General features: G+C 41.1%; 44 protein-coding genes and 2 pseudogenes. 22 read left to right on the forward strand and 24 right to left on the reverse strand.

Annotated elements, in window-relative coordinates:
- Positions 1 to 133: 133 nt before the first annotated feature.
- Together H6G86_RS29345 and H6G86_RS29350 are read right to left on the reverse strand one after the other, a co-directional pair.
- Positions 134 to 289 carry a hypothetical protein gene (locus H6G86_RS29345; protein WP_190937258.1) on the reverse strand — a complete coding sequence of 52 codons (156 nt, stop codon included), beginning with the start codon at positions 287 to 289 and terminating at the stop codon, positions 134 to 136.
- A gap of 31 nt (positions 290 to 320) precedes the next feature.
- Positions 321 to 731, reverse strand: a complete 411-nt coding sequence (locus tag H6G86_RS29350) for a plasmid recombination protein (protein ID WP_277883684.1) — start codon at positions 729 to 731, stop codon at positions 321 to 323.
- A gap of 516 nt (positions 732 to 1,247) precedes the next feature.
- On the opposite strand from H6G86_RS29350, the gene H6G86_RS29355 reads away from it, so the two are divergent.
- From H6G86_RS29355 to H6G86_RS29370, 4 genes are all read left to right on the forward strand, one after another.
- Positions 1,248 to 1,694 (forward strand): hypothetical protein, encoded by a 447-nt coding sequence (locus H6G86_RS29355; protein ID WP_190937259.1) that lies wholly within the window; start codon positions 1,248 to 1,250, stop codon positions 1,692 to 1,694.
- 16 nt (positions 1,695 to 1,710) lie between these two features.
- Positions 1,711 to 2,931, forward strand: a complete 1,221-nt coding sequence (locus tag H6G86_RS29360; protein WP_190901228.1) for a ParM/StbA family protein — start codon at positions 1,711 to 1,713, stop codon at positions 2,929 to 2,931.
- 537 nt (positions 2,932 to 3,468) lie between these two features.
- Positions 3,469 to 5,643 (forward strand): ATP-binding cassette domain-containing protein, encoded by a 2,175-nt coding sequence (locus H6G86_RS29365; RefSeq protein ID WP_190937260.1) that lies wholly within the window; start codon positions 3,469 to 3,471, stop codon positions 5,641 to 5,643.
- Positions 5,644 to 5,965: 322 nt separating this feature from the next.
- Positions 5,966 to 6,331 carry a hypothetical protein gene (locus tag H6G86_RS29370; RefSeq protein WP_190937261.1) on the forward strand — a complete coding sequence of 122 codons (366 nt, stop codon included), beginning with the start codon at positions 5,966 to 5,968 and terminating at the stop codon, positions 6,329 to 6,331.
- A gap of 79 nt (positions 6,332 to 6,410) precedes the next feature.
- Here H6G86_RS29370 and H6G86_RS29375 read toward each other — a convergent pair whose 3' ends face one another.
- Positions 6,411 to 6,941 (reverse strand): hypothetical protein, encoded by a 531-nt coding sequence (locus H6G86_RS29375; protein WP_190937262.1) that lies wholly within the window; start codon positions 6,939 to 6,941, stop codon positions 6,411 to 6,413.
- Between the two features lie 37 nt (positions 6,942 to 6,978).
- On the opposite strand from H6G86_RS29375, the gene H6G86_RS29380 reads away from it, so the two are divergent.
- The 3 genes from H6G86_RS29380 (at position 6,979) to H6G86_RS29390 (ending at position 13,950) form a co-directional block, all read left to right on the forward strand.
- Positions 6,979 to 12,183 (forward strand): hypothetical protein, encoded by a 5,205-nt coding sequence (locus H6G86_RS29380; RefSeq protein WP_190937263.1) that lies wholly within the window; start codon positions 6,979 to 6,981, stop codon positions 12,181 to 12,183.
- 49 nt (positions 12,184 to 12,232) lie between these two features.
- On the forward strand, positions 12,233 to 12,997 hold the full coding sequence (locus H6G86_RS29385; RefSeq protein ID WP_190937264.1) for a tetratricopeptide repeat protein: 765 nt from the start codon (positions 12,233 to 12,235) through the stop codon (positions 12,995 to 12,997).
- 161 nt (positions 12,998 to 13,158) lie between these two features.
- Entirely contained in the window at positions 13,159 to 13,950 is a 792-nt protein-coding gene (locus H6G86_RS29390) for a DMT family transporter (protein WP_190937265.1), read from the forward strand.
- Positions 13,951 to 14,056: 106 nt separating this feature from the next.
- Here the strand turns inward: H6G86_RS29390 and H6G86_RS29395 are convergent, their stop codons facing one another.
- Both H6G86_RS29395 and H6G86_RS29400 read right to left on the reverse strand, forming a co-directional pair.
- Positions 14,057 to 14,347 carry a hypothetical protein gene (locus H6G86_RS29395; protein WP_190937266.1) on the reverse strand — a complete coding sequence of 97 codons (291 nt, stop codon included), beginning with the start codon at positions 14,345 to 14,347 and terminating at the stop codon, positions 14,057 to 14,059.
- A 5-nt stretch (positions 14,348 to 14,352) separates the two neighbouring features.
- Positions 14,353 to 15,312 (reverse strand): ParM/StbA family protein, encoded by a 960-nt coding sequence (locus tag H6G86_RS29400; RefSeq protein ID WP_190937267.1) that lies wholly within the window; start codon positions 15,310 to 15,312, stop codon positions 14,353 to 14,355.
- Positions 15,313 to 15,706: 394 nt separating this feature from the next.
- Between H6G86_RS29400 and H6G86_RS38980 the strand changes: the two are divergent.
- The 3 genes and pseudogenes from H6G86_RS38980 to H6G86_RS29405 form a co-directional block, all read left to right on the forward strand.
- Positions 15,707 to 15,769, forward strand: a pseudogene (locus H6G86_RS38980) (sigma-70 factor domain-containing protein); the annotation flags it as partial.
- A 61-nt stretch (positions 15,770 to 15,830) separates the two neighbouring features.
- On the forward strand, positions 15,831 to 16,067 hold the full coding sequence (locus H6G86_RS38985; RefSeq protein ID WP_242065030.1) for a hypothetical protein: 237 nt from the start codon (positions 15,831 to 15,833) through the stop codon (positions 16,065 to 16,067).
- Positions 16,064 to 16,642 carry a sigma-70 domain-containing protein gene (locus H6G86_RS29405; protein WP_242065031.1) on the forward strand — a complete coding sequence of 193 codons (579 nt, stop codon included), beginning with the start codon at positions 16,064 to 16,066 and terminating at the stop codon, positions 16,640 to 16,642. The genes H6G86_RS38985 and H6G86_RS29405 overlap by 4 nt, the downstream gene beginning before the upstream one ends.
- A 189-nt stretch (positions 16,643 to 16,831) precedes the next feature.
- Here H6G86_RS29405 and H6G86_RS29410 read toward each other — a convergent pair whose 3' ends face one another.
- Positions 16,832 to 17,023: a hypothetical protein gene (locus H6G86_RS29410; RefSeq protein ID WP_190937268.1), complete on the reverse strand. Its 192-nt coding sequence runs from the start codon at positions 17,021 to 17,023 to the stop codon at positions 16,832 to 16,834.
- Between the two features lie 270 nt (positions 17,024 to 17,293).
- Between H6G86_RS29410 and H6G86_RS29415 the strand changes: the two genes are divergently transcribed.
- Together H6G86_RS29415 and H6G86_RS29420 are read left to right on the forward strand one after the other, a co-directional pair.
- Positions 17,294 to 18,106: a ParA family protein gene (locus H6G86_RS29415; RefSeq protein WP_190937269.1), complete on the forward strand. Its 813-nt coding sequence runs from the start codon at positions 17,294 to 17,296 to the stop codon at positions 18,104 to 18,106.
- A 2-nt stretch (positions 18,107 to 18,108) separates the two neighbouring features.
- The gene (locus H6G86_RS29420; RefSeq protein ID WP_190937270.1) at positions 18,109 to 19,245 is read left to right on the forward strand and encodes a ParB/RepB/Spo0J family partition protein; all 1,137 of its coding nucleotides are present in this window, start codon (positions 18,109 to 18,111) and stop codon (positions 19,243 to 19,245) included.
- A gap of 51 nt (positions 19,246 to 19,296) precedes the next feature.
- On the opposite strand, the gene H6G86_RS29425 is transcribed toward H6G86_RS29420, so the two are convergent.
- Both H6G86_RS29425 and H6G86_RS29430 read right to left on the reverse strand, forming a co-directional pair.
- Positions 19,297 to 20,346 carry a J domain-containing protein gene (locus H6G86_RS29425; protein WP_190937271.1) on the reverse strand — a complete coding sequence of 350 codons (1,050 nt, stop codon included), beginning with the start codon at positions 20,344 to 20,346 and terminating at the stop codon, positions 19,297 to 19,299.
- Positions 20,347 to 20,583: 237 nt separating this feature from the next.
- Positions 20,584 to 21,435, reverse strand: a complete 852-nt coding sequence (locus tag H6G86_RS29430) for an Rpn family recombination-promoting nuclease/putative transposase (RefSeq protein WP_190937272.1) — start codon at positions 21,433 to 21,435, stop codon at positions 20,584 to 20,586.
- Positions 21,436 to 21,704: 269 nt separating this feature from the next.
- Between H6G86_RS29430 and H6G86_RS29435 the strand changes: the two genes are divergently transcribed.
- A complete protein-coding gene (locus tag H6G86_RS29435) occupies positions 21,705 to 22,073 on the forward strand; it encodes a calcium-binding protein (protein WP_190937273.1) in 369 nt (122 codons plus the stop codon).
- A gap of 38 nt (positions 22,074 to 22,111) precedes the next feature.
- Here H6G86_RS29435 and H6G86_RS29440 read toward each other — a convergent pair whose 3' ends face one another.
- From H6G86_RS29440 to H6G86_RS29495, 12 genes are all read right to left on the reverse strand, one after another.
- The gene (locus H6G86_RS29440) at positions 22,112 to 25,393 is read right to left on the reverse strand and encodes a plasmid replication protein, CyRepA1 family (RefSeq protein ID WP_190937274.1); all 3,282 of its coding nucleotides are present in this window, start codon (positions 25,391 to 25,393) and stop codon (positions 22,112 to 22,114) included.
- A gap of 115 nt (positions 25,394 to 25,508) precedes the next feature.
- Complete coding sequence (locus H6G86_RS29445; protein ID WP_190937275.1) at positions 25,509 to 26,108, reverse strand: alpha-ketoglutarate-dependent dioxygenase AlkB family protein; 600 nt, start codon at positions 26,106 to 26,108, stop codon at positions 25,509 to 25,511.
- A 45-nt stretch (positions 26,109 to 26,153) separates the two neighbouring features.
- Positions 26,154 to 26,876: a KilA-N domain-containing protein gene (locus H6G86_RS29450; RefSeq protein WP_190937276.1), complete on the reverse strand. Its 723-nt coding sequence runs from the start codon at positions 26,874 to 26,876 to the stop codon at positions 26,154 to 26,156.
- A 59-nt stretch (positions 26,877 to 26,935) separates the two neighbouring features.
- The gene (locus H6G86_RS29455) at positions 26,936 to 27,394 is read right to left on the reverse strand and encodes a DUF1392 domain-containing protein (protein ID WP_190937277.1); all 459 of its coding nucleotides are present in this window, start codon (positions 27,392 to 27,394) and stop codon (positions 26,936 to 26,938) included.
- Positions 27,391 to 27,789, reverse strand: coding sequence for a helix-turn-helix domain-containing protein (locus tag H6G86_RS29460; protein ID WP_242065032.1), 399 nt, complete (start codon positions 27,787 to 27,789; stop codon positions 27,391 to 27,393). The genes H6G86_RS29455 and H6G86_RS29460 overlap by 4 nt, the downstream gene beginning before the upstream one ends.
- Positions 27,786 to 28,022 (reverse strand): hypothetical protein, encoded by a 237-nt coding sequence (locus tag H6G86_RS29465; RefSeq protein WP_190937278.1) that lies wholly within the window; start codon positions 28,020 to 28,022, stop codon positions 27,786 to 27,788. Before H6G86_RS29465 ends, H6G86_RS29460 begins: the two co-directional genes overlap by 4 nt.
- Before the next feature lie 75 nt (positions 28,023 to 28,097).
- On the reverse strand, positions 28,098 to 28,949 hold the full coding sequence (locus H6G86_RS29470) for a hypothetical protein (protein WP_190937279.1): 852 nt from the start codon (positions 28,947 to 28,949) through the stop codon (positions 28,098 to 28,100).
- Positions 28,950 to 29,077: 128 nt separating this feature from the next.
- On the reverse strand, positions 29,078 to 29,467 hold the full coding sequence (locus H6G86_RS38990; protein ID WP_242065033.1) for a hypothetical protein: 390 nt from the start codon (positions 29,465 to 29,467) through the stop codon (positions 29,078 to 29,080).
- Positions 29,468 to 29,491: 24 nt separating this feature from the next.
- Positions 29,492 to 29,695: a hypothetical protein gene (locus tag H6G86_RS29480; protein ID WP_190937280.1), complete on the reverse strand. Its 204-nt coding sequence runs from the start codon at positions 29,693 to 29,695 to the stop codon at positions 29,492 to 29,494.
- Positions 29,688 to 30,014 (reverse strand): hypothetical protein, encoded by a 327-nt coding sequence (locus H6G86_RS29485; RefSeq protein ID WP_190937281.1) that lies wholly within the window; start codon positions 30,012 to 30,014, stop codon positions 29,688 to 29,690. Before H6G86_RS29485 ends, H6G86_RS29480 begins: the two co-directional genes overlap by 8 nt.
- A 162-nt stretch (positions 30,015 to 30,176) precedes the next feature.
- Complete coding sequence (locus tag H6G86_RS29490) at positions 30,177 to 30,971, reverse strand: hypothetical protein (RefSeq protein ID WP_190937282.1); 795 nt, start codon at positions 30,969 to 30,971, stop codon at positions 30,177 to 30,179.
- A gap of 110 nt (positions 30,972 to 31,081) precedes the next feature.
- Positions 31,082 to 31,414, reverse strand: a complete 333-nt coding sequence (locus tag H6G86_RS29495; protein WP_190937283.1) for a hypothetical protein — start codon at positions 31,412 to 31,414, stop codon at positions 31,082 to 31,084.
- Between the two features lie 146 nt (positions 31,415 to 31,560).
- Between H6G86_RS29495 and H6G86_RS29500 the strand changes: the two genes are divergently transcribed.
- The 6 genes and pseudogenes from H6G86_RS29500 (at position 31,561) to H6G86_RS29525 (ending at position 37,221) form a co-directional block, all read left to right on the forward strand.
- Complete coding sequence (locus H6G86_RS29500) at positions 31,561 to 31,818, forward strand: hypothetical protein (RefSeq protein WP_190937284.1); 258 nt, start codon at positions 31,561 to 31,563, stop codon at positions 31,816 to 31,818.
- Positions 31,819 to 32,375: 557 nt separating this feature from the next.
- Positions 32,376 to 32,543 carry a plasmid partition protein ParG gene (locus H6G86_RS29505; protein WP_190937285.1) on the forward strand — a complete coding sequence of 56 codons (168 nt, stop codon included), beginning with the start codon at positions 32,376 to 32,378 and terminating at the stop codon, positions 32,541 to 32,543.
- A 56-nt stretch (positions 32,544 to 32,599) separates the two neighbouring features.
- Positions 32,600 to 32,967: pseudogene (locus tag H6G86_RS29510) on the forward strand (hypothetical protein); the annotation flags it as partial.
- Positions 32,968 to 33,014: 47 nt separating this feature from the next.
- A complete protein-coding gene (locus H6G86_RS29515; protein WP_199338469.1) occupies positions 33,015 to 34,124 on the forward strand; it encodes a TIR domain-containing protein in 1,110 nt (369 codons plus the stop codon).
- A 196-nt stretch (positions 34,125 to 34,320) separates the two neighbouring features.
- Positions 34,321 to 36,180, forward strand: coding sequence for a CHASE2 domain-containing protein (locus H6G86_RS29520; RefSeq protein ID WP_190937286.1), 1,860 nt, complete (start codon positions 34,321 to 34,323; stop codon positions 36,178 to 36,180).
- 75 nt (positions 36,181 to 36,255) lie between these two features.
- On the forward strand, positions 36,256 to 37,221 hold the full coding sequence (locus H6G86_RS29525; protein WP_190937287.1) for a DUF928 domain-containing protein: 966 nt from the start codon (positions 36,256 to 36,258) through the stop codon (positions 37,219 to 37,221).
- Between the two features lie 81 nt (positions 37,222 to 37,302).
- Here H6G86_RS29525 and H6G86_RS29530 read toward each other — a convergent pair whose 3' ends face one another.
- The 4 genes from H6G86_RS29530 to H6G86_RS29545 form a co-directional block, all read right to left on the reverse strand.
- Entirely contained in the window at positions 37,303 to 40,140 is a 2,838-nt protein-coding gene (locus tag H6G86_RS29530) for a CHAT domain-containing protein (protein WP_190937288.1), read from the reverse strand.
- Positions 40,125 to 42,161: a ShlB/FhaC/HecB family hemolysin secretion/activation protein gene (locus H6G86_RS29535; protein ID WP_190937289.1), complete on the reverse strand. Its 2,037-nt coding sequence runs from the start codon at positions 42,159 to 42,161 to the stop codon at positions 40,125 to 40,127. The genes H6G86_RS29530 and H6G86_RS29535 overlap by 16 nt, the downstream gene beginning before the upstream one ends.
- Positions 42,151 to 46,608 (reverse strand): two-partner secretion domain-containing protein, encoded by a 4,458-nt coding sequence (locus H6G86_RS29540; RefSeq protein ID WP_190937290.1) that lies wholly within the window; start codon positions 46,606 to 46,608, stop codon positions 42,151 to 42,153. Before H6G86_RS29540 ends, H6G86_RS29535 begins: the two co-directional genes overlap by 11 nt.
- A 654-nt stretch (positions 46,609 to 47,262) precedes the next feature.
- Entirely contained in the window at positions 47,263 to 48,096 is an 834-nt protein-coding gene (locus H6G86_RS29545; protein ID WP_190937291.1) for a hypothetical protein, read from the reverse strand.
- On the opposite strand from H6G86_RS29545, the gene H6G86_RS29550 reads away from it, so the two are divergent.
- The 3 genes from H6G86_RS29550 to H6G86_RS29560 are packed head-to-tail and all read left to right on the forward strand — an operon-like array spanning position 48,090 to position 49,670.
- Positions 48,090 to 48,395 carry a hypothetical protein gene (locus H6G86_RS29550; RefSeq protein ID WP_190937292.1) on the forward strand — a complete coding sequence of 102 codons (306 nt, stop codon included), beginning with the start codon at positions 48,090 to 48,092 and terminating at the stop codon, positions 48,393 to 48,395. The genes H6G86_RS29545 and H6G86_RS29550 overlap by 7 nt on opposite strands.
- Positions 48,370 to 48,720: a helix-turn-helix domain-containing protein gene (locus H6G86_RS29555; protein WP_199327223.1), complete on the forward strand. Its 351-nt coding sequence runs from the start codon at positions 48,370 to 48,372 to the stop codon at positions 48,718 to 48,720. The genes H6G86_RS29550 and H6G86_RS29555 overlap by 26 nt, the downstream gene beginning before the upstream one ends.
- Positions 48,721 to 48,764: 44 nt before the next feature.
- Positions 48,765 to 49,670 (forward strand): hypothetical protein, encoded by a 906-nt coding sequence (locus H6G86_RS29560; RefSeq protein ID WP_190937293.1) that lies wholly within the window; start codon positions 48,765 to 48,767, stop codon positions 49,668 to 49,670.
- Positions 49,671 to 49,744: the final 74 nt, after the last annotated feature.

Here is a 49,744-nt window from a genome sequence, read left to right on the forward strand (position 1 = left end):
GGCTACCAGCACATATTTAGTAAATAAAGTTACTTCTTACTTAGATTTTATTTTTGCGATCGCTTGTTTTTTACTGGATCTGACAAAACCGCATTGCTCCCACCCCAATATTAGTTAAACTGAAAGAGAGTTCCTAATTAGCTTTCTTCCACTCATCAAATGATTGACAAGCTTTCCCTGTAGGAATTAGCCCATTGGAGGATACACCAAAATTTGTAAGAGCTGCATTTTCTATTTGTGCATTTGCGACAGCATCTCCCAATATATTCTCTTTTTCCTGTTTTGGCACGATTTCTATTTTCGCATCTTTAGGTTGAGGATTACTGCATATGTGGGGTACTTTCATCCAGGTGCAGTTCAGCCCTCACACATTTTGACCCATAGTTTTCTGTTAGCCAATCACGAGATGCGATCGCCCATTGCTGCATCAGTGAATCAGACCACTGCCCAGAAAGAGATGGATCACCAGGGCGGAAATATTCAGGTGATGCCGAGAGAAACATCTCGGTGCATAACACCGCATCATGCCGAGGGCGATGCTTGAGCGTAGAGATTTTTTCTTTAACTATCTCTTCTAAAGAGCGATCGTCTTCTCCCCCAATCAACCGGACATTCTCTTTGGTTGGATCTGCGTTGGGTGTTTCTCTGTTTCTGGTAATATGGTCATCACTTCCCGCAACGTTGCCGAATGTTTTTAGTTTTTCAATTCTGAGAATTGTTAGTGGCGACATAAAAGATTTATGCTACTAATGTAGTGTGAGTGTAGTACTCAAAAACCTTCCAAGCGAACGACGGTTTCATGTCACGAGCGCAGCGAGAGATGGCGCAGCCACCCGCAGGGCATGAAACCATAGTGAGTATGGTTATGTTATTCTCTAAGCGAAGAATTGTTGAGGGCAAAAAATAGCAATTTCCTGCGCTAAGTTGTGGCATAGTCTAGGGATAGTCCAAGCATAGTCTAAAGAACTTACTTTCTTGAAAAAACTGATTAAGAGTGCTTAGTCTAGGCATAGTCTAGGGATAGTTCAAACTTAGTCTAGGCATAGTCTGGAAAAAATGTAGTTTGGTATACAATTTTGTCATTTAAAACCCACTAATTGCATAGATTTAGGGGAGATTGTAACTCAGTTTTTAAAACAGAAAAAATCGATTAGACTTTAATAAGTGATTCTGCATTTTGATTTTCTGCAAGTAAAAAACCGAAGCAACGCGGCTGTAAATGTACAGAAACTTTTGCATGAAAAAAAATGGAACAGAACCAACAAGTCTTTTTTTCAATTAGGCGAAGGTTAGGCACTATTGATGGACAGATAATTAATTATCTCCACTCTAGACCCTTCGATTTAGGGAACCTACCTGAAATAGTAATGTTGACCCTGCTTGAATATTGGTCGCCTTTTGCCATATCTGCTGATGGAGTGGATGGTGAAGAACTCAGGCAGAGGGCAATTTGGTCAATTAAAAAATTAGAAGCACAAGCGGCTTTGATTCGTGAAATTTTTCTGTCATCTCATGTCCAAACTGCTGTGACTGCGAACAACGCTGAAGTTGGCGACAGTGCCTCGGATCAAAGGCTGGTGTCCACCATTAATGATGAGGATGACCAAACCTTGGATGAGGACGCTGATGATTTGGCAGAACTAGTTCTACCAGAAGAAATAAAGCAGATTAACAGCTTGTTTAATGTCGAGTAATAGTTGAGAAAAATTCATGAATACGTCGAAAAGAGAGATTGCACCCGTTTACACAAGGGTAGCTGTGTCCATTGATTTAGGTGGGAGTCAGAGCAAGGTAATTGTTCAGATATATCCTTCGGGTGTGCCGATAGTAATAGCAATGGAGCCAGAAATTGCAGATGTGGGAAAAAACTCAATTACTCAGTTGTCAGGAGACTGTACTTGGGTAGGAATAGATGATGAGTATTATGTCTTGGGCGCTCTAGCTAAAAATACTTTTGCTGGCACACCAGCGCTCAGGGATCTGAAATATCACTATGCTTTACCAAAAATAGCGGGATTATTATGGAAAATTTGTCTTCAATTGGGCTTGAGTAATGGTGTTGATGCTTCCGTGCAATTATTGCTACCACCAGGAGAAATGTCGGACGGTAAAGATTTGGGTAAGAAGCTGTCGGCAGCGTTGAGAAAAGGAATTGCCACACCTACAGGCAAGTTAAAACTTAAGCTACATAATTTTTACGTGGCTCCAGAGGGGAGTGGGATTATGGCTTACCGTAGTCGGGCTTTGGGGGCATTATTTGGGCAAAAAAGTATTGGTTTGTTGATGTTGGGCTACCGGAATGCTAGTTTTTTTGTTTCGGCTAAAGGTAATCAAGCAAAAGCTGAATCTACAGAGTTGGGGATGAATTGGTTAGTGCAGCAATTTGTTGAGCGTACTGCTGTTGGGCTAGCAAAAGATGATTTACGTATACCAAAAGCTTTAGTGTCAGCAAGCTTGGGCAACCAGAATGCACTACAGTCGTTATCACGCAAAGCCACATCTGCTGGAGTTGAATCTGATTTAAAGTTGTTTAACTCAGTTTTACTAGATGTCCGTGGTGATTACTGTCGAGCTTTAATTCGCTGGATTAGAAATATTGCCGTATTGGATGAAGTTATCATTTGCGGCGGGACTGCTGAGTTTGTGCATAAGGAATTAACTCAACATTTTGAAAAAGAAGGCATACCTATTGTTTGGAATGGCAACGTCGAGATGCCTAAGTATCTCGATACCCTCTCTCTAGGTAGCCGAGTTACTGATGTCTGGACTGCACACATTACCTATATCAAGATGTTAGACTACAATTTTGGCTACCAACGTAAAACTGATTTGGTTCCAGACTATCATCAATCCCCACCTGTAAAAAATTCCACCCCACCTAAAGAAGTTTGGGAGAAAAACGGGTTTTTGACCATGCACCCTGGTGTTTAAAGCCCTAATTTGAAAGTGATTGCCTATAAGTAGATTCTCTGCGGCTTGCTCCCAGGCGATCGCTTTCAAATTTGCACACTATACAAATGCTGGTGCGCGGTTATTAGTTATATTGTTATACATTCTAGTAAGTTCCTATAGACGCTCAACTTGATATGATTCAAGTGAATAAAAAGAAGCTGATTTGATTATTTGTTTGAGTTCTTCTGCCCACTGACTATAAGTTGAAGTACCAATAGTCCCTTCAGACGACTGAATATAATTAACTAAAACTTGAGGATTGACTTTAAATGTACTAATTACATATTTTTTAGCACATTGGAGTAATAATTCATAGTCAGCAAATATTTGGTGGCAAGGATTCCATTTTAAAGCATGATTACGGTAATGAATGAATCCATTGCTATCAAAAATTTCTTGTTGACTTTAAAAAAAAACTTTTGTATTTTTAGCCAGTTACTTTTATCTTCTTGCTAACTGTTGTATTATCTGCTGGAGTGCGACAAAAATAGAAACTATTTTCTTGACAATGCACAAATGCAGACTCTACATCTGACTATTCACACGATTCCGATTCAGCAATGCACTGTTGAAAAAACTCCTTTCAGTATTGGTAGCGATAAATACAATGACTTGGTAATTCCTGATAACAGCGTAGATAAAGGACACGCTAAGATTGCGTTTAAAGAAGGTCAGTATTATTTGCTAGATGAAGGTAGTACCAATGGCACACGGGTGGCGGGGATTCGGCTAGAAGCATATCGATTCCGAGCTTTAACAGACGGGAATCTTATAGAGCTTGGTTCGGTGATCGTAGAAATAAAAATTAGCTCCCCTGCACCAGCCAAAATTCCAATATTTCAGGCAAGGCAACGTCAAACTCTCTCAATTGAACGCATGAGATTAGATGCAATCAATTTAAAAAAATCTAGCAGCCCAATATTAGGTACAACTCTGCTCAACGATATTTCTGTATCATTCTTTCCGCAAGAGTTTGTTGTTATTGCTGGGGTTAGTGGTGGCGGGAAGTCAACTCTCATGGACGCACTCAACGGACAACGCCGCGCTAGAGGTAAAGTACTTGTTAACGGCTGCGACCTCTACAAGAATTTCAACGCTTTCAAAAATAAAATTGGCTATGTGCCGCAGGACGATATCGTTCATTCAGAACTGACTGTGGGGGAAGCACTTAACTATGCTGCTCATCTCCGTCTGCCTTCAGCATCGCCATTTTACAGGCAGCAACGCATACAAGAAGTACTTGAACAACTGCAACTTACTGGGCGCAAGAATGTCTCTATTGGGCGACTTAGTGGTGGGCAGCGCAAACGTGTAAGTATTGGGGTAGAACTAATCAGCAATCCCAGCATATTTTTTCTGGATGAGGCAACTTCAGGACTTGACCCTGGCACAGAATTACAAATCATGCACCTGCTGCGGAATTTAGCAGATGCTGGAAGTCTAGTAATATTGATTACTCATGCTACCAAAAATGTGGCGATCGCTGACATGGTAGTTTTCCTGGCTAAGGGGGGCAGACTTGCTTATGTTGGCCCTCCGAAGTTAGCCTTTAGCTATTTCAAAGTCAAAGATTTTGATTCAATTTATGCCAGAGTTGAACACCAGTTGTCACCATCAGAATGGGAGCAGGGATTTAAGTCTTACGCTTTCTACAAAAAGTTTGTCAGTGAACGCCAAAAGACCATTCCCCAAAACTCAATTAAGCCCGTACTAGTTAAGCCGGATTTTCTCCAACAATGGGGGGTGCTATGCCGCCGTAACTTGGCTATTCTGCTCAAGAACAAAATCAGTTTAGCGTTAATGCTTCTAGGAGCGCCGATTTTAGGTTCATTGAATTTTGCACTGTGGAAGCCTGACTTATTTAACACTAAGATTGGCAATGCAGGACAGGCAATTACAATGCTGTTTGTCACAGTCATCATGGCTGTAATGTCTGGAGCGCTAGCTACGATGTCGGAGATTGCGAAGGAAACTGCCATTTATCGCCGTGAGCGCAGTGCCGGACTAGGGATAGTTCCTTATGTAGCATCCAAGTTTCAATTAGCATTCTTGCTAGCACTTTATCAATCAGCAATACTTTTAGTTTGCATGAACTCGGCGGTGAAATTAAATGTTGATAACAGTACTTTGACTCTCATGTACCTCAGCCTCTTCCTCGCTTCTTTTGGGAGTATGATTTTGGGACTGTTAGTTTCTGCGATTGCACCAAGTCAAAGTGTTGCACCTCTGCTAACAATTCTTGTGTTGGTTCCTCAAGTCGTGTTTGGAGGTGGCATTCTCCCAGCGAACGAATTCAACTCTGTGGGCAAAACATTTAACCAGATGATGTTGACTAAATATCCCTTTGAATCTCTAGTATCCCTGAGTGGACTTGGCGCAGATGTGGCCAAAGACTCGTGCTGGCAGAAAACTGAGCAGCAACGGAAAGTGTTATCAGAAAAACAATCCCTCGGCTGTAGATGTTATGGGGCAAGTGTGTTTAACAAGTGCAAATTTCCAGGGATTGGTAAAGTAAAAAAGTCATCGTTTTTAAATGCTGATTTATTAAAGGTACGTTTGCTGATTCAGGGGATTTTCGATAGCTATGGAAAAACTTTTAAAATTGATTTGACAGAAAATCTATTTTCTATGTCGAGATTAATTGTTTTATTAATGATGTTAATTCTACTAGCCCAATTTCTCAAAGGTTAGCAAGTAAAAATACTTATAGCTGAAAGTTCGCTGACTCCAAGTAGGTTGTGCGCCATCTCTAACACCCAAAAGAAAGTATTTGATTAATTCTCAAAGTAAAATACTGAATTAGAGCTTTAGCATAAATAGACTTATTTTTCTACAGACAAGAGTACGGTTTTTTTCCGTACTCTTGTCGATTGATTTTTTGAGAGCAGAAAATATAAACTCTGCGGTGGGAGTAATTATAATTTCCATTTTTACTTGCAGAATCTGGTGTGGAGGAATATTCTTCTGCACCTTTCCCTACTTACTTTCATCTCAAATATCTCTTAAAGAAATCATGCAACAACTAAAATTACCAAGCCACAACAACGGTACATACCCTCAAAAGTCAACAGACTCATTCACTATCCCTCAACAGAAAGAGCGACTAGAAAATCTGTTGTATCAGAAGGTTCAACAAGGGGAAGACATATCCCCTTGTATTGAAGCTCTCTATTATTTAGCTTCAAAGCAAACAACACAAGACCAACTGCAAGTGATGTGGGCTGAAGTAATCAAAGAACGCTCGGCATTCAATTCACTGCAAAGAGTAATCATTACAGCCTTTGCCATCTTAGGAATGATTGCCTTTCTCAATGGGGCATTTCGCTCTGTTAAACCATCTGCGGCTGTTGTCAACCCACCTGCTGTTCAACCTCATTAAAAGGATTTTACCAAAAAGCTGAGAGCTTTGTTTGATAATGCTTTCAGCTTATATTATCACTCACTCGGTTTCGGCTCACCTAATATGCTGTGTCCTTGTCGAAAGGCAAACTGTCTTCCGGCTCAAAGTTACGCAGGTCTTGTTCCATCTGCTGACGGCGTTGGACGTATGTTCTGCTGGCATACATTCTGCTATTCATTTCTTGTTGACCGAAGTTGATGCCTTGTTCTGCCTTTTTTGCAGAAACTTTGTTGTAATTATCAACTTCAATTTTCTTGCGTCGCTCCATCTCTTCAAGCCATCCCTCGCTGATGCCCTTGTCTAAAGCTTCTTGAACGTACTCAGGGTTAAGAGAACCGTCTGGGTTAAACTGCCGCTTTTCTTCTGCTGTAAAGAAATCGTAGGCAGTGTAAACAGTCCACGACTCTGGGTCGGTTTCATCTAAATGCTTCCACTCATCATATTTGATTTTTAACCTACGGGCATAGTCATCAATGGCTTCTGGAATCATTCCACTAGACAACATTTCAATTCTTGCTTCATTTTTTAAAGTCCCATCTGGGTTGAACTCCCTCTTATGCATATTTATCCAACGTTTAATTCTCGACATATAAAACCTCCTGAAAATTACGAATTATTAAAAATTTATGACACTAAAATTCAAACACTTCGATACTAGACTAAATCAGTGGATTTATCCAGATGCCAATAATAAAAATCCTGAATCAATTTTAGCTGAGGAGTTAGACAATACACTACTTGAATCTTACTTCCCTGAAAAAAAATTCTCATTTGGACATATTGATGAGTACAGTAAATCAGAGGACTTAAAAAATCATCCAGATGGTCATGTTCTTCTGTTATCTTCAAAGACACGTTTATTATATGGTCCACCAGAATGTTTAGAAGTAATTGAAAAACTTTGTCCAGACCGTAAAGACCGTGGTGCTTATGGCTCTATTTTTCTAGGTTCGTGTAGGGATGCTATTAGTGAGAAATTAAATATTCTAGTAGTAGATGATTCGAGCGATGTAAAGGGAAAAAATGGAGGAATCATTGAGAACGAGGTTGCTTGGAAACTAGTAGGAGATTGTTATGGGCAAATTTCAACTGAATTATATGATAAGTTAACCAAAAGAGAAGAACAATCAGACAAAAATTATCGCGTAATTCAGCATCGCTTCGGCTGGAAAGAAGGGGATGGAGAAGATACTGAATATCGTTTTGGCAAGGGAACATTAAGACCATACGACTTAAAAGAAATAAAGTATGCTAACGCCAATAACACGCCTAAAATAGACCTGATTATCCCCATTAGTAGCTTTAAGGGTACAGACAAGGATAAGCCCGGAGGCCCATCTAAACCTCAAATTGAGCCAGGCTTATATCAGCAAACTATTTGGTTGGGTGAAAAGGCACAATCTCAAAAAGGTAAAACTGCCATATCCCAATTGTTAGCATCATTCCCTCAAGGTATTAAGGATTTTGCTGAAGAACTAGAGGTACAAGCCCAAAAGCTAGCAGAAGCTCAAGATGACCCTAGAAATGTTTCACAACTGTACTGTGAAAACTACGAAAAGCGAAAAGAATTTTCAGAAGAGCAAAAAAAATCTTTAGAACAAGAAATTATTGAATCAGTTAAAGCTGATACTTTAGGTAAACAAGTAGAGAATAATTCCGATGAAGACTTAGAACTAAACGATGAATTAGATGAATCTCAGAAAGATGATATGTTCATGTACAAACTCATCAAAGCTGATTTACTTGGTCATCAACAACTACTAGAAACGGAAAAGGTAAAACAAGAGTTGAGTCGGTTTGTACAAAGTCAGTGGCGTGATATTGCGGTTGGCAAGACACTAACTTTTGACCGAGGAATGATTATCCCTTCCAAAGAACTCAAGAATGGTGAAATTTGCGTGACTTGGATAGATGAAAATGAAAAAGTATTAAATTTTCGTTCTCCCTTTCTTAATTCTAACGGTCTATGTGTTTCTAATAACAAATATGTTGAAGATCGCCTAGCTCCAGATGGTACAGACTTACAAGGAATTATTGTAGTCAATGATGAAGATCACAGACGCATACTTGCTCGAATTGAAGCGCTAGAAGCCCAAGGTATTCAACACAACGAAGTTAATCCCCTCGAAACCGAATCACAACGTCAAGCGCGCGATTTCGACGGTGACTGTATTGGCGTAGCACTTGCACCTCAATATCCAAACTTCACAGCCGAAGCCGAGTACAGAAACCAACCTGAAAATGCTTATCGTCCTACTGTTAAAGAAAAGAAACAATCATTTTATTCGGAAAATGGAAGCCAGCCTCCATTTGAAGAAATAGCTATCCACATGAGCGATAGCATCAGCGTGGGCATAATCAACAATCAAGTGACAGCACTGGAGGCATTAGAATCGGAAATTGAAGTACTTAAAACTTATGGGAATATCGAACAACAATCAACTTATTTAGACCAAGTTTCTAGTCATTATAAAGCCCTATTTGAGCAAGAACACCAGAAAGAGCCAAAGTTAATCCGAGAAGAATATAAATCTTATATGCAAGGGTTTGTTGAACTTGCTTTGGGTCAAAGAACTCCAGAGATTATTCAGCAGGCAATGGATGTTAACCGCCTGATGTACCGAGAAATGATTGGTGAGGGATGTTATCAAAACCAAATAGCGGTTGATTTATTCAAAAGTGCTAAAAAACCTGAGATGGATAAAATCCGGGAAAACAGCCGCTACTTATATCGTGATGTTAATTATATTAAAGATAAAAAATCTTCGTCAGCTTATTTAAGCACGGGGATAACACCAAAGGGCTACTCACCAGTAGAATTATTAATTAGCCAAACCAATAAATATTTCCAAGAATCACAGTTAGAATCGCGTCCCATAGTTCAGTTTAAAGACTTGTTCAAAGGGGTAGAATTTACACCACAGCAAAAATTTGCAGCGATCGCCGCCAAGTACGAGTTTGATCTGAAGTTCAACGCTGCGGTACGTATAGAGCGACGGCGGGAAACCGAGAAAGGGCCATCAGCAATCATCCAAACTCCACAGTCTTGCCAACTCGAAATTACCAATCTCACCCATTACGAACATCCTCTGATTTGGAAAGCCCAAACGTTGAACATTCGCCTAGACGAAATACCAGAGAAATGGCGAACTAAAGAACGCCCTCATAAATTATTAGCAGTTGCACAAATCAATGGTGAGATTGGGGAGGATAAGAAACCCGCTTACCGCAACCTGGGGACAGTTAGCCAACAATCTGTGACTGACCACAACCTCAAATCGGGGATGACCATGCAGGGAGCTAAACTCCTAGAACTAAAACCAGAACTTACTAGAAGCCAAACTAAATTACTTTTCGACAAGGCACAAGAGGCGGCTCTCGCATTTTACGCGAAAATCCCAGAGTCAGAAAAACTTGCATCCGCCGCCGCCGCTTGGAACATCTGTGCATCCCGTCAGGATGAACTTGAAGTTGCAAGAAAAGAAAACGCAAACCCGCAGGCGATCGCTAAAAAAGTTTCTAACTTCGCCTTTGCTGCTTTCCCCAATGAAATTATCTCCCGCCTGGAGCAATTGCAATTTACTGAACCGAAGTTAGTCACACTGAATAATGAAGCGAATCAATTTTTGGGTCGAGACTGGAATCCCACCGAAAAACACCCGATAGAAATCAGAGCTAGTCACCACCCACCGGGGCATGAACGGCACGTTTCCAGACTAATGTTTGTCCAGGATGCTGACGGCGAATATAAGGAATTCGCCATGCTCGAAACCAGAACCGCACAGCTTCCCATTGGTACGAAAGCGCTCTCTTGTATGGTTGGGGTAGAACCTGCTACTGCCAAAGCAACTATTGGACTGCCAGGAAACGAGCCGATTGAAATTACTATCCGCGAACTCAAGAACTTCTCTTATGCAGGACTTGTTTTTAATGCCGAATCGGTCAACTTAGAATTTGGCACTGTGCCGATTCCTGACAAAACAGTAAAAATCAAACTTGATGGTAAAACTTTGGGTGAGTTAGACAGTGATTCTGCCCAACAGTTAAAACAAATTGATTACCTGAAAAGTGGTAATCCTCTAAAATTAAAGCTCACGTCAATTTCTGAAACTGGAGATCAAGCTTTTGTCCTGGGTGAGTCTCCTAATGGTCATCTCCTCAAAATTAATAAAATTAACTTCTATGATTTTTCTGGTCAGACATTCAATGATCAAGATTACCGAAAACTGACTATCGAAACCTCAGCTTCTAAAACTAGAGATGCTGTGTTTTTGAATGGTGAACCTTTGGGGGTATTGCACTTTAAAAAAGACAAAGACGCGCTCAGACAACTTGGGCTACTCAAAACCGGACAACTTACACACGCCGACGCTATTATTCAAAGTAATTTTTCTGTTATTTGCGCTCAAATTGACCCTAAGACCGTTGAATATCCCCAGAAGTGGACGAAGGAATTTCAGGCTTTTGGGACTCAATCGGTTAATTTTGAACAACAAGAGATGATTGAGAGTAGTGCGAATATTCTACATCATATTAAAGAGCGCCCTACTTTCTTATTTTCTACAGAATCAAACAAAAAACTTGGAGTCATGGGCTTGGCTGTTGACAACCAGAAAGTTGATACTGTAACTAAATGGTTAACTGCTCAAAATGTTAAATTCTCGCTTGCCCCAACAGAAGATGTTATAAGGGAAACTAAAAAAGGTCTAGCGGTATTTAACTTGATTGATAGCTCCATCCCTGCCAAAACTTTGGAGAACATGGCCAAGAAATTTGGGGCTGTGATTGAAACGGATAGTGAGTATCAACAAAGGGTTAATTCCCTCGCCACACGACCACAGTTTTTGAAACCTCCATCTCAAACAGCGCAATCTCCGCCTCAACAAAGCGCTCAATTCCACCCAAACCAAGAGGTTCAAAATATCGCTCCTCCTGTCATCAAAGGCAAACCGATTCCGATGAACTACCCTTTAATGATGCATGGTGACACCAATCCAATACCAGTAAACACTTGTATTGATGCGATGAGAGGATATGGTCGAACTCACACTACTAGAGCTTATGAGCCTTACAAACAGTATGGATTTAAGGAGGGCGATATTGCTCTGGCTACAGGCATTGGTAAACAAGTCGCCTTTCGAGTCGGTCAACAGTATCAAATTACACATAATATGATTGCTGACCCCGTTTATCAACAGCAATGGGCTGATATGGAAAAGCACTCACCCAAGGCATTACCAGAACTATTCACGGGTAAACAGCAGGTGTGGGGGCTGCACTTAGAGCCTTTAGGAGATTATGTGGAGGGTTTTATAGTCCCGTTTCCTGAACCACAAAACAGAGCCTCACCTAATCAAACAGTCCAAATTCAATCAGTTACCATTGATGATTTAAGAAATTGGTACAATGCCGCAGATAAGTTAGGGAAGTCGGAGAATTACAAAAAACGCATTGTAGAAGTGGCTAATCGGTTTAAAGCTAGTGAGCAATTATCAGCCCAAGCCTTGACAGTAATGAATAAAGATAAATTTGAACTTGAAGCCATCAGTCGGCTGACTCAAATTGCTCAAAGGATTGGTATGGTCTGGGGTCAGTCTGATGAAAATGGTACTCAAGTCCAAGGAAAGATTTATGACTTGGCTTTCAATACCCAGCAGAGGGATTTAACTATTTTGCAGAAAAATGGGGAAGTAGTTTTAAACTTACAATCTGGCAAGGTGCAGACTAATAAAGTAACTCCACAGATATTGCAAACTTTTGAGGATGCTAATACTCAAATTGATCAAATATTAGCTAAATCTCAAACACAAAAAACAGACTTACAAAGATAGATTTATCCTAGAATAGCCTTTTTCAGCAATAAAAAAGGAGAAGAACGCTATGGAGACAGCTAATCTAGAGCAAGCACAGGTTTCTTATAATCAAGGTTTGGCACATCTAAAGTCAGGTAATTTAGATGCAGTTATCGAGTGTTTTAGAGAGGCATTACTACTTAATCCTAATTTTGCTGAAGTTCACAATACTATAGGAATAATTCAGTTTAAAATCGAAAAATATGAAAATGCGATTCAGCTTTTTGAGAACGCATTAGCGATGAATCCGAATTTTGCTGAAGCTTATAATAATCGAGGATTAGCTCGGTCAAAAATCTGTCATAAGTCAGAATTTACCAAGGTGATTGAAGATTACACTAAAGCTATCGCTCTGAATCCCAAATTAGTCCAGGCTTATCTAAATCGGGCTGATACGTATAAAAACTTAACTGGTGACAACCTAGCAGCTATCTTAGATTACAATCAAATAATTTCACTTGACCCAAACTGTTTATCAGCTTATATAAATAGGGGAAATATCTATTTCTTGTCTGGGGAATTACAAAAATCACTTTTTGATTTAGAAAAAGCATTATCTCTAGATGCTGATTGTGCAGAAGCGTACTGTGGACGAGGGACAGTCAGATTTCATCTGGGCGATCTTGAAGGTGCTAGAAAAGATTTGTTTAAAGCGTTTAATTTATATGAAACGCAAGGAAATATGATTTACTGTACTTTTACTCGAAGTTTGATTATGGAGTTTTTTCGAGATTATGAAGTTTACAAAGATTTGTTTGGGGTTGAAAGCAGGATGGTCAAATCGAAAAATTAGCCACTTTTTTCAAGTAGCTACAAATTAAATTCTTTTTTCATTTCTTTCTGCGATGGCGTAACCGCCCACCGTAGGTGATCGCAGGGAGTGAAAAACCTTGCAGCAATAATCGCTTCAATTCGTCTTAAATTAGTATCTTTCTTGTCCGTTTTGGCACGGTTATGCCAAATACGCTAAATATAAAGGTAAAACAACTGCCAATGCTCGATTACGTCAGTGCAGGGATCGCGTTTTACATTACAATGCTTCCCGTACAAGAGTGGATACTAGAATTCCGCCTCGGTTATCTTGGTCGCTACTGGAGCCTGATAAGTGTTGCTGGCTTATTCATTGGCTTTTTGCTCTGTCTGCTGATATTTGTGCCATTGATCATTAACATGGCATTAGATCCGTTCAGATATCCAGATCATTTGGTCATGAGCGGGATCGCTGCGGTGATTGTTGGTGCAATACTCTGGCTGGGGCAGTGGCTAATTCTCCGCCAGACTGAAATGACACCAAGAGTTTTTGCGCTCATCAATACAGTAGTTGGAATTTTTGTCTTCTCTGTGCTGGTATGGTTCAATCAACAAAGTTTGCAGTGGAGTGGTGGCCCGATTGAAGGCTGGAAAACCGGACTCATCTTCCTAGCGGGTGGCACCTGTACTGGAGCGGCGACGGGTAAGGCTTTGGATTTTTACTGTGGACGAGTTGAGCAGCGATTAATCAGACTTGAGAGGGAGAGGGTAGAGCAAGAAACCCAAGAGCGGGAAAGGCTTTTGAAAGAAAGAATTGAGAAGGAGAAATTAGAGCAAGAACTCCTAGAAGCAGAGATGGCAGAACGGAAAAGAATACAGCGAGAGGCGGCTCAAGAGGAAGAACGCCTGTGGTACGAAAAACACGGGAAAGACTATGCTGATTATGCAGATTATGAGGATGAAAAGGAGTACGAAGATGAACACCAGGAGGAATAAACTGGTTTAGAGCAAAGCTCACCATATCCAGCTTTTAGTGGCACAAGCTATATTATTAGAAAAATAGGTTTTGTATTTCTTTACCGTTGCCAACTTCCTTTGATGGTTACAAATCAAAGTCAAGGCTGAATGTTTCGCTTGAAGAATCTTCTTCTTTCTCTTGTACCAATGGAGTTGAAGTCATAGAAGGAACTTTGTTAGACTCAGTAGTAATCGGCGTGAAAGCTACTTGTTGTGTGGCTAATCCAGCCTTGATGAAAACAAAATAGCAATCAATAATAAAGTAAAGCGTCTCCAGGTAACTTTTACCTAGTTGTTGGGACTCTGTAAATATGCGTTCTCGATAGTTCTCTTTAAGTCGAATTTTTATCGGAGCTAAGTCAAATTTTTCTGTCATTGTCATCACTTAATAGATGTAGTAGGCGAATTCTTGCTGCTGATGGCTTTTGCCATCTCTAAAAGCCCAAAGACATTAGCTTCCACTGGGTTGTCCAGTATTTTGAACCCGTTCTTCTCTAACAACTTTTTAAATCCAGGTAAGAGGCAGCCTCCACCAATCGCCCAGATTTCATCCCCTTGATGTTTAGCATCAAGCGTCAGATTCACCACTTTCTTCAAGTATTTTTCATACCAATCTTTTAAGCAAGCGCTGTAAACATCTTTGATATCAATGTCCCGGCTGTACCGAGTATGCCCCATTTCCAGACAAAATCGGATTTTGGAGGCATCCCCAATTTTCCCGCCATTTAAATGTTTCATTTTTTGGGAAATATCATTGATGAGAACTTCTACGCCTGTGGGGTAGGCGGTGTGAACTTCTCGTTTCCCTTGGTTGTAACGAGAATACAGAGTTGTGCCATTGCCAAAATCTAAAATGGTTAATTTTTTCGGTAGTTGATGCCCAAACAATGCACCCATCCCTTCTAGTACGACTTTCAGGACTTCGATCTTCACGTCTGATTGTTTGCCAGCAAGTATTGGCTGATATTCTCCATTGAGTACTTTTTGTAGTTCTTCAGCCAGAGCAACATCATGTAAGCTGACGACTAATTTTAAATGCCAAGCCTTACGGTGTGGGAGATGTGCCAATGCACCGAATAATGTCAACAATGCATTATTGACTTTATTTTCATTATTATCAGTGTTTCGGTCAAAATAATTTCCTGTACGGAAAGCTGATTCTCCAACTGTGTAAGCACTACCGTTAAAAACTACCCTCCCAGGTACGTCTTCCATCTCGGCATTGGTTATATAGCTGGGGACACGAACTACTTCAAAGCCATCGACTAAAAGTTTTAGGCTTCCATAGCCGTTATCAAAGCCAGCAGGAAAAATTTTTTGCAAGGTGTGAATATTTGACATAAAGAGAAAGGTAATAGATTTTGATTTGTGAAAGTTATCTGTTCAGGTGAAGTGGGGAGCAGAGAAGAGATGAATAAAATAACTACTCTTTTTTTCTTCAGCGTCAAAAAATTATCATAACCTCTTGGTGGCTAAGTGGGGTAAAATCTCAATCAGTCGATTGTACCCCATAAAGCCCCCATAAAGCCCCCAAGTGGGGGTCAAATTTTGCTCAAACCTCTAAACAATCTTGGGGTACACAAAGCCCCCATATAGCCCCCATGATTTTTTTTGAAATCTTTTCTATCAACGCAGCAAAAATTAATTTAGATCATCGTTGACTCTTTGATTTATACTTTACTGTCAATCTTTTATTAGCAATTGATTTCCCTGCAATATTTCTAGCTAAAGCTCTGATCCACTTGGAATTTACCTACGAGAAATTGGTCGCTTCAAGAGGCTATTGCCTAAAATTTGAGATTTTCTAGGCAAGAGAAGTAAGGTCTATGCTGGCACTTGAGCAGTAAAAAAATCTTCTCGTGCAACGACTAAAGCGTTCTTCAAATGGGTCTAAACTCTCTGCCGAGGTGAATAAGACAGAAGCAGAATTAACCCAAATCCTTGAACAAGGCCAACTGGCAAAACATTTAATGATTACTGGCAACCTCCGAATAATGGTTGCAGTCGCTAAAAAGTATCGTTTGAGTAATCTAGAATTTTTGGATCTGATTCAAGAGGGAGCAATAGGCTTACTTTCATGCGGTAGAAAAATTTGAGCCGAATCGGGGCTAAAAATTCTCTACTTGTGCAAAAGGCGTGGATTCGGCAAGCAATTACCAGAGCAGTTGCAGAACAATCTCACACTATTCGCCTACCCCATCACTTAACCAAAAAATTGATGCAAATCAAAAAAGCACACATTGAACTTTTTCAAACCTTGGGAAGAACACCCACTATTATAGAAATCGCTGAAGCTGTTGATGCATCACCTAAACAAGTTTCCGAATGCCTAAACGCATTTCGTCCGTTAGTTTCTTTGGAGTTAGGAATTGGAGAGGAGCAAGAAAACCAACTGCAAGAGATATTACCCGATGAAAGAATCTCCGCACAAGAGTATGTTGCTCTAGAATCTCTCCGGTTAGATTTACAGGATTTATTAACTACCTTGAAACCAAATCAACGCCAAGTCTTAATGTTACAGTTTGGGTTGTCGGGCGAGAACAAGTTGAATCCAAAAAAGGTTGCACAAAGACTTAATCTCAGCCATTCCAAGGTACGCTCTGCTTATGGGCAGGGTATCAAAGCTTTACGACGTGAGCAAGACAAAATTAAAGATTATTTGGCTAGTTGAAAACTCTTTATGTCCAAGGTGAAGGTATCGCTGTTGTTGAAAGTACTTCTCTTGCTTGCAGTCTAATCGCTGTTTGCTCACAGTTGGGGTACTTAACCTTAATCTAGATGATTGAAGGTCGCCCATTATTTTCTCCAACTACAGGTTCACTTATAAATTTGCAAAGTATTCCTGTTGCAGTTCTTGTACTCAAAATATAATCCGCCTTGCTGGTTTGTTGCAGTTTAGAAATCTCACATACTTAAACCGCTTGATATATTCTGAGTTTTCAACACGGTGTTTAGAAGCTTGCTGCGCTTTGGGCGACTGTGCAGACTCATGAGCAGCACTGCGATCGCTGCGAAGAATAATGTTAATCGCCTCCTGTGCATTTCGGGTCAACTCTATTGACCATCAGTTACATTTAGAAACTCTGCCTCTAACTGATTAGCATCAGGGGTCTGTTTTAGTTTTGAACTTGGGTGTTTGAGCTTTGATTGTTGTTTGAGTGGAGTTTGCTAGATTTCATGATGTCTGCCGTAAAACCTTCTTTAATAAACTATCTTGAATGGAAGACACAGTAAAAAAGACAAGTAATTAGTTGGATCATATATTGATATATGATCTCAGCGTCACAATATATGATTCGGAAATAGCACTTAAAGCAAAGCCATGCAAATTCGATTAGCTGTAATTAGCAATGCTGGAGGCAGTGGTAAGACTACACTTTCAGTTCATTTAGCTTACGACTTAGCAAAACGCAAGTACAATGTAGCCCTACTAGACCTAGACCCACAAGGCTCATTAACGTTATTCTGTGGTTTGAATCCACCAGAACCAGAACAGACTTTAGCAGGAGTTCTCAAAGATCAATTTGACGGTGTTTGGCCATTAACTCCTTGCTGGAGCCAATACACTAATAATGTTGTCGTATGTCAAGGGGGAATGGTATTGACCCAAACAGCAGATGAACTTGTCCTACACAAAAGAGGAGCCTACCTTTTAGCTGACTGTTTAACAGATTATCCACTAGCACAGGACGTAGTTATTTTTGATTGTCCTGCAACCCTTGGCCCTTTACCTTTAATGGCTCTAGCCGCTTGTACACATATTATTATCCCCGTACAGCTAGAACCAAAATCAATTCAAGGTGCAGCACATTTATTGGAATGGTACTACTATCATTGCAAACACTTACGTTTAAACCCAACTCCAGAAATTTTAGGATTTGTTCCCAATCAATATGATGTTCGCAGAAGTACTCATAGACAGATGCTAGCAGGATTGCCTGAACAGTTGCAACAGATGAAGATTCGAGCATTTCCGGCAATCCGGGATAGCGCAGAATTTGTCAATGCCAGTGGTCAAGGTTTACCATTGCATATTTACCGTCCTAGTCATCCTGCTAAAGATGATTTTAAAGAAACTACTTCTCATATTGTGACTTTAATTGGAAAACCTAAGACAAATAAAAAGACAAAATAATTATGTGCGCTCGTAACACTCCTAATCTTACAAATTATTTTTCAGGTGCGAAGCAATCTCAGCAATTATCTGAAGCAGAGGAAGAAATACAGCAATTAAGAGCAGAGATTGAAGAACTTCGTGACAAAAATTCTGGCGAGTTGGAAAGACAATTGGAAGAGTTGCGAACACAACTTCAGTCACAAATAGGCATTTTGTCAATTCCTATCGAGCAAATAGAGCCAAATATAGAACAACCTAGACAAACATTTTTACCTGAAAGTCTTGAATCTATGTCTCGCTCTTTAACTAGTGATGGACAGTTACAACCAGTTATTTTGATTCAAAGGGAGAATCATTTATTAATTTTTGACGGAGAGCGACGCTGGCGCAGTGCTAAAGCTTTAGGTTGGCAAACCTTGTCAGCAGTTATTATTCCAGAACCAACTGGTTTACATCGGAAAGCACTACTAACTTCTCTACATCGAGAAGACCTTAATCCTTTGGATAAAGCCGAGGCGATCGCGCGTGAATTGTCTACGATTACTGGATTAGAACTTCAAGATATTCCGCGTATTCTTTCAACAGTAGTTCGACGTTTGAATAGTCAAAAGCGTATAACATCGCTGGTGGATTTAATAACAGCAGATGCAAAGAAACAAGAAAAAGAATTAGAGTCTTTAGATTTAAGCGACTCAGAACGAGCAATTTTGAGTCTACTGTTAGATTTACAGCTAAATCCTGCTTCTATCGATGCCAATATTTTTCCGATGCTATCTTTAGCAGAAGACCTAAAACTTGCCATAAGAGCAGGACTTAAAGGTGTTCATGCAATGGCTCTACAAAAACTTTCTGCAAAAAATTTGGGATTAAATGAACAAAAAGCTCAATTAATCAGAGAGAAGACTACACAAAAAGTAGTAGCAGAGAAATTATCTGTTATTGCTACCCGGAAATTAGTAGCAGAGGTGATAACATCTCATTCTCAGTCAGAGGTAACAAATACTACTAGGGAAAAAGCAGTGTTACAAGTATCTCGTCGTTTAGAACAACTTTCTTTAGAAACGCTTAAGCAAGCTAACCCTACTGAACTAATAGATTTGCAGGAAGTCTTACGCAAAAAATTAGTAGAAATAGAACAAGTACTGAAACAAAATTAAAACAATCGAAAAGAGAATCTAATCAAGATGCGGAGTCATAAAAATCAATTACTATCTCATTAATTCTGATAACATCTGCTCCAAAATATCTTCTATAATTTCTTCATCTAAGGAGTGCAGAGGTGTTGGGCCAGCAAGAAATTCTTTAATAGTGATTTTCTGTTCTCTAAAATCCTTAACAAAATCCCGAATCCCAGAGACTACGTTAATTTGAGATTCCATTGTTTCTACTATCGCAGCCATAGCGTCAATGCCTTCTTTAGCAGCTTTTCGAGAATCGCAAACCATCGTCCCTTCTGGAGTATTTTTTGTCAAACGCAGTTCCTGTTTCAATTTTTCATATTGAGCCAGGAGAATTTGATTGTGTTGTTCTAGAGTTCGGCATCTACGGGTTAAATCATTCTCATTATTATTATCAATAATTTCTAAGGGGTGTTTACTTTGTTCAATTTCAAGAAGTCTTGCTAAATCCCCCTCTTGGTAGGCTTTATTGATTTCTTTCATAATTTCTGTGTGAGACTTTTGTGTTTCACTGTCTCTTGCTTTATCAGGGTGAAAGATTTCAGCTAATTTCAGAAATGTTTGACGAATTTTTCTTTGGTCATCTGTTCTGGCTACAGAGGCAGAGTCTACAGACTGTTGTCCTTGCCAATATTGATGCTGTTCTTCACTAGTTTCCTTTGAAAAATCTGATTGGGAATCTTCATTGTCAAACGATTCGTCTAACTCTGTATCTAACTGTTGGCTGTTGGGTTTTAGACTGATGGCTCCAGTTACCTGTAGGTTACGGTAAACTGCTTGTATATTTTTGAGGGTTTGTTTACCGAACTTTCTAGTAGTAAAAATCTCCTCAAACAGAGCATGGATTTCCTGGTCTAACTCAGCCATTTTTCGAAAACCGGGAGTAGCTTTATTGAGAAATTCTGTGCCAAAAGAACGCATCTGTTCAACAAAGTTCTTCAGTTCTGTGCGCTTTCTTTTGATCTGTTTGAGTAGTGATTGATGTTGTTTTTCTAGAAACTCTAAGCGGATATGTAATTGAGACAGAGCCAGCGGAGTTACTTTAATTGATTGCGATGGAACTGTAGTTTTTCGAGGCATGAAACACGTATGTAAGTCTAAAGTTTAAAATATAACTGTCAAAGTATTTAGATCAATGCGGAAAAGGACACCTCACTGATCATACACTGCGTCCTAATATCAAATTTTTTATAGTTTTTTTAATCAAAGCATGTGAGTGTGATTCATAAGTAGACGAATCTGCGGCTTTTGAGTGATATCGCTGTTGGAAACGCAAAAGGGGATTATAGTGTAAATTAACACTAAAAAATACTGAGACTAATTGTCTTGAGACAGCTGTGCCTGTAACTGCTGTACTTGCTCTAAAGTTAACTGTGTTACTCGCACAATTGCTTCAGTCGCCATACCCTCGCGCAGTAAATTCAATGCAATCTCTTCTCTTGTTTTCTGAGCGCCTTCCTGTTGCCAGCTGGTTACAATTTCCATAATTTCTTCCTGCTCATCTAATCCCATTGTACTGATTTCCGATTGAAAGACTTGCTTTTCAATATCGTCCAGGCACAAATACGTATCAACAAACCCCGAAATCAATTGCATTCGTGCTGGGTCTAACTTGAGAGTTGCCAGCAGCCGCAAGCATTCTGCCTTCACCTGCGGACGTTCCTCACGGCGAATATTCATTTTTGACATAAGTGCTGCTGCCACCGGATTTGGCTGTGTTAAAAAATCTCGCCAACTTAAACGATTTAATTGGATAGCAGCAAACTGAAATTCCAGCACTTTAAAGTCGCCAAATGTTACACGATAATTTTGAGGTTCAGGACGTAGTGGTTCATCAAAAGAAAAAATCACAACTGGGTAAATCGCTAAATCATATTTTTCATGGAGACGCGCAAAATACTTAAACATTCGCTTGGCAAAAGCTGTCTCAGTATAAGACTGATTTTCAACGTGAATGAGAAAACAAGTATCTTGCTGCTCGAAGCGGCATTGAGCCAGTAAATCAATTTCCTTTTTTTCGCCAGAGGTGACATCAGTAAACACTTCTTGGGGTAAAAACTGAATAGAATCACGCTCTATTTGGCTGACTACTTGAGGCAAAAATAAATCGAGAAACTCAATAAAAAATGTAGATAGTAATTCTTTGAAAAGGCGGTCGTGGTCAATCATACCCAATACCCTCTGTTTTCATTCCAGCAGAAGAGATGATTATATTATTTATGGTAAACACAGGGACAATTGAAAGTAATACTGCTGTACAACGCCACTATCCTACACACGACAGATTTACACTCGCCCTGTAAATTAAGACTAACCATCCAGTTATCCAGATATCTTTGAGATATCTGACAAAATTGATTTATGGGTATTGCCATTAAATCAGCATCAATTGCACTGTATTGTAAGGCATAACTTTATCAGGATGAAAAGTCAAAGCTATGTCAAAGCTAGAACGAGACGAAAACCGAGAAGAACGCATTGATATGGAAGCTATTGTTGATGCCTACGGAGAAGAAGAACGCGCGATAGGATGGTACTATTACCTCGCTGAGAACATGAATTTTCCCTTCCAAGCACAGTGGATTAGCCGCAAGCGTCCCGAAGTCAGAAATGTTGAAGTAAGAGAAATGTCTCCAACAGATGATTGTTCCCACGATATGTTCGTAGAAGTGCAATACGAAGAGGGAACCATTGACGATATTTTTTCCGCACGTCTATCGGAAATTAACCCCATTGATGTTGACGAACAAACCGCCCAAGTTATAGCTGACTGGCATTATTGGGTGGGAAGAGGATACGAATTTTAGCAATTATGTGGTAAAAGTCTGGCTTTGTGAGGAATGACCTATACCCCCACCAACCAATCGCACACTATAGACCTACACCCGTCAGCATAGTTAACCCAAATCTGCCACTGCCCCAGATAGCCATTCCAGTAAGGCTCACCATCAGCCACCCCAACAGAAGAGCCAACTTGGGAGATTAACTGATTGTAGAACGAGCCAGCGCTATTTAGCCCAAGCTGCATTTTCACCATCAGCCCCTTCCATCCAAGAATCGCGATATTTTCTGGGGTACGTGGTGCTGTGTCACTGAGTGGTGTTGCAAAGACTATATTATTAGTGCCTGACACCACTTCAGTATTGTGCGATATGGATAGTGATGTTGTGTCAATACCTGGTGTTTGTAACTTTATATTATTCGTGACTGACACCGACTCACTTTGAAATAATTCATCCCGATTGAACCACTGCCCAAAAATCGAATCACGCTGATCATCAGGGGCAACAAACTGATAAACGCACTCCCGATTTTCACGCTTACCCAACCGACCAACGTAATCCAACTTCAAGTCAATCTTCGCAAGTAGTTTCTGTGCGATCGCTATCGGGGTAAGTTTTTCCGAGATACTAACATTCAAGTAATTCTTGATAACGTGCCGATGCGTTACAGCCAGGGCTTTAAACTCCACCATCTTCTCGTCGCTGCCACGTAACTGAACATCTGGTGTAAGAAACTGCAACAGATTCAGATTTTCGAGTAACAGTACAGCCGGCAACATTTGCCCCTTGTTAAAATCTGGTTTCCAAACCGAATTCTCCCCAGCTTCCAATTGCGCTTTAGCCCGTTTAGCATCACGGGTGGTCAGAAACTCTCGCCCCAGTGTCAAATAATAGTGCATTCTCAGTTGAGGATACCAGCCGTCATTATCTTTCTCGACCAAATCAGGGGTTACGTCAATTTCGTAACGACGGGACAATTCCGCTTTGCGCTGCTGATGTCGTTCGGTTTTCGTTTTCGCCCTTGTGTCTTGCAGCTTTTTGAGTTCGGCATCAGAGATGGTTGGAGAATCCGCGATCGCCTGACACTCAGCAGTATACAATTCCTGACTTGCCGCTTTAACCGACTCGATTACAGCCCCACCCTCATCGTCATCAGCATCGTCAGTATCAATAACGGTGTACCCATCTTCGACCAAACCCGCAAGCACAGACTCTCGATAACGCCGCATTTCTACATTAATCACAGAACCACGCTTACCCCAAGTCTGCAAAGATTCGGGCTGAAAATTCTGCTCAATAAAGCTATAGTCATCATTATCCGCCGCCGACAATAGCGCAATGTTAGCTTGTGTTGCAACGTGTTGACTTCTGAGCAATCCTCCTATCGTTGTAGAGCCATTGCCCACAAAGCCCATACCCCACTCTCTGACCCAAATGTGACGGTCAACAGTTTCCCTAACCCTTGCTAACATCTGCCGCACAGAGTTAACCGGCTGCACTCCCTGAAAAATCCCCCAGACACCATCAAAATGTCCTCGAATGTCGATAGATACTCCAGTTTCAAGACTTGGGGAGGCGATAATCAAATCATACTGGGTGAGAATTTCGTTCAGGTGAGCGATACAACCGAAAGCCGCATGAGAGGGGTCAGCAACGGATTCGCTGTCTATTCGCAGGATTCGCAGGTGTGGGAATTTGCGGCGAAAACGTTCCTCAAGTGCCTGGGTTCCCCATTTAGACTTAGCTTTTTGAGCAGAGCAACATAGTAAATGATGCCCACCAAAAGCTATCGCCTTGTCCAGTGCGGCGATGAGGTTTTTCGGGTTAGTGCCAGAGTAGTTGTAACAGTTGCCTGCTACGTGCCGATAATTGTTGACGATAACGAAGGGATTAACCCGATATTCTCCAGCAAGTGATAAAACATACTTTACATCTGTGTCGGAAACATCGGCACTAGACAAGTAAATCTTTCCTTGACTGCTGCCTAAAACATTCTGTACCAGTTGTTTGAGGTTTTTGAGAACGGATACCCGACGTTTTTGCACTTCTGTACCAGAGTTGAGCAAATGCCAGAATACTTGGTCGCATTCATCAATAATAATGACATCATTTGACCAGTCATTAGGGTTGAATCGCGCCTGACTTTCTTGATGCAGCGAATCAACGCACACCCCATATCCTAATAATGTGCCTGTTTCATTCGTGCGGACTTCGGTAACATAGTTAACACCAAAGCGATTGCACAATGCCTCACCCAGTTGAATCCGATGGGTGATGATTAACACCCTACGTCCAAGGTCATGTGCTTTCGCCACCTCAGTTGCAAGCCATTCGGTTTTACCAGTACCTTTGGGAGCCTTGAGGATAATCAGTTTTTCGCTTTCGGGGACGAGAAGCTGGCCCAAGAATCTTTGGTTGAGTGCGATCGCTGGCGGATAAGTCAGCAGAGTAAACAGCTTAATCTCCCACAACTCCAGTGCAACGGCTGTATTGTAGAGTGCGTCAAATGCTGGCTGACCCAAGGCATAGATAAAATCATCAACCCCTTTCTCTGCCCCTAGCGGTAAATCAATCACCCGCAGGGAACAACCCTCATTTACCAGCAGCCGTCCCATGCGACTGATAGCGGTTCTGACTCGCTGGACTGTTTCAGGTTTGTTGTCTTGGTCAAAGCAGATGTTGACCTGTCTGCCCTGTGTTGCAAAATGTTTCAAATCGGGAATCAGAAAGGGTTTACCAATAGCAGTACCGTACTCATCATGGGGTGTGCGGTATCCAGCGTTAACACCGGGAATTGCGATCGCAGCATAACCAGCAGTTAGTAATGCTCCTGCTTTTTTGACCCCTTCGACAATCGTCACTGGGACATTATGCTGCCAAACCCAGTGCCAAAAGCCGCCAGGGTGCTGCAAATCTTCTTCGCTGATGGGGATACCAGAGCGATTTGAGACTTTCACCCAAATGCGATTCGGTACTATGAGGAAGAAGGCGCGTGTTTCTTCTCTGTAGGGGTGTTCATACTTGATGAGTTTATGGATCTTCTGGCGGTCGCGTCGGGGATGGTCTGGTTTGAAACAGCCCCACATCATTAATTTGTAATCGTTGAGGGGGTCAACGCCATTGCACCACCAGCCGCCAAGTTCAATGTGCTGGTATTTCTTCAAATCGCGATCGCGTAATCGTCCATCATTGCGACGGGAGATTTTGGGACTGTAGAGCAGATATTCGTAAGGGGCGGTGTCAGACAGCGATCGCACATTCAGAGCAATGATTTCTTCGTCAACGCAACTGTTGAGCCATTCTTGTAAGTGTAGAGCTTGAGAATCAGATTCGATTATACGCATATTTCCTCTCTTTTTTGACGCATGAAAATGGAGCGGCACTTGAGTCTGTGCCGCCAGTTCAAACTTTTTGCGATACTTTTGCTGGCTATGAAATCCTCAAAAGCCAGCTACAGCTTTATCTCTCGCCTCCCGTGTGTGGTCGAAATGTGAGGTTAATCCGCGTACTAACCACTTTGTTTGTTTTGGGGACTTGGTGAAGGTGAGTTGATTGACAACCAGGGTGCATCACAAGTAAGCTGCCGTGTTCCAGCCAAAAGTCAGTGGGTTTACCATCTCTCGGCTTAATTTGGAATTTGCGACATGATCCCAGGCTTAGCGATGCAATCGCAGGGTTAGATCCCATCGATGGTTCGTTGTCTGTGTGCCAGCCGATGCTGTCCTGTCCACTGCGGTACTGATTTCCGATGACGATGCGGAATTTGTAGCCAGTCAATTTGGTAATGGAGTCGCGTAACTTGGCCAGATTGTCTGTCCAAGTTAGGGGTTTTAAAAACACGCTGTTGGAGTAAAGATAATCACATCTGGCATCACCATAAATACATTCGAGGCGAGGGACGGGCATTGTTTTACCCGCGATCGTGATTTGATTTTGCTGCCACTCCAGTTTCAAGCAGTGTTGGTAAAGTTCATTGGCTTGTTCAAGGCTTAAGAAACCAGGGTAATAGGTGACTGGAAGAACTGGAGTTGATTCAGTGAATAAATTGAGTTGTTGCATGATACTTTTCTCCTACTATTGAAAGTATTTTGAAGACAATTGCTGTTAGTTTTGACCAGTAGAGAAAACCTCAATTAACACACTTTCTGGATACAAACCAACTTTTCCAAAACGTGGGTCATGAATGCGTTCTATTTCTATCCCTTGTTTTCGACACAATGCACTTGCATTTCTACCTTTAGTACCGGCTTCTTTTACTGATATTTCTAAACCTTGAAGATTGGCAAAACCAACAACACTATATTTATGTCCGCATGGTGTGTTTACCCTGTCTTGCTCAACTTCAACCGCTTTGAGACGGTGCAAAATTTCAGTCTGTTGCTGCTGTTGTTGGAGTAAATGCTGTTCTTGCTCTGCCAGTTGTTGTGCTAGAGCAGCAAGTAACTGAACTTGAGTCATTGACTGCTGCTGTACAGGCTCTTGACTCATCATCACTTTCATTAAGGTTCTGTTGGCCCAGATGCGGAACTCGACAGAAACCCACTGAGCTAAATCAACGGCGATTTCTGGATGAATCCAAGTACCTTGAGAACTGCCATAGCCATCAACTTCGATGACAAGAGACGATATCGGGATTCCGATGTCGTTTGAAAGTGCTGTCCAGTAAACTTTTGTGGACTTTCTTTCTTTGTAATGCCCCCAAGACTTATTATTTGCATGGCACATCTGAGTTGCATTTACGTAGCCTTTGGGTATGCTGTATTTGCCTAGCTGCCCAACTTCTGGCATTTGGTTAATATCTGAGTCACGCCATTTGTGTATCAACATAATTAACTCCCTGGTTATTGCTCAAACAGTGAAAAAAGAGGAATTGCAATCTAAGAAACTCAAACATTTACCCGCACCAAACTTTTTTCACCAACTAATGAGAAACGATTCGATATAGTCGGTGTCTTAATTAACTTTGGTGACATCAATTCAACAAGGTAAAACCAAGAATTATGCACCAGCGCAATCCCCAAAACCAGCCGTTGCTTTGTTCCTTTGTCGTGAGAGCAGAGGATTACTCTTTCACCCAAAACGAAAGCAGGTTTTTGCACAGTGATGCTTTTTAATTCTCCCGTCCCGATGATTTGGTTTTGTGTAGCGTGGAGTATTTCTTTTCCGCAATCAATTGAATAAATCCAACATTCGTGTTTCCATTGCATACCGCAGCAGTAACCAAATGTTCTTGTTGTGCGGAGAAAAACTCTCTCTAGTAAATTAACTGCAACAGGTGGAATTGTTTGTCCCCAAGGTGGAGAAAGATACCAGCTTGTTTGAAGTGCGTTAATGTGGTCAATCATGCTTTTCTCCCTAATAGGTAATTAATCGCTTCAACATCAAGAGCAGCAATGCGTTTTTTTATTGATTGTGGCGGGTGATCAAAAAACTCTTTTAAATGCCATCTCCGAATTTGGTAATGTCTGGCAGAGCGTCTTGTAGCTTTGAGCCATCCTCTTTTCACCCACCTTGTGACAGTTGAGAAATTCAATTGAAGAACTTGAGCAATTTCTTTGCAAGAATAGTTATCAAGAGTGGGACGGGCTGAATAACCTAAGTTGTTTAACTTCAGGTAAATTGCAATTGGTGTGCGTTCATATCCTCGTCTTTTTAGGATTGAAGCTATTTGTTTGACTGTATAGACTTCAGCTTTCGCCTCAATAATTGCGAGTTCTTCGTCAGTCCATTTGATACTCATAATCTCACCTCCCCTCTTGATGCAGAGATAGAATGTGTGTCAGTCTTTCCTTGTACAATTTGAGCGCTGATAGATTCAAACTCTACCTGAGCAATATTCAAATCAATCAGCATCTCACCACTGTTATAGAGGTCTGTAATGTGCTGCTTAATTGCCGACTCTGACAGTCCATCGGGAATATTTAGGTGCGCTTCGCTGATGATTTTATCTACTACTGTGACAATGACTTTCATGGCTTTTATTCCCATCTGATTAATTGAGGATTCAGAAATCAGAATTATTCTGTATTCTGAATCCTGACTTCTGATTTACACTGCTCCAGCTTTTGCTGCTTGCACCTGTTGCATCCATCTGTTGATTGCCGTTAATTCATCAGCACCATTACCAACAGCATCAACAACTTGATTTTGATACGAAGATTCGGCATGACTGGGGTATTCACACTTGCCTGCTGCCCAAGCCAAACACATGGTTTTGATTAGTTCATTAATCTGGTTAATATCAAGTAGACTTGGGCGGTCAACATCCTGAAATTGCAACCACTCTTTGACCAAATCAAGCGGATAATCAAGCAAAGTGCGAATATTTTTAACTCGCAAGTCTTGAGTCGGTACTGGTTGAGGGACTACGCTGAGTTTTGCTGGAGCTACTAGGGTTTCTGCTATAGATGGTATAGTTGAGGATGTGCCACCTAAGCGGGATTGAATATTACGAATGATGCTTGCCCAATCAGCATTTTTATTCCATTCTCTTTCAATTCTGCTTTTAGTTACTGCATCATAAAGATTACAGAAAACGGTATTTTGTTCACCAGCATTAGCAGCAATAATCAGTGGCTTAGAAAAATCCTGTACACCTGATGCAGCCAAGAGAAAGCTTTTGGTGAAGTTTGTTTCAACACCACTTCTGATGACATAAACTTCATCAGCACTCACTACAATATCGAGCTTCAGATTGTCCTTGCCTTTGAACTCTTTAGTTGTAAATCGCAGTTCAGACAGATAACCAGTTAATGCTCTTTGGGAAACAGGGATGGTTTTATCCCGTTCAATATCGTAGTGATACCACAGGTAAGATTCTCCACCTAACTCGGCATTTTTAACATATAAATAGATGGGTTCGGGAGGGTTGCATAAACCTAGTTTGATTTCAGTAGTCATGTTTCACCTCGGTTAATGTTTCATTGATTGGTGTTCTGTGTGCAATAATGGGAATTCTGTAGCGGAAAGCAACTTTACGTAGTAGCAATCGTTTGAATATTGACTACATTCAGACGATTGCTTTTGTACTAAAGAGAAGGCTGTTGATTCCGGTCTAACTCCCATTCCAGATAAGTTAGGGCAGTGCTAGCATCGGCAATATTTAAATCAGGTTGATATCCCTCGTCCAACAGTTGTTTATAGTCTGGGTGCGTAGCAACAAGGGATATCAAAGTTTGAGCTTGTTCAACTAATTGCTGGAGGTTGGGGTTAGACATTTCAATGCCCAGCCTGAAACATAAATCTTCTGCTTTCACTCCCCTGATTCCTGGTTCAATCTCGGTTTCTAATTCTTCAAGCAGAGATTGAAAATTAGGGTGTTCATCGTTGATTTCAATCTCAATCAAATCTGCGCTCTGTGTAACGGTGGTTGCCCAATCGGGTAAAGTCTGTGGAATGGTTTTAGCGTAAAGTTTCATAATTGGTTCCTCTTCGGTTAAGAGTTAAAAATCCTCGGCAATCTCTAACAAAAAACCGCGTCCCGTGTTCTGCACTTGCACCATTTCTCTATCCAGTAGTGTTTGAATGACTGAATTTGAAACTTGGCATTCGAGAGAGTGTAGAGGAACACAACCACCACAAAGTTGAAGTAAACGCAGCAAATGATTGGCTCTGCGGTCAAAGCTGTTGTCAACCGTCTTAGGCATTTGTGAAACCTCCAGTTACTACGGCTAACTGTTGTTGCAGAATTGCTATTTGACTTTGATAAAACTCAATCTCTGCGGTAATTTCTAAGAATAATTCTTCTGGTGTGAGCGGTTGGATTTGCTCCTCTTGCAAGTACGATGTTTCGTTAGAGTTTTTGTTAGGCATCAGCACATAGCGCCAACCATCATCAAATTGTTCAGCCAACTCTGTACCCAAAGGATAGTAATAAAGTCCCAGGATGATGCCCTGTTGTGTACGCTGTTCCAAGTTAAAGCGAGGGTAGGGCCAGTGTTGTGGGATCGAGATTGTCGGTTGCATAGATGAATAGGTGAATGAAGGGAAAATGAGAGAAGAATTCAGAAGTCAGAATTTCGGGAAGAGGTGGGAAAAAGAGGAGAAAAGAAGGCAGATTTTATTAACTTCTGCACCCTGCTCTTTGTTTTTTTACTGACTCCTGACTCCTGGATTCTGACTACTGAATTACGCTGTGACTAACTCCGCTCTCTCCAGCAGTCGTTGCAATCTATCGCCAGTTAGCTGTTCTAAGGGTTGCTCGAAAAAATATTCATCAAAAATGGATTTACCACCATTAGACACATCCAGCATTGACAATGAGCGCACAGCATCAAACACAGAGTTAGAATACTGCTGCTGGACTGAATAACGCCTCTTCACCCACCAGTTCCCGTCAGTGCATCCGACTTGCCCCAGTTTCACGCCGTTGTTGTTGTAAATGCCATCATCGAGAATTTCAAACCCGTAATTCTGGCACTCGTTGAAGATATGCGCCATGATTTGGTTTTCAGTCGTGGGGGGTGTTGCTTCTTGTTCCTGCACAGGTAATGAGCCATCTTTATAGTGAGTGCAGATGAAGCGATCGCAACGCATTACAGTGTTGGCACGGAATACTTCTTTATCGTTGACTATGACTACCCAGCGTTGGGTTAAGTGGTTGTTGTCATAGGTGATGCTGGCTACCAGTTTGTCATCAGCGTAATATTCGTGATGGTCAAAAGAGATTTCAACTATTGTGAGGGGTTCGGGAGCTACAACTTGGGCTTGGGTTGCGATGTAGTTGTCGAGTTCGGCTTGGGCTGCGGCTTGGTTGTCAACTTTCTGAAGCTGAGTGGATTGGTGGGTGATGATTGCGTTTACCCAAGTGTCAGCCGCTCTTTTGTCTCCTCTGGGTGTAACGCCGAGTTCGGCAGCGATTCTTTTGAGACGGGGGAGATTATGGCGGGAAAGGGCTTGCTGTGTATACCTTACATGGGTCATAATGAAGTTTCCTGTAAAAAGGGTCAAAGGGCGATCGCAGAGCCTACGAAACTTGAGCGGTCGCCTTTTGTTTTGTATGTTTCTATTTTACCGTTGCCAACGGACAAATGTCAAGCAGTAACAGTAATTATTTTAGCAGTATCGAAAAAATCAGTAATATCAGCATTCAGTGCTTCACACAAAACGTTAACAACCTCTACTGAAACAGTGATTGTTCCACTTTTGAGGCGGGTAGCGTAATATTCAGGCTGTTCTAATTGCTGAATATATTGATGTGCAACCTTTTGCCCAAGTTCAGTAGTTTTTTGCTCAAGCTGACGGCGTGGGATATTTCCGCGTAATTCCGTTAATTTTTTGGCTTGTTTATTACCCCATTTGAATGTAGCAATATGTTCAATATCTATCATTGTAGTAATTTTTTTACCGTTGCTACTTGCCAGCATAACATTTTAGATTTATTGTTGTAAGCAGTAATAAAGTACCCTACAGAAAGGTGGCATGACCGTTCATGTCATCAACTTTGTATTACTATGCAACAACCAAGGACAGCGATCGCCTTTTGTTAGGGGAATTTGTTCTAAATTAGGTTATGAAAGCAGCAACTAAGGATGCGATCGCATCTGTTGAGAAATCTGGACTAGGGCAAATGAGTTATAGCCCTGGTAAAAACTCATCTCAATTGCAGATATCCCCCAGTAAGAACCCTAGTAAAAATCGCCGACGAAAGGGTGAAGGCAACGGCTGTATTTACTGCCGCACCATAATCAAGAACGGTAAGGAATACATACCCCCAGGCTTATTATCACGCTTAGGGAAAACGGGAAAAAAGGACAAAGTACATCCCTAAAAAATTACTAGGGGATAAGCAGATAAACCCTAGTAAAGACTAAATACCAGAGATTAGCCCTAGTAATGAGATATCCCCTAGTAAAACGCGACAGCACAAGGGTGAGGGGAGCGATAGCATCTTGTAGCGAACAATTACTAGAAACGGCAGGGATTACCCACAGGCTTACTACCACTATGAGTTTTGGAGTCAGAGCGGTCGCAACCTCAAGTCACCGAAGTATATCCAAAGCGTTTACTGAATCGCGTTCAGGAGATGGAGCGGTAGAAAGCAGCAGTTAGGGAGATTTTGCAGGTGTTGGGGGTGTTAAAATCATCAAAGCAAAATCAGGGCAAACGCACGGTATTTCTGAAACCCTTACGGCATAAGGATACTGATGAAAAAATCGGCTAAATTGAAAACGCCGAAATCCTTGTTATTAAAGGATTCTTATGCTTCAGATACGTTTGTCCTGATTTTAGCTCCTATCGTAAATATACTGAATATTGCTAATATCAATCTGGAATCAGGTTTTGTGCATTTGTAGCTTTGTGTAGACACTACTTAGAATAACCGCTATGCATATAAGTATTGCAGACGAATTAAAGAAGCAGTTTCATGCAGCTTGCGCTTTACGTGGGCTGAAGATGAGCCAAGTGAGAACTGAATTAGTTGAGCAATGGTTAAAAGCTAATGAAGCTTCCTTTGCTGGTGAGTCGAAAAGGCAAGAAACTGCCAGGAATTAGAGTTTTTTAGCCACATTATTTTATTGAGTAAATATTATAGTACTTGCGGCCAATTTATGCCTAAATCTGATCCAGCGAAAATAAAGAAAGTAGCTTTCAGCCTACCCTTCGGTATTGGCTCAGTAGAATGGGAAGCCGACCAACAGAACGTAGGGCAGCATGGTCATTTTATGTTGAACTTATAACACGCATTGCTGTGCAGTCATTGGAAGCTGATAACGGCCTTTTACGAGAAGCTTTAACATCTTTATACAATTTGTTTCCTGTAACGCGGCAAGTTCTCAAAGAAGGTGGTCCAGATGTTGGTGCATCTCGTGATTCAGTTGGAGGAATTGCGATCGCAGTTTTGAATAATGGGTTGCGTCCGTTCCTGTCCAAGTGGCATCCACTATTGCAGACATGGGAAGCTCAGAAACCGCCTCATTAAAGTCCGAAAGAGCATGATCAAAATTGGTTTAAGGAACCAAAATTATGGAAAACAAAACTCCAGTGAAAAAAATACTGATTCTAGCAGCCAATCCTAAAAATACCCCGCCCCTGCGTCTAGATGAAGAACTGCGAGACATTGAGGAAGGATTACGGCGTGCCCAAAAGCGTGACCAATTTAGTCTAGAGCAAAAGTTAGCAGTCCGTCCAAGGGATATCCAACGGGCATTGTTAGATATCAAACCGCAAATAATTCATTTTTCAGGACATGGTAAAGGGGAAGAGGGATTAGTCTTTGAGGATGAGATTGGGCAATCCAAGTTAGTAAGTGGAGCCGCCCTAGCTGGCTTGTTTAAACTATTTGCCAATCAGATTGAGTGTGTGGTGTTGAATGGTTGCTATTCTGAGGAGCAGGCAAAGGCGATCGCTCAAGATATTAACTATGTCATTGGTATGAGAAAGGCGATCGGCGACAGAGCTGCTATTGAATTTGCAGTGGGTTTCTATGATGCTTTGGGAGCAGGAGAATCCATAGAATTTGCTTACAATTTAGGTTGTGCTGCTATCCAATTAGCAGGAATTGAAGAACATCTAACACCAGTTTTGCTTAAAAAGCCACAAATAGCTGACAGTGTGGCTCAGAAGATTTTCACTTTAGAACCACCTCCTGTTCAGCCAGAATCTGTATCTCAACCGGAAAATCGAGCGATTGAAGTTTTTTTCTCTTACGCTCATGAGGATGAGAAATTGAGAGATGAACTGGCAAAGCATCTCAGACTTCTGGAGCGACAAGAGGTGATTAAAGCCTGGTATGACCGCGACATCTCAGCTGGGGATGAATGGAAAAGTGAGATTGAAAAGCAGTTGAATTCAGCCCAGATCATTTTGCTACTGGTTAGTTCCGATTTTTTGGCATCTGACTTCTGCTGGAGTGTGGAATTAAAGCGGGCAATGCAAAGGCATGAGGCAAGAGAAGCCCGTGTGATTCCAATAATTCTGCGTGAGGTAGATTGGCATAAAGCTCCATTTGGGAAACTGCAAGCGTTACCCAAAAATGCAGAACCCGTAACAAATTGGACAAATCACGACCTGGCATTTGCAGATATTGCCAGAGGTATCAGCCGAGTTGTGCAAGAGTTAAGTAGAAAAGCTTAATCTGTAAAGTGTATTCATAATTCTCGTACTTTTTCTGAGAGTTAAACAAAGTGCTGGCATTTAGTAAATGCAAGGTTCCCAAATATAGGCTTTATTCTTGAAAATAATAGTAACATTATTTTATAAGAAGCTGTTGAATCAAGCTTAACCTATCTGTTTATTTAGGTTTTCATCGTATTTAAATACACGAAAAATTATGCTCACACTAGCGCAAAAACAATCAATTGAAATTTTCTTTTCCTATTCTCAAGAAGACAGAAAATTGCGCGACAAACTTGCCAATCACTTAAGTATTTTAAAGCATCAGAAAGTTATTAATGATTGGCATGAAGGCGAAATTAGTGCAGGACAAGTAAGTGCTGATGAGATTGAAAGACATCTAAATTCAGCTAGTATTATTCTATTGCTAATTAGTTCAGATTTTTTGGCTTCTGAGAAACTCTGGCAGCGAGATGTAACACTAGCTATGAGAAGGCACAATGATAAAGAAGCTTGTGTTATTCCTGTATTACTACGCCCTTGTGAATGGAAAAGTGCCCAGTTTGGTGATCTGCAAGCTCTTCCTAAAAATGAAGAAGCTATCACAAGTTGGCAAAATCAGGATGAAGCATTCAAAGAGGTTGCAAAAGAAATCCGAAAGGCGATTGAAGCAAAATCAGATTACATAAGCATACCTCAAACATCAAAAAGACGATTTAAAATTCCTTGGCGTAGCCTGCGTAATACGCTTTTTGCAAGTGTACCAATAACCCTTTTAGTAATAGTTATGCGTGTAATGGGAATATTTGAAGCATCAGAGCTTTTGTTATTTGATCGTATAATGCAAAATCAACCAACCGAGCCTCAAGATAGCAAACTGTTACTCGTTGAGATTACTGATGATGATAGAAAACACTATAGTTCTGATAAAAATAAATATGAAATTTCTCAAAATGCAGCTTCTTTGTCAGACAAGGTTATCTTTCAACTACTAGATAAACTAATTCAAAAAAAACCTCGAGTAGTAGGCGTAGATATTTATCGTGACTTTTCTGCTTATTACCCTAAATTAAGTGAATTGTTTAAGAACAAAGAAAAAAGCAAGCTTTTAATTTTTGTTTGCAAATTTCCCTATTTTTTAAAAGAAAAAGATAAAGGTGTCGATCCTCCACCTGAAACTGATGTTTCGATAGAACAAGTAGGGTTGAGTGACCTGCTAGATGATAGTACTGGAGTTATTCGTAGACAACTTGTGACGATGCCAACTCCAAAGACTGAGAGAACTAAAAATTCTAAATGTAGGAATAATAAAAGTGGAGAAATGGAATCCTTTAGTTTCAAAGTAGCTCAAAAATATTTGGCTACAGATGACAAGTTCAAGCCGTATAGTATGGATGTAAAAGATAAATTTCTCAAGTCTGGGAATACTGTTTTACAACAGCTTGCTCCTCATACATCAGGTGGATACAAATTGAATGACTATAATGGTTATCAAATTTTGCTGAATTATCGTTTTGTAAAAGAAGACGCAAAAGATTCTCCTGATAATCTTGCTCAAAGAATTAGTGTTAAAGACGTATTAGATGGTAAAATTAGTGACGATGACATCAAAAACAAAATTGTTTTGATTGGAACACCCTCTGAGGGATTTGATGCTGCCCATGCTACTCCCTTTTCTAGTACTAAAGAGGGAGGAGAAAAAATGCGGGGTTTATATCTTCAAGCACAAATGGTGAGTCAGCTTGTGAGTGCAGTCTCAGACCAACCACCACGACCTCTACTGAAAGTTGGTTCTAGTATAGATGAAATACTTTTGATTCTCATTGGCTCAATTGTTGGGTCTATTTTACCGCAGTTATCCAAAAAATCTAGATATTTCTTATTTATATTAGGAGGAAGTTATCTTTTTTGTATTTTAAGTTTTTACCTTATCTGTTACCTCTTTTTTAGTCTTTCAACCAAGCGTTGGATACCATTCTTTTCTCCTACTTCTGCATTTACGTTATCTGTAGGAGTAGTAATAATTTTAGTAGAGCTTCAATCTCCTAAAAAAATTAAACCCCAACAACATTTTTAGCTTACTAAGTTATTTATGCTCTGGCCTCATTTATTCATTAGATGCTTTAAAACTGTTCTCAACAGTACTCTCATAATGGTTTTCTTAGTCAGCTACCCTTCGCCAACTCTAGCAGCTAATATTTGGCAAGATATATTATCTTATCTTGGTCTTCAACGGCGAGATGTACGAGGAGTAGCTGATAGTCGTGCAAACGGTGGTGCAGGACGTGGAGACTGTCCTAACCTAGCATATAAAAGTACAAACACAGACAAACGATTAATTGCACTTATCCCTCCAATTAAACAGTCAAGTCTACTGTTACCACTTAGTTCTTTATCATCTGAAACTCTGGGATCATCTCTTAAATCAATATCTCAAGAGTCCTCTCAAGTAACCTGGATTCGGAGTGACACTATAGAGGAGAAGCCTTCTTTGTGGTTCTACATCCCCTATAGTTATAATAAGCAATCACAACTAGAGTATGCAAAGCTTGCACTTTTATACCAAAGCAAAGGTCTTGTTAGAGAAACTCCAATTCTGTTCAAACTCCCTAAAGAACCTGGTATTGCTGAAGTTAAACTTCCAATAAGTTTAGAAGTTAATAAACCATACAAATGGTTTTTCTCAATTATATGTGACGAAAATAAACCTTCTAGAAATCCTAGTGTTACTGGCTGGATTCAGAGAATTTCACGAGACAAATCGGTATTTCCAGTGGAGCCATCTAATGCTCTACTTTCCCGAAGATATTATATTTATGCTCGATCCGGACTCTTATATGATGCCTTTACTTGGCTTGTCAAGGCTTACGAACCAATAAGCCAACCTCATCAGAACTCGTTTGCCTCAAATTCCAACAACTATCAAGAAGCTATAAAGCAAGATTGGTTTGACTTTTTCAAGGAACTAGACTTGATTGCTGAGAATGATGAGGACGATAAGAGAGATGAAAGTAATAAGAGAAACGAGGAAAATAAGATTGCTGATGAGATTGCTAAATCCCCAATTTTAACATTAGAGTGCGTACAGAAAAGCACTTACCAGAAATGTAACGAATAAATACAGTTTACAGTTAAGCTTAACGAATTTATAACTTGGTTAAGCTTAACTACAAACCCATAAATAATTTTTAAATGTAACCTACAACCAGTTCCCTAGTAAAATGTAAGGTGCCCAATATCTCGGATGTTGGCGACCGGGGAATTTTTTCTCATCTCTCAGTTCTCGTTGAGCATTTCGCAAAGCTTGAGCTTTCGTCAATTCTGGTTTAAGCAGTTGCTCATATAACTTTTTAGTAAAATCAACACTGATTTTATCATCCAGTGTCCACAAAGAAGCGATCGCACTACGCGCACCCGCTCGAACACCTACACCAGAAATTCCTAAAGTTGCTCGCTGGTCTCCTGCTGCGGTTTCACACGCACTCAGCACAATTAATTCTATAGGTTCTGGTTGATTTTGAGCTTGCCTACGGAATATATTACCCAGTTCGTTAACTACAATTGGTTTATCGTAACTTAATATAAATGTCTTCTCCGGACTCGAACTAAACTCGCCATGTGTAGCTAAATGAAGAATTTGAAAAATAGAACTATTGACCTTTCTTTCTAATTGGTTAGTATTAAATTCATCATCAACGAGTTTGTCAAGTGAAATTTTAGAACCACCTATCTTTTGAATCTCTTCTATCTCTCTTGTAACAAAAGGCAACTTACCAAATTTTTGGAAGTATTCTGGAAATTGTCGGTATTTTTCAGCATCGGGTTTAGTTAGCCCAGCAGCTAAAACACTTAGTTTTTTATCTTGGATGATTCGAGGGGTGGGAATTTGTAATCTTGGGGCTAACGCCACAGCGTACTTATCTATCAGATAGGTGGGTGGATTTTTTGTATCATCAACCACCAATGCTGCCAAGGGAATATTTCGCAAATTTGTATCTAACGCAAACACCAATGTATCAATATTTGGGTTATTTTTAATAAATTTTTCTGTGCCCTTCAAAAGCAAATCATATATTTTTTTACCTTCTTTGATAACAGCCTCAAAAGTATATTCTTCTTCCAAGTCTCTCTGAAACTGTCTAATTTCATCTTCAAAATTAACTGTTATTGATTCCCTGTAATGTTCTAGTTTTTCCTTTCCTGAGCTTTTACTATTAACATTATTAGGAAGTTTGACAATAACTTCAATTCTATCTTCTAAACGAATTGGATAAAGAAAAGCCGTATTTGGTGCTTTTTTATCAACAATTGTGTCAATTTCTTCTACGTTGTATTCCGGACAGGCTACTCGCAGAAAATTTTCTAGTTCTACTGCTTGTAAAGAAGCAATTACTTCCCGTGCTTTGAAGAGATATTCTGGGGAAGGGCTATCATCCCATAACAGCAAATTAACGTAATCACGATAGATGCTGTCGATATCATTTAGAAATGAAAATTGGGCATCAGGATTAGCAGCAACTAACTCTCTACGCAGGGATTGCAAAGTTACGTATGCACGTTGATATATTTCCCGTGCAGCATTCAAATTTCCTTGCAGCATTGCTTTAGTTTGAGCTTGTGTTCTTGCTGGAACTTGAGATTTGTAAATACGTCCCAATTGCCATTCCCATAGATATTCAGTTTCTGAGGCTAATTCAAGTGATTGAGCGATGAACAAAGCTGTCTCAGTATTCTTTTTAGCTAATTCAAATTCCCCACGTTTTTCATATAGCTCACCAAGATATCCATAACCATAAGATTCTGTTTTCGAGTCACGGAGACGTTTGGCTTGTTCAATTGAAGTTTCCAGAAATTGCTTGATTTTTGTAGTAGGTACATTTTTGATCCGAATCAAGTTTTTAGCAAAATTCAGCCTGGTAAATAGTGCCGCATGAGTTTCTGGTAGTTCCTCTATCTGCTGTTGAAGATTATCAATTTTGGGTAATTGAATCAGTGGGTTTTGCTCTGATAATTGATTAACTAACCATAGATTAATTTGGTTTGTCAACTTGTATTGAGATGGATTTAATCCCAACTGCGTCCAGCAATTTTCTGCTTTATTATTACGCACAAATAAACCACTTGGACTAAACAACTGATTTAAAACATCTTGTTTGCCTTTCGTTTGTTGATTTAATCCGTTATTGCGCCAATCTTGTAAATCTAATACTAGGCTCAACTGATTTAGTTGTGACTGTAGTTTAGTGTTGAATAGAGAGGGTGAGGTGGAACCTATTTCGCCTTCAGCCATTTGGTAGGCTTCTGTAGTTGCGTAACCATCTATAATCGCACAAATAAGATTTTGCTCATCTTGTGAACGGTAGTATAAGTCCTGTTCTTTATTACTTAAAGCCCGCCGAGTGTTTCCTAAATCGAGCCAAATTGCCGCCTTTTCTTGAGGTTGACTTTTGTCCAGACTTAGTAATAAAACTTCATGGGACCAGTTTAGTTCGCCTAGTCCTCGTAGGACGTTGCCAAAGCTACGTAAACCTGCTATCTTGCTAGGAGAATTTGCACGTTCCGCAAGTTTTTTTCCGAACTCATTATGCTTCTCTTCCTCTTGTGGGAGTGTTTTACAACTTTCCTCGCCATAGATTTGCAGTAGTGTACTACAGGCGCGTGGGAAAAATCCTAGCGCTTGTTCGGCTTGCGCTAGGTTAATTTGGTTATTGACAGTTTCGGTTTCATTGTCAAGTTTACGGTAGCCAGCAATAGCTTTTTGCCAGCAATCCATTGCTTCATCAAACTGCCCAGACTCGTAACTTTCTCTACCTTGGCTACTTAACTGTTCTGGGCTAAGGTTTGGTGTTTTTGTACAAATCAGTTGCGCTGCTGGTTCGCTACCAATAGCCTTTTCTACCAACAACTTGTGAATACCAAACACTGAAATAAGCGAAATCAGAGCTACGATAAATAGGTAAATTATCTGGTGATTTACCTTCTGCACGGAGATACGGCGGTAGAGCTTGCGGAAATGACGCTTTAGAAGGGGTTCCATACGATAGAAAAATATAAACCGTTTTCTTGTAAAGTTCTTTCGTTTGAATCTGCTGAGACGATGGGAATTCCCCAATCTAAGCGAGCATTGAGATGATCGCGAATTTCAAACCGCAGCCCCAAACCAACAGATGCAAGCCAGCTAGGATCGGGGTCTGCACCTTCAAAGTTGTTCCAGGCTGTACCAACATCAAAAAAAGGTACTAGTTGCAACAATCCCTGTGGTTCACGAATACGTAATATAGGTATGCGAAGTTCTATAGAACCAAAGGCTCCGTTATCTGTCAGCAATTGATCCTGACGGTATCCTCTAACACTAGCTATTCCGCCAACTCCAAATTGCTCTAAGGATACTAGCCTGCGATCTGCGAGTTGCATGTCACCCCGCAGGACTAAGAGCGTATCTGTGCCAAAACGTCGCACCCATTGTGCCTGTCCTCTCCAAGCAAAAAATTCGCTGTCGGGTGCAACGTCGGAACCAACATCGTTAATTGTGGCATCGAATATAGGTAGCCCAAAACTGAACTGCGATCGCAATGCCAAAACCGAGCGATCGCCCCGTTGCGTCCATTCCTGAAAGAACCGCAAAGCAGAGATGCGCGTGCGTCCTTGATTGTCAGCCCCTGGTGATAGTGGAAAAGCTCCAATATCTTCAAATCCGAGAAAAGTCTGCGATCGCTGATGCGAAAGGGTTAGTCCTAGTGCTAATTCTTTCGTGGGAGTTTGAATAAACGGATGGCGTAGACTAAGTTGGTATCTATCCGAATTCGATACAATATCTAGTTCGTTAAAAGGTTCCTCAATTACGTTGTTGGAGGTATGACTGTAGCTGAAGGTCAGGGTAGTGTCTTGGGGAGTGAGGGGTAAGGTGTAGCCGACATCGACTTCGTTACTACCGTCAGTGTTGGCGTAGAACAGGCTGATTGTGTCTCCGATGCCAAATAAGTTATCTTCCCACAGTCGAGCGCTGCGTTGGAAGCTACCCACGCTCGGCGATCGGCTATTATCAAGCTTGATTTCACCGTGAAAGGTATTGGCTTCTTTGACATTGACTTCGAGCAAGTTTGTACCAAAACGAGTGCCCGCAGACAATTCTGCTGATAAGCTGTCAATGCGGGGATTGAACTGGAGTAGGTTCAATGCTTCGAGTAAGCGATCGCGATTTAGGGGTTTTTGATTTGCTCTTTCTAACCGACTGCGAATATAACTACGATTTAATCGCCGAGTCCCAGTAATTTTGATACCTTCTAAGCTACCTTCAACCAACTGAATTTTCACAACACCTCCCTCTAGCTTTTGTTCTGGAACCACTGCGCCAGAGGTAATGTAGCCTTTACAAATATAAAGCTGAGTAATCGCCGAACGTGCCTTTAGCAATTGGGCAAAGGACAGTTGTTGAGCGTCTTTTTCAGTTCTTGGCAGTCTCCGAAGGGGAGACAGTTTAATTGATCGACCTGAAAGTTGTTCACATCTAGTCTTTTCGTCTAATGCTTCGGGACTATAGAGAATTACTTCCATTGCTTGGAGTAGTTCTTCGTCTTTGAAAACCGTACTCCCTTCAAATTGAAACTTGGTGACAGAAAAGGTGTCAGGAACCGGTGGAACCGATTGCGGTAGTTGTTGGGGAGGTTGTTGGTTGGGTAAAATGTCTTCTGGAAGAGGTGAAGGAACTAGCTGCGGTTGTGGGGGTGGAGATAGTGGAGGTACTAAATCGCGGGGAGGGGGCAAATTGGGCGGTAAGTTCTGCGCTGAAGGTGCATTGATGGGGACTTGTGCTAACGCAACCGTATGTGTGCTGAATGATACAGGTAGACTCAGTGCTAGTGTTGCGATGGGTAGTAGCAGCCGAGGGCGTATTTTCAAACCCTCGACCATCGGGAAATCAATTTCCGGGCTAATAGATAAAGTGCGTTTCAACGGATTAAAAGTATTGCTAAACAAGGATTTTAGTCCTTTTGAGAGAGCAGTAGTTCTTAGCCAGGGGTTTACAACTGGTGATTGAACACGAGAATTATTGTGCATTGCAACGTGTGTTTCTTTGCCAAGAGTTATCAGAAGTAGGTTTGGATGGGTTGGCAGTGAAAATAATTTCGCCTTTGGGTCCAATGTTCACACCTTTGGCTTCGACAAGAGTGGAACTTGGGGAACTGCTTTGCATCAAGCGAGTTTCTCTTGGGGAGGCGTTTGTCGTTGTTCCCATCAAAGCATCACTGCTAAGTGCTGAACTTGGGCTTGGCGGCAAACCACCCCGTCCAGTGACAATGAAGCTGCTTCCAGCTTGCGTTTTACCCACGGGGCAACTCTGCGTAATTAATCTGGAAGAATCACCTAAATCTTCTGGCAACTGGAGTATCCCACGTTTAGGGTCTACATTGATTGGGACAATTACCACAGTGCCTTGCAGACCTTGCTCGGAAGAGGCAGTGATCTCATTCAAAGATATATTTTGTGTTTTTGGTCGGAACTCTGTGCCATAGATGCCTAAAGGTCTAGGATCGATTGCGACAACGCCACCATTACCTGTTGCCAGTGCATTCGCAGAAATATCATTACCGTTTTTCCCGGTTGGTGGAAGTGCAATAAGCAGCCTAGTTTTGATGGCGATGTTGCCACCATTAGCAGAGTTTACGGCGTTAGTCTCTATTAGGCTTTCATTGCCCAGAATCAGGAAATCAAGAGGAGAACCAGGTAGAGATTTCTTGCCTTGCTCGCCTAGCTTCTTGTTGCTTATTAATAACAGTAAATCTACTACTGACTGAACAAGCGTAGTTTCATTTCCTTCATTTCCTAATAGAAAAATATTCGCTCTAGGCTCGCTTCCTTCACGTCCAGTTGTAGCAAGAAGTGCCCCATTATTTAAAAAGATTTCTTTTGCGAAAACTACGAGGTTTCCTGCTTGTCCATTAGGACTACTTACAGTTGCTGCGGCTCCATTCTCAATCCTGAGTTCATCTGCAAAGATAATTAAAGTTCCAGCAGTTCCACCATTAGTTGCTTCAGCTAATAAGCCTTCTTTAGGTGTCTGATTATTCTCGAAAATTTTGCGAAAATCAGTATTTGGATTAGTACCCCGTAACAGTACCGAGTTAGCACCTACAGAGACATCCCCAGCTTTTCCTGAACCTTCGCTACTAGCTGTAGCTCTAGATCCACCTTGAATTATTAGTTCATTGGCTTGAATTTCCACAGAACCTGCATTTGCGCTTCCAGTAGTTTTTGCATTCAACTCTGAGTTACCTGACATAGTTACAGAGTCTTGAACATTAACTGTAATATTTCCTGCTTGTGCATTTTTATCGGGGTTATTAGGTTCTGGTGTTCCATCTGTTCTGGTTTGGATTTTGGCTCCATTTTCTAACACTACATTTCTTGCTTGGAGATTGATATTGCCTCCTCTACCCGAAGCATCTGGTCTTTCGTTCTCACCTTTATTGACTGTAGCTACCAAAGTAGCTTCCCCTGTAAAATATTCTGTTTCTGGTGGTATAAAACTATTTAATTTAATTAAACCATTTTCTGCTGTGATGTTAAGGTCACCTCCCTTTCCAGAGCCAAAAGTATCTGTAAAAATTGTGGAATTTTCTAATTCTATCGAACCTCCATTGCTGGTATTTAAAGATATATTTCCACCGTTAGCAGAATTAGATGCTGCCGCATCTAAACCACTGTTTTGGATTTTAATTGAACCCCCGTTAGTTGCCGTTATGGCTATATCTGCACCCTTCCCGAATCCATTGTTTCTCGTATCTACAAATGAATTACCAAGAATTTCAACAGAGTTACCCCTGATATTAACTTCGGGAGAAGTATTATCACCCACACCACCAGAACGAATCTGAATGGTATTGGTGATATTACTACTATCTTGAATTAAGACCTTGCCATTTTCTGCTGTCAGGAAAATACTCCCTGGATCGGCTTTACTAGAGCCAGTTGTAGTGGACAAAGAAGAATTGCTAATATTAATCTCTCCAGTTCTTGAAATTACTTTCATTTCTCCAGAACGACTTTTAGGTTCTTCAGATTCATTAACGTAATCTCTTCTTGGAGTTTCGGCACTTAAGAGACTGTTTGTAATAATGACATTGCCACCAGCTTCAATATTAACAATCCCAAAATATCCATTACTGATAAGATTAATATCACCAGTCTCATTTCCATCGGCATCCAATACTCTATTACCAGTGATATTTACATCTTTGCCAGCAGAAATTTCGATATTTCCTGCAAAATCATAGCCATCAGGATTAGAAGTACTCAATTGAACTCTATCTAAAATCACTGACCCTTGTAATGATTCAAGTCTAATTGTGCTAAATCCTAGATCATCAGTATTGCTAGAAGCTTCGATATTACCAGAGCGAATATCGCCAGTAGCACTGAGAGTAACATCTCCAGCTAATCTACTACTTAAAGAAATTATCCTCCCCCCTGTAGTGTCAATATTTCTTCCACTAAGGATATTGACATTTCCACCTATATCTCCACCAGAACCAGTAATAATATTTCGAGCAATTGTGACATCGCCTCTGGCATCTATTGTGACATCATTACCATAAGCAGCAATTGAAGTGAAGCCTAAACTTAAATCAGGGTCATCTGGAGCTGGGTCATCTGGAGCTGGTATTCCACCTGTAATTTCAATGGAACCACCAGGGAGATCAAGATTTGGCTCATATTGATTGGTTAAAAATACTTGACCTCTGACTACTTGACCTTGAATGCCTCTGTTAACAATACTTCCGATTGTGATATTTGCACCGTTTCTTCGAGTGTCATCACTGATGTCTGGCGTGATGTTTGGAGAATTAGGAAAAATGTTATTCTCATTGCCGTTATTATCTACTCCTGGGAAAGGAACTGGCGTAAATTCTGGAGTGCCGATCGCATCTGCACGTACACCAGCCCGAATATCTAGAGTCGGAGAGTTTCTGCCATCAATATCTACAAAAGAGCGACGATTGCCATTAGGATCATCATCTGATAAGAATACTGTCTCAACAAGTCCATTCGTTCCATCTGCACCCGTAATCGTAACTGTGTCACGTATAGTTACACTCCCGCCAGCAAGAATGTGCAGTGAAGCTCCTTCGTAGCTGGCAAAACTTACATCGCCACTAGCCCGAATAATCGGGTCATAAGGACTAAACAAACCTCCTAAACTCCCATCCATTTGCTCAATCCGAAAATTTCCCCCAGCCCAGTAGTGAGCATCACCTCCCACAGTGTTAAGCGATCGCAACACCATATCCCCCCCCGAAAGCAGACCACTGGAGGGATGATTTAAGGCAAAAATATCAACTCCTTGCCTACCTTGAACTAATAGCTGTCCTCCAGCCTGAGCGACAAAGGGATTATTCACACTGTCCCGCACCCGCACCGTATCCCGCGCCAGCAGGTTCAAATCACCAGTTGTACCTAACTGATTCTCCACCAGCGTTAAATTATTATTCGCTGTGAGTGTTGCAGTCTGTGCCGTAACGTTTTTTGCCACCACATCACCATCCACCACAGGCAAACCCGATCCTGTCAACTCAACTTGTCCGTTGCTGTTCACGGTTAACCCTGGACGCTGACGCTCATCAACACTTGTCAGTAACTCACTCAGAGAAGATGAGCCTACACTCGTTACAGGTGATGAAGTCTCAATATTTAAAAATTGTGCTGATGGACTCAAATTCACCACACTACCACCTGGCACAGATGCAACAGCAACCTGCCCTCCCGGTGCTGACAACTGCCCGGTACTAACCACCGTTCCTCCCATCAGGTTCAGGTTTTGCTCTGTCCCCACTGAGAGATTGCCAAAATTAGCGATCGCACTTGGTTGTTCTTGGTTAAATTGCACTCCCAAAGGCACTGATACAGATAGCAATGGTGGGGCTGTCGGATTATTAGCACTAAACTCTTCCCCATTCCCAAAATTAAAACTATTGCCTGTACTACCTAAAAATGAACCATTCAAATCTAACGATGCATTGGGCCCAAAAATAATTCCATTGGGGTTGAGCAAAAACAAATTAGCATTACCCAGTACGCCGAGTTTCCCATTGATATTTGAAACATTGTTCCCTGTTACCCGACTAAAAATATTCTCAATTCCAGCCGGGTTGCTGAAATAAGCTCCTCGTCCTTCCCTGATATTAAATTCCTGAAAACTATGGAATAAATTAGCACCGCGAATCGCCCCTGCATCGATGCGATCGCTCGATACACCTTTAATATCAACATTGGGTGTGACAACAGAACTTTCTGCACCTAAAGTGCGATCGGGAACAATTTGGGCGATCGCACTATTCCCTGAAAAAATCACTCCGCTAGTTGCTGCCAGAGTAATCCCTATCTGCCATAACTTGAATGTATTGCTGCGATCGGTCTTATGGCTAACCAAGTTTTCTGGTGGAATCTTTGGGATGCTCCAAAATCTGTATGATGCCTGCAAAATACTTGATTTTTCTGTGACTTTCATACGATGTAACTGCCATGATTTGCATAAATTTTCTCATCACAAAAGTTGTGGGGAAAAATATCAATACTCTACACATCTTTTTCCCACTACTAATTGTTAACTTGCAAATGAATCACAATTGAAGCTGATAAATTGTTATATTCTGTTTGGGCAATTTTGCTAATTTTTGCCTAGTTATGAATAGATTTTGACTCTACAGCAAACTAATCAGGTTATTTTTACGTAACATTACGGATGGTAACATGGACTTCTTCAAGAATCAAGCAGCAAATATCAGCAATAGTACTTTTGTATAGTACATATACACTAAAATTAAATAGTAGATACAGGCTGAGAAAAAAGCGATGTCATTTTTTGGTCGCCTTCCCTTAAATTTTACTTTTGCGACTCAAAACGATTATCTTTGTAAGCTTTGAGTTGATGCTAGTAATCACGCAAGGAATAATACCCTGTTTGTTGTGTATGCTGGTCATAAGCAAAGCGAGTGTAGCGCCAGTGTAGGAGAATTGATATTGTGGGTTGCATAGATGAATAAGTGATTAGTGAATGAAGGGAATGTGTTTTAGGGAAAAGGGAAAGGGCAAAGGGGAAGGGAATGAAGAAATTTACCTTTCCCCCTTTCCCTTTAACCTTTTCCCAAGCGAAGCCCAAGACTTACGCTGTGACTAACTCTGCTCTCTCCAGCAGTCGTTGCAATCTATCGCCAGTTAGCTGTTCTAACGGTTGCTCTAAAAAATATTCATCAAAAATGGATTTACTATCACAAGACACATCCACCATCGACAGCGATGTCTGCGACGGGCAAAGCCTACGCACTGCATCAAACACGGAGTTAGAATACTGCTGCTGAACTGAACAACGCCTCTTCACCCACCAGTTCCCGTCAGTGCATCCGACTTGCCCCAGTTTCACGCCGTTGTTGTTGTAAATGCCATCATCGAGAATTTCAAACCCATAATTCTGGCACTCGTTGAAGATATGCGCCATGATGTGGTTTTCGGTTGTGGGGGGTGTTGCTTCTTTTTCCTGCACAGGTAATGAACCGTCTTTGTAGTGAGAGCAGATGAAGCGATCGCAACGCATTAAAGTATTGGCACGAAATAATTCTTTATCGTTGATCATGACTACCCAGCGTTGCGTTAAGTGGTTATCGTCATGGCTGATGCTGGCTATCAGTTTGTCATCAGCATAATATTCGTGATGGTCAAACGAGATTTCGACTATTCTGAGGGGTTCGGGAGCAAGGGCTTGGGCTTGGTCAGCAATGTAGTTGTCGAGTTCGGCTTGGGCTATGGCTTGTTCGTCGGGGGCAGTGGGGGTAAGTTTCTGAACCTTGCTTGCCTGATAGTTAACAATGGCGGAAATCCAGGCATCTTTGCAGCGTTTGTCGCTTACTTCGACTGTGCAGCCGATTTCGCTGTAGATTTGCTTGAGACGGGCAATAGATTTCAGGTGCAGCTGTTGATGGCTGTAGATTTGGTATGTCATTATATTGGTTACGCCATCTGTATGGTGGATGTTTTGCAAAAGCGATCGCTTCCAATTTGCGAGAGAGGTGCGGTCGCTTTTTGCTATCTATAAATATAGCGACCTCGCTATGTATTTGTCAAGCTTGCATATTAATTGTTATGGCTGCTATATTTGAAGGAATCGCTTTAAGTAAGCGATCTAGCTATAAAAGCATTAGTGGAGGAAACTATGAGAGTAAGGAAAACAAAAAAAGACTCTCAAAAGATGATTCGTTGGCGGCTAAGAATATTAATGGCAGAGAAGAAAATCAGCAATAAAGAACTTGCTGAACTTTCGGGTATCCACCCAACGTCCATTTCAAAACTGAAAAACGCTGATGAAATTGAACAGATCAGTGGGAGAGTTTTAAACAGTTTATGTAATGGTTTAACAAAGGCGTATCAAGCCGCAGGTGATAACCGAATAATTACACCTGGGGATTTGTTTGACTACACTTTTGATCATGATGGCGACCCTACAACTGGGGATATTCAATCAAAAGGTTTACAAAAAGCCGAAAATGAGCAATTATCTAATCCTGGTAAACCAGCTAAACCTAATACTCAGGTATTATGGTTAACACCTAATAAGGAGGCATCATAAGTATTTTTGTTCCTGAGCATACTTAAGCTATAAGAGGTGGAAGCATGAACACCCCACCCCGTAAGCGCAAACAAGCTACCTCTGCCGCATTAAGCAATCCAGAACTGCCCATCAACTCAGACATTACCCCTTCAGAAAACCCAGCTTCAGCAATCATCGATATTGCTGCTGTTGAAGTACCTGAATTGACCGAGCAGGAGCAAAGCGATCGCCTGCACTTGGAGCGTAGGGTAGAACGAGCGTTCTTTGAAGCAGGGAAGGCATTAACTGAGTTACGCGATCGCAGACTATATCGTTCCACGCACAAAACTTTTGAAGATTATTGCCGCGAACGCTTTGGTTTTAGCCGCAGACAGCCCTACCATTTAATAGAAGCTGCGGTTATTTTTGATAATTTAGTGGAAAAATGTGAACGGAACGTTCACATTTTGCCGACTAATGAGTGGCAAATCAGGCCACTGTCCAAGCTTGACCCAGATATTCAGCCCGAAGCATGGGAGCAAGCTGTAGAGTCTGCCAACGGGAAAGTACCATCTCATCGCATCGTCAAAGATGCGGTGCAGCGCATAATGGAACGTACTCAAGTACCTAACACCTATCAATTAGGCGAGGTATGCCAAATCTTAGCCAAAGATAATCCAGAACTCAGAGGAAAGGGTGGGTGTTGGGCTATTGTCAGCGCAGTGAATGACTTTAGTTGCACGGTGAAAATGTGGGATGGCGAGTGCGCCGTTGGGTTACAACATCTGAAATCCTTCAACTACCTGCCCCAGGAGTGTCAGCAGATGCAGGTGATTTGCGATCGCATTAATCGGGTGTATTCAGATTCACTTGAGGAGACAGTCAAAAGTCTCTTGCAGTCGTTAGGAAAGCTGAATCGGGCTTATCTTACGGCGGTGGAAGAGAAATTATTGACGCTTCTAGAGTCGGAGTATGGGAGAATACCCTGAACAATTTTGGCAATTTGGCATTCAATGTTTTCAGGTTGCAGTTTCAATGGAGTTAGCAACACAATGGGACAGTG

It is taken from the genome of Nostoc sp. FACHB-133, assembly GCF_014698055.1.
Taxonomy (GTDB): domain Bacteria; phylum Cyanobacteriota; class Cyanobacteriia; order Cyanobacteriales; family Nostocaceae; genus Nostoc.

What these genes read in the sequence shown, in the direction of transcription:
- H6G86_RS29350 (WP_277883684.1), bottom strand. Translation starts at nt 731, where the DNA reads ATGTCGCCACTAACAATTCTCAGAATTGAAAAACTAAAAACATTCGGC.
- H6G86_RS29355 (WP_190937259.1), top strand. Translation starts at nt 1,248, where the DNA reads ATGGAACAGAACCAACAAGTCTTTTTTTCAATTAGGCGAAGGTTAGGC.
- H6G86_RS29360 (WP_190901228.1), top strand. Translation starts at nt 1,711, where the DNA reads ATGAATACGTCGAAAAGAGAGATTGCACCCGTTTACACAAGGGTAGCT.
- H6G86_RS29365 (WP_190937260.1), top strand. Translation starts at nt 3,469, where the DNA reads ATGCAGACTCTACATCTGACTATTCACACGATTCCGATTCAGCAATGC.
- H6G86_RS29370 (WP_190937261.1), top strand. Translation starts at nt 5,966, where the DNA reads ATGCAACAACTAAAATTACCAAGCCACAACAACGGTACATACCCTCAA.
- H6G86_RS29375 (WP_190937262.1), bottom strand. Translation starts at nt 6,941, where the DNA reads ATGTCGAGAATTAAACGTTGGATAAATATGCATAAGAGGGAGTTCAAC.
- H6G86_RS29380 (WP_190937263.1), top strand. Translation starts at nt 6,979, where the DNA reads ATGACACTAAAATTCAAACACTTCGATACTAGACTAAATCAGTGGATT.
- H6G86_RS29385 (WP_190937264.1), top strand. Translation starts at nt 12,233, where the DNA reads ATGGAGACAGCTAATCTAGAGCAAGCACAGGTTTCTTATAATCAAGGT.
- H6G86_RS29390 (WP_190937265.1), top strand. Translation starts at nt 13,159, where the DNA reads ATGCCAAATACGCTAAATATAAAGGTAAAACAACTGCCAATGCTCGAT.
- H6G86_RS29395 (WP_190937266.1), bottom strand. Translation starts at nt 14,347, where the DNA reads ATGACAGAAAAATTTGACTTAGCTCCGATAAAAATTCGACTTAAAGAG.
- H6G86_RS29400 (WP_190937267.1), bottom strand. Translation starts at nt 15,312, where the DNA reads ATGTCAAATATTCACACCTTGCAAAAAATTTTTCCTGCTGGCTTTGAT.
- H6G86_RS29415 (WP_190937269.1), top strand. Translation starts at nt 17,294, where the DNA reads ATGCAAATTCGATTAGCTGTAATTAGCAATGCTGGAGGCAGTGGTAAG.
- H6G86_RS29420 (WP_190937270.1), top strand. Translation starts at nt 18,109, where the DNA reads ATGTGCGCTCGTAACACTCCTAATCTTACAAATTATTTTTCAGGTGCG.
- H6G86_RS29425 (WP_190937271.1), bottom strand. Translation starts at nt 20,346, where the DNA reads ATGCCTCGAAAAACTACAGTTCCATCGCAATCAATTAAAGTAACTCCG.
- H6G86_RS29430 (WP_190937272.1), bottom strand. Translation starts at nt 21,435, where the DNA reads ATGATTGACCACGACCGCCTTTTCAAAGAATTACTATCTACATTTTTT.
- H6G86_RS29435 (WP_190937273.1), top strand. Translation starts at nt 21,705, where the DNA reads ATGTCAAAGCTAGAACGAGACGAAAACCGAGAAGAACGCATTGATATG.
- H6G86_RS29440 (WP_190937274.1), bottom strand. Translation starts at nt 25,393, where the DNA reads ATGCGTATAATCGAATCTGATTCTCAAGCTCTACACTTACAAGAATGG.
- H6G86_RS29445 (WP_190937275.1), bottom strand. Translation starts at nt 26,108, where the DNA reads ATGCAACAACTCAATTTATTCACTGAATCAACTCCAGTTCTTCCAGTC.
- H6G86_RS29450 (WP_190937276.1), bottom strand. Translation starts at nt 26,876, where the DNA reads ATGTTGATACACAAATGGCGTGACTCAGATATTAACCAAATGCCAGAA.
- H6G86_RS29455 (WP_190937277.1), bottom strand. Translation starts at nt 27,394, where the DNA reads ATGATTGACCACATTAACGCACTTCAAACAAGCTGGTATCTTTCTCCA.
- H6G86_RS29460 (WP_242065032.1), bottom strand. Translation starts at nt 27,789, where the DNA reads ATGAGTATCAAATGGACTGACGAAGAACTCGCAATTATTGAGGCGAAA.
- H6G86_RS29465 (WP_190937278.1), bottom strand. Translation starts at nt 28,022, where the DNA reads ATGAAAGTCATTGTCACAGTAGTAGATAAAATCATCAGCGAAGCGCAC.
- H6G86_RS29470 (WP_190937279.1), bottom strand. Translation starts at nt 28,949, where the DNA reads ATGACTACTGAAATCAAACTAGGTTTATGCAACCCTCCCGAACCCATC.
- H6G86_RS38990 (WP_242065033.1), bottom strand. Translation starts at nt 29,467, where the DNA reads ATGAAACTTTACGCTAAAACCATTCCACAGACTTTACCCGATTGGGCA.
- H6G86_RS29480 (WP_190937280.1), bottom strand. Translation starts at nt 29,695, where the DNA reads ATGCCTAAGACGGTTGACAACAGCTTTGACCGCAGAGCCAATCATTTG.
- H6G86_RS29485 (WP_190937281.1), bottom strand. Translation starts at nt 30,014, where the DNA reads ATGCAACCGACAATCTCGATCCCACAACACTGGCCCTACCCTCGCTTT.
- H6G86_RS29490 (WP_190937282.1), bottom strand. Translation starts at nt 30,971, where the DNA reads ATGACCCATGTAAGGTATACACAGCAAGCCCTTTCCCGCCATAATCTC.
- H6G86_RS29495 (WP_190937283.1), bottom strand. Translation starts at nt 31,414, where the DNA reads ATGCTGGCAAGTAGCAACGGTAAAAAAATTACTACAATGATAGATATT.
- H6G86_RS29500 (WP_190937284.1), top strand. Translation starts at nt 31,561, where the DNA reads ATGAAAGCAGCAACTAAGGATGCGATCGCATCTGTTGAGAAATCTGGA.
- H6G86_RS29505 (WP_190937285.1), top strand. Translation starts at nt 32,376, where the DNA reads ATGCATATAAGTATTGCAGACGAATTAAAGAAGCAGTTTCATGCAGCT.
- H6G86_RS29515 (WP_199338469.1), top strand. Translation starts at nt 33,015, where the DNA reads ATGGAAAACAAAACTCCAGTGAAAAAAATACTGATTCTAGCAGCCAAT.
- H6G86_RS29520 (WP_190937286.1), top strand. Translation starts at nt 34,321, where the DNA reads ATGCTCACACTAGCGCAAAAACAATCAATTGAAATTTTCTTTTCCTAT.
- H6G86_RS29525 (WP_190937287.1), top strand. Translation starts at nt 36,256, where the DNA reads ATGGTTTTCTTAGTCAGCTACCCTTCGCCAACTCTAGCAGCTAATATT.
- H6G86_RS29530 (WP_190937288.1), bottom strand. Translation starts at nt 40,140, where the DNA reads ATGGAACCCCTTCTAAAGCGTCATTTCCGCAAGCTCTACCGCCGTATC.
- H6G86_RS29535 (WP_190937289.1), bottom strand. Translation starts at nt 42,161, where the DNA reads ATGCACAATAATTCTCGTGTTCAATCACCAGTTGTAAACCCCTGGCTA.
- H6G86_RS29540 (WP_190937290.1), bottom strand. Translation starts at nt 46,608, where the DNA reads ATGAAAGTCACAGAAAAATCAAGTATTTTGCAGGCATCATACAGATTT.
- H6G86_RS29550 (WP_190937292.1), top strand. Translation starts at nt 48,090, where the DNA reads ATGTCATTATATTGGTTACGCCATCTGTATGGTGGATGTTTTGCAAAA.
- H6G86_RS29545 (WP_190937291.1), bottom strand. Translation starts at nt 48,096, where the DNA reads ATGACATACCAAATCTACAGCCATCAACAGCTGCACCTGAAATCTATT.
- H6G86_RS29555 (WP_199327223.1), top strand. Translation starts at nt 48,370, where the DNA reads ATGGCAGAGAAGAAAATCAGCAATAAAGAACTTGCTGAACTTTCGGGT.
- H6G86_RS29560 (WP_190937293.1), top strand. Translation starts at nt 48,765, where the DNA reads ATGAACACCCCACCCCGTAAGCGCAAACAAGCTACCTCTGCCGCATTA.